Origin of the sequence: Psychrobacter maritimus, assembly GCF_904846345.1 — a bacterium.
Lineage (GTDB): Bacteria > Pseudomonadota > Gammaproteobacteria > Pseudomonadales > Moraxellaceae > Psychrobacter > Psychrobacter maritimus.
On record NZ_CAJHAJ010000004.1, the window covers coordinates 288,357 to 346,027 of the forward strand.

The following is a 57,671-nucleotide window of genomic DNA, read 5'->3' on the forward strand; positions in this document are numbered from 1 at the left end:
CCAGACCGATTTGACTGATAATCGGGGCGGTGCGTTCATCGCTGACATGGGCAAGTAGGATGACGGCTGCGTGTTTTTTTCCAACAGTCTGTAACTGTACTTGATACTCACCGCCAAAACCGTCGAATAAGACTCCCTTGTCACCGATAGTAGCGCGTAATACACGGCACCAGTGATGAACAATACTTTCAGTTAACTCGATGTTGGCACCAATAGGAAAGGTGCTGAGTTTAGGGTAGGCGGTGTCCGTACTATTGTTACTGGCATAAAAAAAACGTCTCACAGTCGTTTAATCCTTTGTTTGAATAGTAATCTTTCTCAATATCTTAGCAGAATATTAGTTAAGTAGGGAGAGGGATTAACAGTGGTGTATTAGATAGTTGGTTTAGAAATGCTAAATCAAACCGTTTTTTTAAGTAGTGGTATTAATTGATACGATAATATCGATGTTATGGTGTTGGTTGAGTGTATAGGCTCATAGTGCCACACAATAAATAATAGCAACAATAAAAAACTGGCGCTCCTAAGAACGCCAGTCATTAAGCAATACATTCGATAAATATTTAAGCAATCAGGCCTAAGGCTTCGACTAAGCGCTTGTTTGGCTCAACCTTATTCATGCTATAAAAATGCATGGCAGGGACGCCCTCGGCAATCAATCGCTCACACATGCGATAGACGACATCAAAGCCAAACTCGCGAATAGCAGTACGGTCATCACCGAAGTCAGCCAAGCGCTTACGTACATAACGTGGAATATCAGCGCCACAGCTATCGGCAAAGCGCACTAGATTACTAGAGTTGGTAATTGGCATAATACCGGCTACCAATGGCTGTGCAACCGTATCAATACCGCGTTTTTCTAAGGTATCACGCAGATACAAGTAGCTATCAGCATTATAGAAAAACTGGGTAATTGACGCATTGGCGCCCGCTTGGTATTTATTCACCAAGTTGTCAACATCAAACTCAAAGCTGCGCGCTTGTGGATGCATCTCAGGATAGGCGGCTACTTCGATACGGAAGTGATCGCCTGAGTATTCGCGGATAAACTTAACCAAGTCTAATGCAAATGGCAGCTCGCCCATACCAACCTGACCGGATGGCAAATCACCACGCAGGGCGACCAAGCGTGTGATGCCCAAACTCTTATAAAGGTCGAGCAACTCAGCGATTTCCGCTTTGTCATCACCAATACAAGACATATGCGGCGCAATATCAGTCTCACCGCGCGCGCACAAAGCTTGAACGATATCTAAAGTGCGGCTACGGGTTGAACCGCCCGCACCGTAGGTCACTGAAAAGTAAGCAGGTGATAGCTTATTTAACTCATCATAAGTGCTGAGGAGCTTTTCGTGTCCTTGCTCGGTTTTAGCTGGAAAGAACTCAAAGGAGAAAGCAGGCTTAGTCACAGTCTGGCTCCTATTAGTATTTATAAGCGTCAGGCTTAAATGGACCTTCGACAGGTACGCCTAAATACTCCGCTTGTTTTTCAGTCAGCTTAGTTAGCGTACCGTTAAAACCAGCTACCATCGCCGCAGCCACTTCTTCGTCTAGCTTTTTCGGTAAGACTTTAACGTATAAGTTGTCAGTACGTGTGTCAGCTGGCAAGTCGGCGAATTTTTCTTCAAACAGATACATTTGCGCCAATACTTGGTTGGCAAATGAGCCGTCCATTACGCGCGATGGGTGACCGGTTGCGTTACCCAAATTCACTAAACGACCTTCAGCAAGCAGAATCAAGTAATCATTTTCGTCGTCTGAGCGGAAGATTTGATGCACTTGTGGCTTAATTTCAACCCAGCGCCAGTTATCACGCATAAACTGCGTGTCGATTTCGGTGTCAAAGTGACCGATATTACAAACGACTGCACCTGGTTTAAGAGCCGCTAGCATATGTCTGTCACAAACATGGTAGTTACCGGTAGTGGTGACAATCATATCTGTATCTTCAAGCAGACGGGTGTTGATGTTTTCTGCGCCGCCAGTGTTATCGCCGTTGATATAAGGTGACAATACTTCAAAGCCGTCCATACAAGCCTGCATAGCACAGATAGGATCGACTTCTGAGACACGGACAATCATGCCTTCTTGACGTAAGCTTTGCGTAGAACCTTTACCAACATCACCATAACCGATGACTAAGGCGCGGCGACCTGCAAGGAACATGTCAGTAGCACGCTTGATGGCGTCGTTTAAGCTATGGCGGCAGCCGTATTTGTTGTCATTTTTAGACTTGGTAACCGCATCGTTAACGTTGATAGCCGGTACTTTTAGCGTACCTTTATTGAGCATCTCAACCAAACGATGGACGCCTGTAGTCGTCTCTTCAGAGATACCATGAATGTTATCAAGCAGCTCTGCATAATCATTATGAATCAACGCAGTTAAATCACCGCCATCATCTAAAATTAAGTTGGCATCCCAAAGCTGACCTGATTCTTCACCGCCAACGTGGATTTGTTGACGTAAGCACCACTCGTACTCTTCTTCAGTTTCGCCTTTCCAAGCATAAACAGAGATACCAGCAGCAGCAATAGCCGCAGCAGCATGGTCTTGGGTTGAGAAAATGTTACATGAAGTCCAGCGTACTTCAGCACCTAGCGCGACGAGTGTCTCGATAAGGACCGCAGTTTGGATGGTCATGTGGATACAGCCAGCGATTTTCGCGCCTTTAAGCGGTTGATCGGCTTCGTAGCGACGACGTAACCCCATTAGGGCAGGCATTTCGGCTTCAGCAAGTGAGATTTCACGGCGACCGTAATCAGCAAGGCTGATGTCGGCGACTTTATAGTCGGTGAAAGAGGGATCGATCGTATGGGCAGATGGGGTGTTAGACACTGCGTCCATAATATGCTCCTATCAGTTAATAGATAAAAAGAATAAAAACGCAGGTGCCGTTATTTGCGCTGTCAATAACCAAAAATTGGCAATGGACAGTTAACCGAGCCTAACATAACAAATAATTTGCAAAGCGATTTAGCTTCAATGCAATAAGACTTATTATGGCGCAACACCTCTCGGAGGTCGTTATTGTAATAGATGAATCTGCGATTGTCACCTATTGGATAACATAAATATTAGGCAGCATCGGCATAAGTGATTTTGCCTTTTTGGTGGGCACAAAAAAAGGCCATCGTTGGATGACCTTATTTGCTTTGTTAACTACTAGCTTTTTATACTGCTAAATTGGTTTAGAACCAGTTATAAGTTAAAGAGCCGAAATAACTGGTGCCTTCTGTGGCGTACTCATTACCGAATTGGCTGGCAAGGGTATATTCCTCGTCAGTAATATTATCTATACGCAAGTTAGCGCGAAGTTTGGGCGTAATATAGGCGCTACCACTTAAATTAAGCAAGGTGTAGCTATCCAGTTTATTATTTTCGGCAGTACTTCTATCATCCGTATGTTTGGCTTCAAGACGAACATCGAAAGTAGGTTGTTGATAACCCACATAAACCATACCGCTATTTTTAGGACGGTAGGCAAGCTGTTGATTATAGCTGGTGCTATTGGCAGTTTTGTCCTTCGCATCTAAGTAGTCGTAACCGAGACCAAATATAAAGGCATCCATATTCCAGTCTGAGGTTAAGCTTAAGCCTTTGATTTTCGCTTCACTGATGTTTGTAGCATTAGCAATGAGGTCCTCTGCATCTGTATGATAGCCTGTCAATCGAGACGTCTGCATGTCATTAGCATATTCAACGAATACTTCTGTGTTCTCTGTTCTTTCAGGCTTTAGATTTGGATTACTGAAACCAGGCCAGTATAAGTCGTTAAACGTAGGGGCACGAAAACCTGTGGCATAATTTGCGCCAATGCGCATACCTGCCATTGGATGTATGGCAGCCCCTAGATTGTAAGTGCTCTCATTACCGTATTGAGAGTTGTCATCTACACGATAGTTGGCTTGTAGGTCGTAATAAGACTCTGACAATTGATAGCCAACAAAAGCACTTTTAACGGTTCTGTCTTCAGGGTCATAAGGGGTTTGCACGGCAGGATCAGGGTAACCTGAAAAGTCTAAAACATCTGAGGCGTCTAGTTTTTGTGATAACCATTCTGCGCCAACGATAATAGTACCAGGTTGCGCGTTAATACTGGTCTCTAAACGTGCTTGCTCTTGCGTGGTATCGTAATGACTGCCTTCTTGATAATTAATAGAATTGGCATCATGAGAAGTGGATTTGTCGATACTTTGACCATAGCTAAGTTTGCTGACCGTCAAAGGCGTTCTGTATTGAAGATAAGTATTTGCACTGCCGTTCTTTTGATCTGAATAGGCATTTGGAAACGCGTTTCCTGCCGAATCAATATCAGTGGTAGAGTCGGTATATAAGGCACTGAGCCCAGCGCTTAACGAGTCCGATAGCTTATGTTGTAATGCCAAACTGGCATTGGTAGATTTAAAGCCATCATCGTCTGCGTTGAAATCATAAGAGCCAGAGTTGGCAATCGCGTTAAACCCATCTGTTTCGTTGCGACTGACACCCAAGCTCAATGATGAGGTGTCATTTTTAAGCTGACCTGTTATACCGACTTGGTAGTGATTGTTACTACCATAACCAACAGTCGTAGAAACATTGGATTGTTCTACATTATTGCCCTTGGTGAAAATTTGAATAACACCGCCCATGGCATCAGAACCGTAAATACTAGAACCAGAGGCACCGTATAAAATTTCGATGCGATCAATTTGGTCTGCGGACAACAAGTTCAGAGATGGACTGCCTAAAGAAATAGAACCATATCGTATACCATCAATAATCACTAATACTTGCTTACTATCAAAGCCGCGCATATAAAAATTACTGGCTGTACCCATGCCGCCACTTTGGGTAATATTGATACCAGGCTGATTTTTTAGTACATCAGTGACATTTTGACCTCGATAGCGCTGTAATTCTTCTTTATCAATCACCCGAGTTTGAGCAATCACATTGCTGGTCTTAGTCGGTGTACGTGTGGCCGTGACGACGATTTTATCAAGCTCAACTTGTGGCAGCTTGCTATCGTCAATAGCGCTACTGTCAGAAGTCGCGGCTGTAGCACTCATGGCAAAGACGCCTAAAGCACTTAAGATACAAAAGCGAAGATAGGTGGTCGAAGATGAACGAGATAAAGCCATAGTTAATTCCAAATTGATCAAATAAAAAAGTTACAGAATCGAAAGCTAAGACGCTAATATTTACAAAAAGTAATACCTATATTACACGCGCTTATTATCTATAAAGTTCTCTTACTTATAAACCACTTTAACCTAATGTTTATTCATTATAAGCTGAGCAGCTTTCATGATAGATGGTTATTTATGCACTTAAATGACTTAATTTAATAAAATTAACTATAGTGGGTGTATTCCTAAATTATATAGGTAGAGCGGCGATAAGAAGTGAATGCCTAAATATGAGAAGTTAAAATAAATTGCCTAATAGAGACTGCGATAAAAACACGCAATCAAAAGCATTACCGTCATAAATAATTGCTATCATAGGGCAGATTTTATCTATTTTTCTGTTGTGCCATTCATCAAGCTAAGAGGTTTGTTTTGTCTATTCAGCGTTATCTGAGTGCTCGTACCGCGCCATCTCCATCCGTTTCATTTCCCAAAACGCTGCTTATGATGATGGCGTTTATGTTTGCGATGATATTAAGTTTACTCTTGCCGCATAGTGCGACTGCCGCCGAAGCCAACATACTGGGTGTGGGTGGGCAAAGTGAGGAGGCGACCAAAACCTCGATACCAGACTCATTTGGACGCGATACGCCACGCCATACTGTTCAAGGGTTTATCGGGGCGTTAGGTGAAAACGACTATCTGCTGGCAAGTAATTATTTAAATTTGTCCAAATCTGATAATCCAACCACCATTGTGCGCCAGTTTAAGCAAGCGCTCGACGCCGGTGGGCGTTTTCAGCCTGACTTACAGATTAATAATACCCCTGAGGGCAATTTAACCGATCAGCTACCACCTAGCCAAGAAAGCGTGGGTGTCATTAATGTTGGCGATAAAAGCGTGCCGCTGCTGCTCGAAAGGGTTGTGTCTAAGGAAGGGGAGCAGTATTGGCAGTTTTCGAGTGACACGCTTGATGCCGTACCAGAGGTGATAGAGAACTATGAGCCGACGTTGGTTTCTCGCTATACCATTGATTCATTAGAAGGCAAAAAGCTGTTTGGTTACCAAATGGCGGATTTATTTGCTGCCCTCACCATGATTGTCAGTAGCTTTATACTGACTTATATCTTGGTTTGGCTGCTCTATCACTTATTAAAACTGTCTTATCCGCGTATTCGTGGCGAGGCATTACCCTTACCTGATAATGTGATATTGCCACTGGCAGTAGTGGTTATGGCGCTGATATTGTCTGAGGTGATGGTTTATGCGGGTGTCTCAGTGACCCTGCGCGAGCCGGTCAATCGCTTTACTGATATTGCTTCTTGGGTAGCGACCACTTGGTTGTTATTACGCGTCATTGATTCGATATTTACCCGCGCGGTCAATTTAAGCTATAAGAAAAACTATACCGAACGTGTTTCTATCTTGGGGCTGCTGCGTAAAGTGGTCAAAGCCCTATTATTGATATTTGCCGTTATCGTCATCTTTGGTAATTTGGGCTTTGACTTGACCACAGGTATTGCGGCATTGGGGGTCGGTGGTTTGGCCTTAGCCCTTGGTGCGCAAAAGACGATTGAAAACTTGGTTGGTAGTGTCGTAGTGGTAGCGGATTCGCCCGTGCGTATCGGTGATTATTGTAAATTTGGTACCTATGAAGGCACGGTTGTCGATATTGGTATTCGTTCATCACGGGTACGTACCTTGTCGCGCACCATCGTCACTGTGCCAAACGGTGATTTTTCATCGATGCAAATTGAAAACTTTACCTCGCGTGATATGTTCCGTTTTTTGCACCAGTTATATCTTAAGCGTACCGCTGATATTGAGGTGGTATTTAAAATGGTCAAAGACTTGGATGCGTTTTTAGATGAGCACTATCTAACCAACCAAGAATGGAATCAGGTCAATATCTTAGAGCTGCGCCAAGATTGCTACGTCATCCAATTACAGGCTTACGTCAATGCCAATGGGATTACCGAGTTTTATGACAAACAAAACGTGTTATTTGTCGATATCTTAAACCAAGTAGCAAAATACAAGGTCGAGCATGCCTTGCCAACCCAGCAGCTGATTGTCAATCAAGCTGAGCTTGAGCATCAAATGTTAAATGATATCGAGGATAATGGTAGTGAAGCGGTAGAAGATAATTTAAGCAATGATGAGAATAAGACTGAGGTTAATCATGACGTCAATCATGACGTTAATGACATCAGCAACAGTGATGATATAGACGGTGAGCAGAATGGGGTTGATTTAAGCAAAGAGGCGGACAAAACCAAGGATAATAAAGCAGCTGAAATCGAAGCAAACAAAGAAGCCAAGCATAAAAAAATTAACTTAGATAAAGAGCGTCAACAAAAAAGAAAGGCATTGGTAAAAAATAAATTTAAGCGTGCCAAAAGAAAATTTGGTTTTTCTATTTGGAATCAGCCTTAGGGTGTCATGTGATAGTTTTGCTTAATAACTTACGCCACGTTTTGTTCGTTAGAGAGCTATTTAGTTAGATGGCTATTCAGTTAGATAGTTATAAAGGCATAGCTTATAAAAGTGCCGCTTATAAAGGGATGGCATTTTTTTGACGTAAAAAACCATAGTACTCCCACAATAATAAGCTGGCAGCGCTACGATGCGGTGACCAATCGTGAGTGAGGTTTTTTAATTGTTTCGGCGTTGGGCGTTCTGCTAACCCTAACAAGTCCATCGCCGCCACTTTAATCGCTAAATCATCGACTGCCAGCACATCGGCTCGTTTTAATGAAAACAGCAGGTACATCTCAGCCGTCCAGCGCCCAATACCGATAACGGCGGTCAAGGTTTTGATAACTTCGTCATCGGGCAGGGCTTCTAAGGCAGCAAAATCTATGTTGTGCTCGACTAAAGAGCGCGTATAACGAATTTTTTGCTTGGATAGCCCCTGTGCTCGTAAGTCCTCATCTGTCGCTGCACGAATCGCTGTCGGTGTCGTCAATCCTGTATCTACCAAGCGTTGCCAAATACTAGCCGCCGCTGCTACAGACAGCTGTTGCCCAACCATCGCTCTCATTATCTGTGTAAAGCCGCCAGCATTATGGCGTAAATCAGGCACGCCAACTTGCTTATAAATAGGCGCAAATCTTGGTTCGATAGCAATCAAAGCGCTGATATGCGCTTTTAATTCTTTAATATTTTCAATGGTTTGTATGGTCATAGTAATTCTGATTTCACTGTTTTTTAAACGGAAAAATACAGATATAAAAATAATGGCGTATATAGTTAAAGCTTATGATTAAAAAATTTTACGATTTTCTTTATAAAAAAGGACTGCCAATTGCAGTCCTTTTTATTTTGATACTAAGCTAAAACTAAAAACTACTCGCCATCATTTTTAGGCTTTTTAAGTAAGACTAATACTGCGCCATTACCGCCATCTTTAGGCGGGGCAGAGCAAAATGCCAATACTTCTGGTAATTGACGCAACCAACCATTAACGCACGTTTTCAAAATCGCTTCAGAACCTTTACCATGGACAATTTTTACCATGGTTTCATTGTTTTGCTTGGCTTGGCTTAGTAGTTGGGTCATTGCCACGCGTGCTTCTTCGATGGTGCAGCCATGAATATCTACCGCATCATACCAACGTAGCTTACCTTTTTTGAGTTGATCAAAGATTTTGTTTTGCAAGGTTGGCTGCTTATAAGATAAGTACGCTTCAGCAGCGACCGGATTGAGTAATGCTTGCATATCTGACAAGCCTGCACCCAAATCACTTGCTTCACTACCTTGAGCTGCGGCACGTTTGGATAACGTTGCGGCGTCAAGTTTGCCAGCTTTTGAGGCATTGGCAGGCGAGCGCACATTTTTATCTTCTAATTGATTGACGCCATGCATCGCTTGCATAAATAGCACTTTATCGTCGTCGATATGTTCGCTATCTAATTGCTTGACCGTTTTTTTAACTTGCTTTTGGGTCAACAGTGACACAGGTTCGGTTGGCTTTTCACTGTCGCCATCCGCTGAGTTGGTATCGCGACCTTTACTCAGTTGCCCTTTGAGCTCTTTTAGTTGGTCTTGCATTTCTTTTGAAAACAGAGAGTTTGACATAATAGTTAACGTATCGTTGGTGAGTGAATGAGTGGCTTAATGGTTTATATAGTACATAAAAAATCGATTTAGCTTACTTTACGCCTGTGCTGCAACGCTCGCAAGTAAGGATTGTAACGCTTGTCCTGGATGCTCGGTTTTCATAAATTGTTCACCGATTAAAAAGTGCTGAATATCGTTATTGAGCATCAAACGAATATCGTCGCTGCTATGGATACCGCTTTCGGTGACAATCAGTGGCGACGTCTTTGGTAACAGCATGCCGCTATCAATGTCAGCTGCTAAGGCTTCGATTAATATATTTTTTAGCTCAAGCGTCGTTTGTAAGTCTACATCAAAGGTATTTAAGTCACGATTATTAATGCCATAGATGTTATGCGCTGAGCGTGGCAGCTGTAATGCGCGCTCAAGCTCAGCCTTGGTATGTACTTCAATCAATACATCCATACCAAGCTCGATGCTTAGCGCGTGCAGTTCTTGCACTTGGGTATCGTCAAGACAGGCCATAATTAACAAGATGCAATCGGCACCCATCAAGTAAGATTGGTAAATCTGATATACATCCACCATAAAATCTTTGCGCAATATCGGTAAGCTGCAAGATTCGTGTGCTTGGATTAAGTAGCTATCGTCACCTTGGAAATAATCACGGTCGGTTAATACCGACAGGCAGCTGGCACCGGCTTGCTCATATTGCTTAGCAAACAGCGCGGGCTCAAAGCTATGATTGATAATACCTTTAGATGGCGAGGCTTTTTTAATCTCAGCAATGATACCAATATCAGCGCTGCGTAAAGCATTGGCAAAACCGCGACGGGGCTGTGTATCAGCAGCAACTTGTGCTTTTAATGCCTCAAGCGATACTGCTGCACGAGCAGCGACAACTTCCTCATGTTTGGTGGCGACGATACGCTGCAACACTGAAGGAATAGCGGTGTCTGATTTTGGATTGGCGGTCATGGCTATATTCCGTTATTTGGTAAAAAAATTAGGGAAACAATTAGGCTAATAAATTAAGGCTGCATAAATAGTTGCGATTAACAGGGTTATGAGTAACGTACTTTTTTATTAATTCTAAGCATTTAGCTTATTAAACTTGGTCAGCTAATTGCTGTGTATATTTGGCTAGGTCATCAAGCTTAATCAAAGCGTCACCATTTTGAATGATTTTTTGTGCGCGGCTCACGCCATTCGGATAGTTGCTGGCAAGTCCTGCGGTATATATCGCGGCACCGGCATTTAAGGCAATCATATCACGAGCCTTTAGGACAGCGCGGTCGGTAGTATCTGCACCTGATAAAGCGGCACGAATCAGCTCAAGACTTTGTGCTGGAGAATCTACATCAAGGCCAATTAAGGTTTGTGATTCGACGCCGGCATCTTCTGGCATCATCTCATAAACAGATATTTCACCATCTTTTAACTCAGCCACCGTGGTCGAGGTCGCGAGACTGATTTCATCCAGACCATCTTTTGCACCGACCACCATCACATGGCGCGCGCCCAAGTTTTTCATCACTTTTGCTAAAGGCTCACATAACTGCGCGGTAAAGACGCCGATGACGAGATTTGGCGTGCCAGCAGGGTTGGTCAGTGGACCTAAGATATTAAAAATCGTCCGCGCTTTTAGCTCACGGCGTACCGGATTGGCGTAGCGCATCGCACTATGATGATTGGGCGCAAATAAGAAACCAATGCCTTGATTTTCAATACATTGCTGCGCTTGTTCGGGGGTCAGCGTAAGGCTAATACCCGCTTGTTCAAGTAAGTCTGAGCTACCAGATTTGGTCGAAACGCCGCGGTTACCATGCTTAGCGACTTGCGCCCCCGCTGCGGCTGCTACCAAGGCTGCGGCTGTTGACACGTTAAATAAGTTAGCCCCATCGCCACCTGTACCGACGATATCGACCATATAACGACAGTCTTTTGGGCTGATATTGGCGGCTAAAGCACGCATGGCGCTTGCTGACGCTGTAATCTCGTCAATTGACTCACCTTTCATACGTAAACCAGTCAAAATCGCGCCCATCATAGCATCGCTACATCTGCCTTGCATGATGATGAGCATGACTTGATACATCTCATCAAAGGTCAGATCAATATGCTGAAAAATTCTGCCTAAAGCGGTGGTCAGGAGTTTATGAATATTCTCATCTGAGAGCTGATTGATGTCTTCAACCCCTTGCTGGGTTTGGTTAATTTGATTGCTCTTATTAATTTGTTCCATCATTGATTTTTCATCCTGCATAGCGGCAGAGGTCATAATATTCTCACTTATTATTATCTTTTATAGTTGTCGTTTAAATACATTCATTGGGTTAAATAGAGTTTTTCTCTTAAAACAGCTAGCCTACTTGCGGTAGCTCATCTGACGACATTACGGCTAGATTGTGCGTTTGTAAAAAGTTATTCAGCAGCTGATAACCGGCTTCACTCAAAATCGACTCAGGATGAAACTGAACGCCCTCAATTGCAAACTCGCGGTGGCGAATGCCCATGATTTCCTCAATATCGCCATTAGCATTTTGAGTCCAAGCGCTAACCTCAAAGCATTCTGGTAAGCTTGCTTGCTCAATCACCAGCGAGTGATAACGGGTAAACTTTGCTGGATTGGGCAAGTTGACAAACGCCCCTTGTGCATTATGATAAATAGCCGATAAACGCCCGTGCATGACCTCGCTTGCTTTGACGATTTTGCCGCCAAACGCTTGGCCAATGGCCTGATGACCCAAGCAAATACCTAATATCGGGATAATGCCTTTAAACGTCTCAATGACCTCTAACGAGATACCGGCGCGGTCAGGGTCACAGGGGCCAGGACCAATAACAATGGCATCTGGCGCAAGTGCTTTAATCTCATCAATACTGATGTCATCGTTATGCCAAACCCTGATGTCCTGCTGCAATTCACCGAAGTACTGTACAATATTGTAGGTAAAGCTGTCGTAATTATCGATCATCAAAATCATTATGTTTTCAACTTAGAATCTTTAACTTAGTATTTCTAACTTTAGAATCTTAGACGTATTGCTATGCAGGTACTTTACGGTTTTATGCTTGGTCATGATAGTGTTTATGCTCATTTATAAAGCGCAGCCATTTTTATAATGCGAAAGGCTTGTTAAGCTTGCCATATTAAACGTCGTTATCTTAACACTATTTTGCCATCTATCAAATGTAGCCCAGCCGCCCTCTAATAGATCACGGATGCACTATAAAAGTGCGACAATATTAATAAAGTGCTGTTTATGCGCTTCTATAGTGCGTTTATCGTTATGTTATACTTTCATGGTTAAGGATTACAAACCACAGTTGCCATGCAAATCATTTTTTAGTATTCCAATATTTCTTACATAACTATCTGTATTTACTATTAATAATTATGATTTACGGCCTTGTATTATATTAAAATTTTTATAGTGGTACTCAGAATTGGCATAGCAGTTGCAGCCCTAATCAGTATTAGTAACTAACGTTACGAAACAATGCGCTACGAAGTAATGCAGAGTTATTTATTAATATGCATTTGAACAGTTCAGCATTATGGGTCAGATGTTGCTAAAATAGCTGCTGCTTGTAGTCGGTTAAGAAAATTACCGTTAAGAGTAAAGAGACATACTGAGTAAATAACGCTGATAACACCGATTTTCTAGAATCTAATATTTTTAATCCTAAGTTTTAATTTCAGTACCATGATAACCATAAGGGAAACTATCCATGTCGAACAAACTACTTGATCTTATCAAATCATCCAATGCCAAATGGGTCGATTTTCGTTTCACCGATACGCGCGGCAAAGAGCATCACATGAGCTTCCCAGCGCACAGCGTTGACGAAGAAGTGATGGAAGATGGCAAAATGTTTGATGGCTCATCGATTGCTGGTTGGAAGGGTATTGAAGCCTCAGATATGATTTTACGTCCTGATCCAGAGACCGCCTTTATCGACCCGTTCTTTGATGCGGTTACGGTGGTTGTGACTTGTGATATCATCGAGCCATCAACGCTACAAGGCTATGACCGTGACCCACGCTCTATCGCCCGCCGCGCTGAAGAATACTTAAAGTCTACCGGTATTGGTGATACGGCTTTTTTTGGTCCTGAGCCTGAGTTCTTTGTATTTGACGAAGTAAAATGGTCGATTAACATGTCTGGCGTCAGCCATGAAATCGTTGCTGAAGAAGCGGCTTGGTCAACCAATAAAGACTATGAGTGGGGCAATATGGGGCATCGCCCGCGCGTCAAAGGTGGCTATGTACCAGTACCACCCGTTGATAGCTCACAAGATATACGTGCAGTGATGTGCGAACGTATCGAAGATATGATTGGTGAAGGTTGTATCGAAGTCCATCATCATGAAGTTGCCCCTTGTCAGTTAGAGATTGGCGTTGCTTTCAATACGCTCGTTCGTAAAGCGGATGAAGTACAAAAGCTAAAATATGCCGTCCATAACGTTGCCCATCAGTTTGGCAAAACCGCAACCTTTATGCCAAAACCAGTGGTCGGTGATAATGGTTCAGGCATGCACGTGCATATTTCTATCTCAAAAGACGGTGTCAATACCTTCTCAGGTGATGAATATGCGGGCTTGTCAGAAACCGCGCTATACTTTATTGGCGGTGTTATCAAGCATGCGCGTGCCTTGAATGCGATTACCAACCCATCGACCAACAGCTATAAGCGCCTTGTGCCTCATTATGAAGCGCCTATCAAGCTTGCGTACTCAGCGTCTAACCGTTCAGCGTCTATCCGTATTCCACACGTTAGTAGCCCAAAAGCGGTGCGTGTTGAAGCACGTTTCCCTGACCCAGCAGCCAACCCATACCTAGCGTTTGCGGCGTTGCTCATGGCAGGTCTTGATGGTATTCAAAACAAGATGCATCCAGGCGAAGCCGCTGATAAAAACTTATATGACTTACCACCAGAAGAAGAAGCACTCATTCCAACGGTTGCTGAAAACTTAGAAGTGGCACTACAAGCGTTGAAAGAAGATCACGAGTTCTTATTAAAAGGTGATGTATTCACTAAAGAGATGCTAGAAGCCTATATTGCGCTTAAACAAGAAGAAGTACAGCGCGTCAACATTACTGTTCATCCAGTTGAGTTTGACTTGTACTATAGCTGCTAAATAGTTATTTAAGCTTTTAAGCGAAAAAAACCAGCTAACGACGGGTTAGCTGGTTTTTTTAATGTCTATGAAATATGGATCGAATCATGTAGATTATGCTTCAATTTTATATACATCATGACAACTATAGTCAGTTCAAAATAAAAGCGATACGTTATAGCTATGTGCGACTGGTATAAGTTTTCCTTGCTTGCCGTTATCACAGAGGCTACGAAAAATTTATCCCAGTCGCACTGTATCGACTTTAAAGTAATTCTACTATATATACATCATGACTACGATTAACGAGATGAAAAATAAGGTGAAGAATCTGTGATGAATTATTCTTTATTAACAACCTATTTATTGGCTATTTTATTGTTTTTAGCAACGCCAGGACCGGTGACTATATTGGTGATTAGCGCCAGCGTCAAAAGTGGTTTTCGCGCAGGACTGGCCACGATTGCTGGAACCAATATTGCGTCACTTATTTTGATAGTGCTGTCTTTTGTGATTATACAAGGGGTGTTTGCCGTCAGTGAAACCGCAATGTTATGGCTTACATTCTTTGGGACGCTATACCTCTTTTACTTTTCTATCAATATTATTAGAGATAAGATAGACCTTCAAAAAACGCTACAAGACAGCAGCACACGTGTGAGCAAGAATCATTTTAAAGATGGCTTTTTAATCGGTATCTCTAACCCGAAAGATATTTTATTTTTTATCGCTTTTTTCCCTATGTTTTTAGCCATTACCTCTGATCTTTATGTATCTATGATGGCGCTTACGCTAATATGGATAATTTTAGACTATAGTATTTTATCGATTTATGCTTTTACCTTCTCGAAAGTCAGTAGTAACCGAACGGCAAATATCATTAGTAAATTATCTGGTATTATCTTATTAATGATTACGATGTATGTTTTTTATGAAACCAGCAGAAGGTTGTTCTTATAAAACAATATATAGGGTAGAGTAGACATAACATCGATATTTTTACTAAAGTTTAGCGAATAATATACCCTTACGTACGCTACTATATGACATATAAAGATACCATGTGATTATAGGTATAACACTTATCAAGACTCAATCATTAGGCCAATTAACTATGTACTCAGTATTTGGATATAAAAAAATTAACTATAGCTTATTGGCTTCTGTATTGATTAGCACCGCCAGTCTTTACGCGCCGATGGCAAATGCCGCTGCTATTTATAAAGTCGTCGATGAAAAAACGGGTCAAGTCACCTTTACCGATCGTCCGCAGAATTATGAACAGCAAGCAGGCAAGCAAATTAGCCAAACCAGCGTCATGACTAGCAGCGGCAGTGTGGGTGTGGGTGCAAATAGTTCTAGTCAAACAAGTAATGCCAACAATCAGCCTGTCAATACCGCCCAAGCGCCTGCTGCCGCTAATACCACTGGCACCACTGCCAACAGTGACTCAACCGCTAATAAAGCGCCCATTAACTATCAGCTGACCATGACAGAGCCTAGCGAAGAACGGGCGTATCGTCGTCCGGTACAAAGCATCGATGTAAAGGTGCAAGTAAAACCTGCCCTACAAGCAGGTGATAGTGTCAGTATTATGCTTGATGGAAACGAAGTGGCGCAGGGTTTAAGCGCCTCGATTGCAACTGTTGATGTTTTGCCGGGTGCGCATAACATCAAAGCCGTGATAAAAAATAAAAAAGGTCAGGTAGCAAAACAGGTCGAGCGTACCGTTTATGTCATCCAAAATACGCAAACCTTGCAAAAAAATAAAAAATTAGCAGAGCAGCTTTTGGCGTATCAGCGTCTACCTTGGTATCAAAAAGTGTTACTAAAAATGCGTCAAGATGGCAAACAGCCTAATATGTTGTCATTTACTAAGCCAATAGTTGATAAACCCATAGTTGATACACCCATGACGCTTGAAGAACCGGTAAAAAAATAACTCTGAGTCACTGTGTTAAAGGCTAGTAGTGAAAGGTTAACAGTGAAAAGATAGCGGCAATCCATTAACAATAATTGCTGGACATAAAATAAGGGCAATCACTGAAAGCAGTGATTGCCCTTATTGGTAGAAGTTAGTAATAATATCTATTGCTTAACTCATTACCTCTGCGTTTATTTCGTTAACTCAATCGTGCCATTCGCAGTCACTGAAATGGTACTGTTGCCCGATTCAAAGCTTTGGCTTGGTACTGAGGCATCCGCCGCTTCAGCTTTCATATTCATCGCGCTATACATAGGGCGAGGGTAGTTGCTGCCGGTATTTAAATTGACAGTGACGACACGATAACCGCGCGCATCCCATGCACGAGTCAGGTTTTTAGCCTGCTGCTGAAAGGCGCGTGAAGCCTCGGTCATAAGCTTTTGCTCTAGCGCATCTTTTTTAGAGTCTGAAACCCCAAAGTTTAGATTTTCCATGACTAAGGTTTGCTGTAAGTCTGCAATCAGCTGACTGGTCGCGGCAAAGTCAGTGCTCTTTAAGTCGATGCTGGCTTGTCCTGTCCAACCAATGATTTTGTCATTTTTATCATAGCGCGGATAAGTGCGCTGCTGACCGGTACTGACCGTCACACTAGGGTAGCGTTTAGCGATTTTCATGGCGTTATTGATAGAAGTATTAAGCGTTGTCGCTAGCGTCTTAGCATCTGTTGCCTGTGCTTTTTTATACATACTGGCGCGAACTTCATCGTTCTGGACTTCTTCTTTGACTTCTGTCTGAAAAGTCAGCTGATCATAGCCTGTGGGTTCTGCATGGGCGCTACCCATCATCGCGGTCAGTAGGGCGGCTGTACCCGTAGCAAGTGCGGCTTTGTTCATCCAAGTGTTTTTCATAATTATCTCCTAATGAGTGCTAGTAATGGTAATCTCAATTATCTGAGTCACATTGATTTACGTTGTTATAATGCGCATTGTTATATCCGCTGTTGTTTGTATTCATTTTTTATTCAACAGACCTTAGGTAAAATAGCAAAAAATACACGGGTTGCTGTGAGAATTTTGTCACTTAAGTTACAGGCTCATTGAGCCTCTAAAGCAAACAGTTTGACGATAGGGGTTGTAATAATAAAAAATTCTTGTATAATCTGCAACTGGTGGCTCCATTGGTAGCCTCGCAACATTGTTCTATGAATCCCGCCAGGACCGGAAGGTAGCAACGGTAATAGTTATAATGTGTGCCGAGGATGTGCTGATGGGGTCGCTTTTTTTTGCCTAAAATTTAGTGATACTCCTGCTATATCGTTTTAAAGAGTCAAACCTAATAATAAGTCCTTCATTGTAAAGGGCTTTTTTTTCGCCTGCATTTCGTCTGATTTTGGACTTTGAGCAATATATATGGGGTAAAATACATTGTAGTAACCTTTATTAACAATAGTATAAATTCAAAACTTTTTGGAGTCTGATAATGAAAATGTTTGTTTGGCTATTCATTGCAGTGGTCATATTGATTGTGGTTTTTGGGGTGTCAGTATTTAATAAGCTGGTACGTGCCCGCAACCAAGCAAAAAATGGCTTTGCACAAATCGATGTACAGCTAAAGCGCCGTCATGATTTGATTCCAAATTTGGTCGAAACCGCCAAACGTTATCTGACCCATGAAGAAGAGACGCTGACCCGCGTGATTAGCGCGCGTAATCATGCTCAGAGTCTGCAAGATTCTACTAAGCATCAGCCAGACTCCCTTGAACACATGGCGTTGTTTGCCAAAGCAGAGGGTATGTTGTCGAAAGCCTTGGGGCAATTCTCAGCGGTCGTAGAAGCCTATCCTGAATTAAAAGCGGATAGCATGATTAAAGAGCTGATGGATGAGCTGACCAATACCGAAAACCGGATTGGCTTTGCCCGTCAGCATTATAATGACAGCGTGATGTTTTATAACAATGACCGTGAAATGTTCCCAAACAATCTTGTCAGTAGCACCTTTGGCTTTCGTCCACTTAGCCCGTTGGTGTTTGAAGACAGAAAGGCAATTGCTCAAGCACCTGTTGTCGATATGGGCTGATATTTACATAATGTCAAATGCACTTAGTTATGGTTAGGTAAGAGTAATAGATGGATTTTTTTGGTGCACAGCGTACCCGTACTCAGCGCAGCTTGTTGCTTTATGGGCTATTTTTTCTGATTGTCTTTGCCCATATTGCGGTGGCACTTGGTGTTATGGCGCTGCTGCTCACGCTATTTACCGGTGGCATTTATCATTGGGTATTAATACTGGTGGTCGTATGGACAATCGGTAGCTTTGTTGCGGGCAGTTTTTTAGAGTATAGACGCTTAAAAGCAGGTGGTCGTGCGATTGCTCAGCGCGTGGGCGCGGTGCGATTGTTTATCGACCACAGCCAAGACGCTTGGGAACATAGCCAAGGGGTTGCTCATCAGCATGAGCCTGCAGCAAAGGTTCGCTTTAGTGCCCGCCATATTGCGGTGCGTGATGAGCGTGATTTCCCGCCTGTCTATCGGCGTTATTATGAGATTGCCCAGCAGCTAGCCATTGCTTCGGGTTTGCGTATGCCGATTCTCTATGTGCTGCCTGATGAGCAAGGTATCAATGGCTTTGTGGCGGGTCGCCATAGCCAAGATATGGTGCTCGTCGTCACCCAGGGCGCACTTGATAAGCTATCTGATGAGGCGCTATACGGGCTGATAGGGCATGAGTATGGTCATATCTTACATGGCGATGCGACGTTTAATTTACAGCTAATGGTGGTGTTAGCAGGCTTGCAATTACTCTATGACTGGAGTGATTCTATTAGTAATTTTGGTTCTGGTTATAAAGTCAGTCATAAAAACAGTCAGCAAAACTATTTTGATGGCTCTTTTATTAATAGTGCGGTCAATCAAAGCAACCCTTTACCGCAAAGAGCGATTGATAGCCATGCACGTAGCACTGAAGCGCAGACAGCAAACTTTACCACTCATAGTGAATGGGTCGCCTACTGGCAAAGCCAATCACAAAGCCAATCACAAAGCCAAGGGTCTTCAGCTAAGAGTCAGTCACGATGGCTACAACATAATAATAAGTTTGATAGTCAAGCACCGCGCAATATTTGGACATTATTAATACATGGATTGAGTTTTTCTAGTATGGCCAGTGCGCAACTGATTAAGCATAGTTTTAACCGTGAGCGCGAGTTGCTTGCCGATGCGACCAGTGTGCAGCTGACACGTTCGCCGGCGATTATGGAAACCTTAAAGGCCATTCATCAAGATGCGCTTGGTTCGCGCCTAACTGGTATCTCCGATATCAATGGATTAAGTCATTTCTTTTTTGCCAGTAGTGGTGCCGATTTGGGTGACGTATCGTGGTTTGCCACCCATCCAAGCTTGGCTGAGCGTATGAGTGCTATTAACGAGAATGCTTATCATGATTTCGCGGTGCAGGTTGCTAAAGAAAAACGTCTCAATCAGCAAAAAATTAAAGAGATATATGAGCAGCGCCGCTTAGGTGATTGGGGCGTGATAGTAGCAAATAGCCTAAGCAATAATAAGCAAGAGAAAAATGCACATCAATCGCGAGTATCTGCAGTTCAATCAGCGTCAGATATTTATAAAAGCGCGACCGATAAAAACCGATATTCGGCTGATAAAAGACTTAATAGTAACTTCAATGATGTTATTGAAAAAGATGCTATCGAAAAAGAAATCGCTGCCTTTTCTACTAGTGAGATAAATAATGAATTGCAGGACGATAACGGGCTTGAATTTGTTATAGAGCAAGATGTTGTTATTGATGGGCGTTTGCAGGTGCAAGCAGAAGATGTCGGTACTCAGCAGTTGCTTAAGCCGTGGCAAGCCAAACCTGATAGTGATTTGCCCTCTGATACATTAGTTGGTATCGAAGATATACAAAAGGTATCGCTACCGCAGTATGTGCTCAATCACAGTTATCACCCGCTAGGGGCGCAAGCTTTGATTGAGTCTGTGCTACTTTGTCATCAGGGTTATGTGCTGTCAACAACAGCGACTTATGATTTAACTGATATCTGGCTTGGGCTTGCTAACGATGGAACCTCTGCTGCTGAAACTGATACAAGCGGCAACACACAAATTTTACCGCATACACTCGATCATAAATTATTAGCGGCAGTGGCAAATCTTGACAGACGATTAGACAGCGCTTTGATTGTGTTAGCGCTAAAGCAACTACGCCAACATAATCTATCAGAAAACGCTATCGATGAATTGCGCTTAAAATATGAAGCCAGTCATAGCAATCAAGATCATCAACATTATATGCAGCAAAAAAAGTTTCGGACGATGCTATTGCGTTATCAGCAAGGTATCATTCAGCTGTTTGAAAACTCCCTAACGGCTGATTTAAGCCAAAAATTTGCTGATACTATAGATAATGATGATTCTATTGATAAATCTACATCCGTATTAAATCCTTTAGAGAATACGCGCTCTCGGTTGTCTCGGTCGCCAGCGATTTTAGCGTTATGGCAGGCGCTACAGCTGCAGCAATTGTTACCCGTATTGTCTGCCGTATTAAACGATACACAGGTTCAGTCGCATCTTCACCCTCAATATCCATACTATCAATGGCAGCAAGTATTGCACGCTGGCACGGATGATATTTATGCTCAGCTTGACCCGTCAGGACAGGTGTTTGATGGTCTCGATATTGCCGTGAAAACAATGCTTACTTTATTGGCTTATCGCTTATCAAAGGATGCTAAAGGGCAGATAGTATCTGCACTAGATAGCTCAGTACCTATCTCAGTACCTATCTCAACACCTAATTCAGTGCTCAGCTATAATAGTGCTAGCGTTGCTTATTATCTTGTAGATTTACGCCGTCATGCACGTTTGATTGATATTGATTTAGCAGCCGTTAGTGAGGCAAATTTGCAATGGTTGTTATTGACTGCGCAAAGTTTAAATAGTGTCCAATTATTAGCATTAATAGAAGCGGTGCCTATTTTTATAGCGTCTGCCAGTCAATCATCTAGTCCTAAAGCCAAAGGTGATGATAATTATCGACAGAGGCAACAGGGCGGCGCTCAAATAGATTATAATGCTCATATACAGGACGGCAATGCAGATAGGGCAGATAAGGCGGGCAATGATAGTACGCGCCATTTTTATACTTATCATACGTACCGGCAATGGCTGAGTACGTTGCATACAGTGATGTTACACGATACGATAGTCAGTCAAGATGAGTATGATTGCTTGACCGAGCTTGCCAATCATTGGCTAGGCGTTCGGCAGCTTTTTTGAGCAATGTCATTGATGGTATTTAAGTATTTTGTTGCGGGCAAGAGGCGCTATGTTTCCGGGTCTTCTTTAATATTGTTTTTGACATTAAAAGCCTGTAAATCCATTTTAGATAAGTAGGATAGTAAATAAGCATGAGTGATATTCAAGACCCGCTAATTGTATTGCAGCATCGTATGCAGCAGCGCCAGATTTTAGCGATGATGGGTATCAATCAGTGGGTGCAGCCAAGCTCTGAAACCATGAATATCGCGGATATTTCTGCGCCTGCCTTGCCTGAGCAGACTACCGCTAACTCAACTTTATCTAATGCCGGCACTCTATCTAATGCTACAGCTTCTTCTGCGACGAGCACTGAACAGCCAAGCATTGAATCTTCTAATATTGAATCCCTAAACATTAATGCCATATCAGATATGGTAGATGATGAGTCTATCAACCATTATTATGATGACGCTAATGAGACAGGTTTAAGCCAATCTGACCAACAAAGCCCCGTTACCTATAGTTTTGACTCGACTGCCCCTGATATCTCTAAGCCCGCCGTTACCTCACTTGTAAATACTGTAGTTCAGCAAGCTGCGATTGATAATGTAAATAATGCTCCAAGCTTTGAAGATAGCAGTTTCAAAGAGAATAACTTTAAAGACGATAGCTTTAAAAAGGTAGTACCATTTGATTTACAAGGTGGTCGCTATGGCGATTGGGTAATTTTGGTTGATATACAAGCCCTTAATAATGACAGTCAAAAGCTATGGCAAAATATCACGCAAGCACTATCAATCACCTGTGAGACGACCTCATTTCCTATTTGTGAAGGTATGGATACGGCTGAGCTTGCCAATGCCAGTCTTGCTGGATATGTTTTTAAGATCGGTCGTAGCGAAGAGATACAAGTGGCGGCATTAACGCCGTTGCCTGAAGAGCTTGAACATCCCAATCTTACCATTGTCCCCATATTGGATGAGATGCTTGCTGATAATCGCTTAAAACGTCGGTTTTGGGAGCAGTTGTCAAGTCAAGGTTAAGGACTGGCATATTGCTGCTATAGATGTTAAAAATAGTAATGAAAAAATAGCGATAAGATTTATATTAATGGGGTTTTAAAGCTACAGGTTTTAAAATTGGGTTTTTAAAACTTATATAATAACACTGATGTAACCACGATGATTTCATCATATTTAGGATAATGATTATGACGACTAAAGCTGCTCCTAACCGTGTACCTAACTTTTCAGCGGGTCCTGCCACCATACCAACTGCCGTACTATCACGTGCTCAAGAAGAATTACTTGATTGGCAAGGTCGCGGTATGTCGGTGATGGAAGTGAGTCACCGTAGTAAAGAGTATATCGCCATTACCGAAAAAGCCGAAGCCAAATTACGCTCGTTGATGGACATTCCAGATAACTATAAAGTGCTGTTTTTACAAGGCGGTGCGAGCTTACAGTTTTCAGCGATTCCATTAAACTTGTTAAATGGTGGACGCGCAGATTATCTAACGACGGGTACTTGGTCAGGTAAAGCGGTTAAAGAAGCACAGCGCTATGCCAAGCTTGGTCTCGGTGAGGTTAATGTGGTCGCAACGGGTAAAGACAGTAATTTCACTGATGTGCCTGCTCAAAGCGATTGGACGATTAGCGACGATGCGGCATATTTTCATTACTGCGCCAACGAAACCATTCATGGTTTACAGATATTTGAGCCGCCACAAGTGGATGCGCCCATTATCGTTGATATGTCTTCTTGCATTTTGTCACAGCCTATTGACGTGTCTAAATTTGGTATGATTTACGCTGGTGCGCAAAAGAACATTGGGCCGGCCGGCTTGGTTATTGTCATTGTTCGCGAGGATTTATTAGGGCAGGCGAGTGAATGGTGTCCTATGCTGCTGAACTATGAGCATCAAGCTGAAAAAGAATCTATGTCAAATACGCCAGCGACCTATTCTTGGTATTTAGCAGGCTTGGTTTTTGACTGGTTAGAAGAGCAGGGCGGCGTTGCGGCTATCGGCAAAATCAACCAGCAAAAAGCGGATTTACTCTATAAGACGATTGATGACAGCAGCTTTTATAGCAATCCAGTAGCCAAAAAATATCGCTCTATCATGAACGTACCGTTTACGCTAGCAGATGCTAGCCTTGATAAGGTATTCTTAGAAGAGTCAGAAGCGGCAGGCTTGATGAATTTAAAAGGTCATCGCGATGTGGGTGGTATGCGTGCCAGTATTTATAATGCCGTATCACTAGAATGGGTACAGCAAGTGGTCGACTTTATGATTGCGTTTGAGAAAAAACACGCTTAGACGCTTACTGCTAAGGTTTTAGTTACTGCTAAGCTTTAAAAAAGACGCAACTTTATGAGCTGCGTCTTTTTTTATGAGGAATCCATAGGATTTTTGGAGGCATAATACGTCAGGAAGCCTACTTAATCCTGTAAAGCATTAGGTTAAAAAACCTAAGTTTGTTATGATGAAATTTTGCGGTATTTATCGCTTTTCATGATTTTTATTGAATCTGTCATTAGCTTGCCGATATTAGGCAAATTCTCAATATAGTCATTGGTTGTATACAGGATTGGTAATAACTTTATTATGATAAAAAATGCCACGCTAAAAACCATCTTGTTAGTTGCAGTTGTAAGCTGGGTGCCCGCTAGTCTCGCTGTACCAATCACCACTACTGCGCTTGGTCATAATAGCCCTACTGAATATATTGATGCACCTTTTATGCCGTATGCCAATCCAAATGCACCTAAAGGTGGCACATTATCGCTTGATGCGCGTGGCACCTTTAATGCGGCCAACAAATGGATGACTACAGGTGTAGCGATGGTTGGCACCGATTATCTATATGATACCTTAATGACTGGCTCATTGAATGAAGCGTTTACCATGTATCCGCAATTGGCAAGTAAAGTCACGTATGACCCTGATGACACCAGTTGGATTATTTACCATGTTAATCCTGCTGCGCGCTTTTGGGACGGGTCGCCAGTGACCAGTAGTGACGTCAAAGCCACTTATGATGCGATACTGACTAAAGGCCCAATGTATATCCGCAGTTATTTAGGCGATATTAAAGACATTGAGATTATCGATAAGCAGCGGGTAAAGTTTGTTTTTAAGTCTGATGAAAATAAAGAGATTTTATTAACGGTCGGGCAATTCCCTATTTTTGCTAAGTCATCGATCGATACAGATTTTGAGAAAATCACGCTTACGCCATTGATGGGTAGTGGTCCTTATAAACTCGGCCGCGTCGATGCGGGGCGTGCGGTCAGCTATGTGCGTGATCCTAATTATTGGGGCCGTGATTTGATGGTCAATCGCGGTCGTTATAACTTTGATATGATTAAGTTTGTCTATTATCAAAGTGATGAGATTGCTTTTGAGGGTTTTAAATCTGGGCAATATCGCTTCCGCCCGGAAAACAAAGCCTCTAATTGGGCAACAGGTTATAATTTCCCAGCTGTCAAAGCTGGTCTGATTAATAAAGAAACCATCAGCAGCGAAAATCCAGTACCGATGCAGGGTCTGGTGATGAATATGCGCAGGCCAATTTTTCAAGATATTCGCGTCCGCCAAGCATTGACGGCGGCTTATGATTTTGAGTGGATGAACAAAACTTTATTCCATGGGCAATATGAGCGTCTGCAAAGCTTCTTTCATGGCTCAGAGCTTGCTGCTACTGGTACGCCATCTGCGGCTGAGATGCAGGTGCTCAGTCCATTGCTAGCCAAGCTTGAACCGATTCAGCGGCAAGCGGTATTAACGGAATGGCGATTGCCAACCAGTGATGGTAGCGGCTTTAATCGTAAAGCCTTATTAGAGGCGCGCCAGCTGTTGCTAGATGCTGGCTTTTATTATGATGATATGAAGTTATATCAGCCAAATGGCAAGCTTGCTCAGATTGAAATTTTGATGACAGGCGAGACCATGGGGCGCGTGCTGTTGCCTTATATCCGTAATTTAAAGCGTTTGGGGTTTGATGCGACCTTACGCCAAGTCGATGGGCCGCAATATTACGAGCGTATGCGCCGTTTTGACTATGATATGGTGGTCGACGTCTTTGCACAGAGCTTATCACCTGGTGCTGAGCAAGCGGCGTTTTGGGGTAGTGCAGCCGCTGATGAAGCGGGTAACGCCAATACCATCGGTATTAAAAATATAGTGATAGATGAGGTCACAACCGCACTTGCAAATGCTGAGAGCCGTGATGAGATTGTTTTATATACCAAGGTGCTCGATCGCTTGCTACGGGCAGGTCATTATTTAGTGCCTTTATACGGCAAGTCTGCCACCAATGTTGCCTACTGGAATCAATATCGTCATACTGAAAAACTGCCGACCAACGCCGTCGCTATCGATTATTGGTGGACAGATAAAGAAGCCGAAGCACGTGTTAATCAATATTTAAAGCAGTAGTTTAAAACAATGGCTCTAAAAGATAGTTTAAAACAATAATTTAAGTTAATAAATGCAATGACGCTGCATAACGTTTTATTTGGTTTAAAAATTTAATAAAAGACATTCGTAATAAAGATAATCACTGCTAAGGACTTCATATGAGTATTCGTATTCACCCGATTAAAGCATTTAATGACAATTATATCTGGACATTAATTAATGAGAATAATAAGCAGGCGATTGTCATTGATCCGGGTCAAGCTGAGCCAGTGATTGCTTATTTAGAGGAGCATGAGCTGGAGCTGACGTCTATCTGGACCACGCATCATCACCATGACCATATCGGCGGCGTCGTAGAGCTACAAGAGTCTTATCCGATGACCCATCTGGTCGCGCATACAGAACACAACGTTGATGAAGACCAGACCATTAAAGATGGCAGTACGGTCAGTGCTTGGGGCTGCGCTGCGCAAGTATGGGATGTCTCAGGTCATACAGCAAGCCACGTGGCGTATATTTTGGATATCGATGGGCAGAAGCATTGTTTCTGCGGTGATACCTTATTTAGTGCCGGTTGCGGACGCGTCTTTACCGGTACGATTGAGCAATTGCATGAGAGCTTTAAGCGCTTAAATGGCTTGCCAGCCGAGACATTGCTGTATCCAGCACATGAATATACTGCCAGCAACTTACGCTTTGGCTTATCTATTGAACCGGCTAATGAAGAGATGCAGCAAGCGCTTGCGCAAGCGGAAGAAAAAACCACTCAAGGTATCCCGACGTTGCCCGTTACTTTAGAACATGAGCGCGCAATCAATGTATTTTTGCGCACGCAAGAGCCGAGTGTGATAGCAGGGGTGAAGCCTAAAGTTACTATCGATGATGATAAGTCTTTAACTATATTTGCTGCGTTACGTGAGCTAAAAAATAACTTCTAAATGCTAAGTTGTCATATTTCTTTATTTTAGGAAGCCGCCATTATGGGTCGTTATATCTTAAAAAGGTTACTACTGATATTACCGACGCTATTTTTAATATTGCTGGCGAACTTTGTCATTGTCCAAGCGGCGCCGGGCGGTCCTGTTGAGCAGCAACTGGCACTTATTGAGCAAAGCGCAAAAGACAATGCGCTCGGCGGTAATCTTGGTGCGGGCAGTGCCGGTAATACTAGTACTTACCAAGGTACACGCGGTCTATCGGAGGAGATGGTAGCGGCAATCAATGCGCAATACGGCTTTGATAAATCAGCACCTGAGCGTTTTTGGCTAATGCTCAAGAATTACGCCAAGCTTAATTTTGGTGAGTCGTTTTTTAAAGGTCAGACTGTGACTGACCTCATTATAGAAAAGCTGCCCGTCTCCATCTCACTCGGGCTTTGGAGCACGTTGCTGATTTATATGATAGCCATTCCACTGGGTGTTTATAAAGCCATGCATCATGGTTCAGGGATTGATAAAGCCACGGCGATGCTGCTTGCTATCGGCCATGCGATTCCCGTTTTTGTATTTGCCGTCATACTATTGGTGTTTTTCGCTGGTGGCAGCTACTGGAACATCTTTCCGCTGCAAGGATTAACTTCTGAAAATTTCGATCAATTAAGCACGCTTGGTAAAGTGAAAGATTACTTTTGGCATCTGGCGCTACCGCTCCTAGCAAGTACCGTTGGCGGTTTTGCCGGCTTAACCTATTTGACCAAGTTTAGCTTTTTAGAAGAGCTTGGTAAGCAATACGTGCTCACTGCTCGAGCAAAAGGCTTGGGTGAACGTCAAGTTCTATATGGTCATGTGTTTCGTAATGCCATGCTGATTATTATTGCTGGTATTCCAGCGGCAATCGTTGGTATTTTCTTTGCTGGTAATTTTTTGATTGAGATTATCTTTAAACTTGATGGTTTGGGGCTGTTAGGTTTTGAAGCCATCCAACAGCGCGATTATCCAGTGATATTTGGTACGTTGTTTATTTTTACCTTGGTCGGACTGTTATTACAGTTAATCAGTGATTTGAGTTATCACTTAATTGATCCTCGTATTGATTTTGAGGGGCGCTAATGTCAAGTCATCCATTATCTTCAACGCCCTCAACTGTCTCTTCTATTCCTATAGAAAAAAAACGCCGCCTAAATCCTATCTGGCAGGCGCGTCTAAACCGTTTTCGTCATAATCGCCTTGGTGTCATATCGCTGTTTATTTTTGCGCTGATATTCGTCATTTGTATGGCAGCCAATGTCATTGCCAATGACAAACCGCTACTGGTGCAGTATCAAGGTGATTATTATTTCCCCGTCCTAAAAGCCTATCCTGAAACAACTTTTGGCGGAGTGTTTGAGACTGAAACCAACTATAAAGACCCTGCGGTGCAAACACTGATTGATGAGCAGGGCTTTTATATTATGCCGCCCATTCCATTTGCCGATCAGACGCCAAACGTTGAGTTAGGTATTCCATACCCAGCCGCGCCGAATAGCCAGAACTGGCTTGGTACTGATGACTTAGGTCGCGATGTGCTGGCACGGATACTTTATGGGTTGCGGGTATCGTTATTGTTTGGTCTGGCACTGACGCTCGCGGGCGCTTTGATTGGTATTATCGTCGGTGCGATACAAGGTTATTACGGTGGTTGGGTAGATTTGGCAGGGCAGCGCTTTATGGAAGTATGGGGCGGTATGCCGCAGCTGTTTATGATTATTATTTTGGTCAGCTTATTTAGCCCCAGTATCTTTATGCTGTTTGCCATGATGTTGTTATTCGGCTGGATGGGGTTAGTCGGTTTGGTACGGGCGGAGTTTTTACGTGCGCGTAACTTTGATTATGTCCGTGCTGCTCGTAACCTTGGGGTGTCAGACAGTCAAATCATGCTCAGGCATATCTTGCCTAATGCCTTAGCTTCAAGCTTGTCACAACTGCCGTTTATTTTAACGGCTAATATTATTGCTTTAACAGCTCTAGACTTTTTAGGGTATGGCTTGCCACCTGGTTCACCGTCGCTTGGTGAGCTGATGGTACAAGGGAAAAACAACCTTGATGCCCCATGGCTTGCGCTATCTGGATTCTTTAGCTTAACCTTTATCTTATCATTGCTAATCTTCGTTGGCGAAGCGCTACGTGATGCCTTTGATCCGAGGCGCTCGTGATATGACAACTGAGAATATGATAACCGCTAATATAACAACTGCTACTAAGCAAAAAAAGCGTTTAAATGACAATCATAGCAATGCACAAAACAAGCTTATGCTGGTAGTGGATAAGCTTAGTATTGCCAACACTCTTGGCGTGCCTTTAGTCGATAAGCTAACGTATGAGCTGCGGCAAGGACAAACACTTGCTATAGTTGGTGAGTCGGGCTCTGGTAAGTCGATTGCCAGTCTTGCACTATTGGGTTTGCTACCGGACAGTTTGACCGTTACTGGCGATGTACAATTAGCAGATGTAACAGGAATGGTGACATTACCGGTAGCTAATAATAAGGCACGTAATGCGGCGCTGCGCTCTATTCGTGGTCAGCGTATCGGTATGGTGTTTCAAGAGCCGATGACGGCGCTTAATCCACTACATACGGTCGGCAAACAAATTGCTGAATCATTGCATCTCAGCGGCGTAGCCAAAAAGCAATGGCGCGAAAAAAGTATCGCCTTGTTAAATGATGTCAATATCAACGACCCTGCTGATAAACTGAATCGCTATCCGCATGAGCTATCAGGTGGCCAACGTCAGCGGGTGATGATTGCCATGGCATTGGCGCAGCAACCTGATATTTTAATCGCTGATGAACCGACTACTGCGCTTGATGTGACCTTGCAACATGAGATTCTTGAGCTGTTAGATAACCTTAAGCGTCAGCATAATATGGCGATGATATTAATCAGCCATGATCTCAATCTGGTCAGGCGCTATAGCGATGACGTCATCGTCATGCGCCAAGGACACACGATTGAGCAAGGGCAAACGGCAGCAGTATTTAGCCAGCCTAAAGCGGACTATACCCGCTCGCTTATCAAGCAAGATTTCGGGCAAGCACTAAGTTTATTGGATGATGAAAGTCAGTTACCAACCGTATTGCAAGTCAGTAACTTACAAGTACAGTTTCCTATTGAAAAAAGTTTGTTTGGCGGTACCAAACGCTGGTTTGATGCAGTAAAAAATGTCGATATGATGCTACAAAAAGGGCAGGCATTAGGTATCGTTGGTGAGTCAGGTTCTGGGAAAACTACGATTGCCCTTGCGCTAAGCCAATTACTTAGCAATCAAGCGCGTGTCAGTGGTCATATAATGGTCAATGGACAAGATATTACAGCATTGTCCAAACGTGATTTGCGCACCTTCCGCTCGCAAATTCAAATGGTATTTCAAGACCCCTTTGCCAGTATTAACCCTCGCATGACGGTCATGCAAATCGTCGAAGAAGGGCTGTTAGTACAAGGTGTCAATAAAGCAGAACGTCAGCAGGCGGTCATGGACAGTCTCGCTACTGTACATTTACCATTAGCGTTTGCGCAGCGTTATCCGCATGAGCTATCAGGTGGACAGCGTCAGCGCGTGGCGCTTGCCCGTGCACTCATTATGCGACCAAGTCTGTTGATATTGGATGAGCCAACGTCCGCGCTTGATAGCACCACGCAAGTCACTGTGGTCAGCTTGCTACGAGAGATTCAAGAAAAATTGCAAGTCAGCTATGTGTTTATCAGTCATGATTTAAAAGTAGTCCGTGCCTTATGTCAGCATATGATGGTGATAAAAGACGGCGTGTGTATTGAGTCGGGTCGTAGTGAAGATGTGTTTAATAACCCAAAGCACCCATATGCGCAGCAATTATTGCAGGCGAGTGTGATATAGGCTAAGTAGGTTAGACTGAATAACTATACGAATTTAGAGAAATCGGAACTCACTACATGATAAGTAGGCTTAAAATAAAACCCATCTATGCTCGAGATACCAGCGAGCCAAACAGGCCATCAACCACGCTTGAGCTGTTGTTTGATCTAGTCTATGTAATTGCTGTCGCAGCCGCGGCACATGGGTTTTATAGTCGTTTAAGTGAGCATGACCTGTCAGGGTTTTTGACTTTTATTGTGGCGTTTTTTATTCTGTGGAATGCATGGACCAGCTTTACTTGGTTTGCGTCAGGATATGACCCTGATGATTGGTTCTATCGTATCTCAGTGATGTTTCAGATGTTTGGTTCCCTGATGATAGCGGCCAATATCCATCAGTTTTATGAACAAGGGCTGACATGGATTGGGGTGACGGGCTATGCCATTATGCGGCTGGCGAGTTGTAGTCAGTGGTGGCGCGTCTATCGACAAGTACCGGGTCACCAAAAAGTCGCTGGGCGCAGCATGGTCGGCTTGTTAACCTTGCAAGCCCTTTGGATAAGTTGGTTGTTTTTACCCGCATCATTACAAACGCCCGCTTTGTTTCTGTTTATCGCAGCAGAGCTACTCATGCCAGTATGGGCAAGATCAGAGCAGTTTAATAATTGGCATCCGGCACATATTGCCGAGCGTTACGGGCTATTGACCATCATTGTATTGGGCGAGGGCGTGGTAGGGGTTAGCAATACGATTCAATATTTTTTGACCAACTCATCCTCTGCTGCTAGCTCTATTATGTTTTTAGGCTCAAGCTTAGTCGCCTTAGTGTTCTCTTTATGGTGGCTATATTTCATCGTCCCTTTCGATACCATTTTAAATAAAGAACGCCGACGCCATGATTTATTCTTATTTGGCTATGGTCATTTTTTTATCTTTGCCTCAATCGCAGGGTTAGGCAGTATGCTGAACTTGGTCACTGAGTCTGTCGCCGCGGATACTAGTGCTCCTGGCTATCAAGTTATATCCCAGCCTTACGCAATGGGCATGTTGATGGCTATGTTAAGTGTATTTTTATTAACACTCACCATATTGCGCGAATTAATGTGCCGTAAATCGAGTCATAACGTCATTGCCATGCTTATTGCATTGATCATTATTGGGCTGAGCTATATGGCGGTTGTACAAGGACTGCCAATTACTTATGGTATTTGGCTCAGCATCTTGGCGCCTGTGGTGATGATTTGGTATTTTAATCAAGATAATAAGCAGTGGCTGGTCAAAGAAGCGAATTGATAGGGCATAGCTAAACCTATAATGACCATAAATTGGCTGCTTAATAAGTAACAGTATAAGCAACAACATAAGCAACGACGTGGCGCTAAATAATCAGAACATCGCAGTTCACAATAATCGTAACATCCTTAAAATGGCGGTGGTACAATAAGTTTAAACAGTAGTTTGCTTTATGTAGACACTGATGCAGTATCTTTATTTTTTTATTTTGACAGCGGTGATGATTCGCTGATTCAAGTTGTCGTTATTGCTAGTATTAGCATCATTAAAAAGGATTTTTATACCCATGAAAAAACAAAATACTATTTCTAAATTGGTAAACAGTACTGGCTTACAACACGCCGGTTATTTGGCGGTTGCCAAGACGCGTGCCAAAGTGCTAAAAGCCTTTGCGTACGTTGTCCCTATCAGAAGACCGATGTTGTTTGTCGGCGAGACCTCTTGTGAGGATTTGTGCGACATGCTCATCAATGAAGGTAATACCAATGTTTTTATCGTTACTGACGCGGTATTAAACAAGCTTGGTATCCCTGCGAAAGTCACTGACTACCTAGATAGCAAAAATATCAGCTATAAAGTCTATGACGGCATTACCCCAGATCCTACTTTTAAAGTCGTCGAAGAAGGCCTACGCAAGTCTGTCGACGCTAAGTGCGATTCAATTATTGCCATCGGTGGTGGTTCGGTCATTGATGCTGCTAAAATGATTGCCATGTCACAAGGCAATAACTGCAAGCCAAAACAGCTTATCGGTATCCTAAAAGCCAGAAAGCCTTCGGTTCCACTTTATTGTATTCCTACTACGGCTGGCACGGGCTCAGAAGCCACTTTGGGTGCGGTAGTATCAGACGACAAAACCCATCAAAAAGCTCTGTCTATCGACCCAAGAATGGTGCCATTAGCCGCGGCTATTGACCCAGTTATTATGAAAGGTATGCCGGCGCATATCACAGCCGATACGGGTATTGATGTCTTAACGCATGCCTTAGAAGCTTGGATGAGTGCCAATGCCAGCGTCGAGACCGACTACTATGCGGCGTCTGCAGTTAAATCTGTGATGCAAAACTTACCCCTAGTTTATAAAGATGGCGGCAATCTTAAAGCCCGTGAAGAGATGGGTATCGCCGCTCATTATGGCGGTATCGCCTTTAATAAAGCCGGTCTTGGCTACGTCCATGCCATCGCTCACCAGTTAGGAGCGCATTATAGTATTCCTCATGGTCGCGCCAATGCCATCGTGCTGCCGTATGTGCTTGACGTCAATCGTAAAGGCAGCAAGAAAAGACTGGCAGAGTTGGCTCGTAAAACCGGTATGGTAAAATCGGGTCAAGCTAACAAGAGCGATAGCGACATTGCCGACCATCTCATCGCGCAAGTACGCGAATTGATTGCCACTTTACATATCGATCCAACCGTTAAAGGCATGCAAAGCAGTGATTTTGATAACATTGCCAAAGCCGCGGCTAAAGAAGTCAGTGATACTTATGCGGTACCGACTTATCTGTCTGCAGCTGAAATCAAGGCTATTTTAACTAAGATTCAGCAAGCCAGTGATGAGCACGCAAGTCGTGACTCAAAAAATGATAAGGTGGCTTAATAGCTCTCATTAACAATCTCTAATTAACAACCTTTATAAATAAAAAAGAGCATATTGCTAATATGGCAATATGCTCTTTTTTTTGACTTTTATTTCTGTCGCTGGTTTTTATCTTGATTGATATTTAAAAAGCAGGTTTACGCTTTGGCACCGCATCTAAAAATTCATTACGTGCTTGATTGTCGTGTACATATTCGCCCAGCATCGCTGTACTGCGCGTGGTTGAATGCTGTTTATTCACGCCGCGCATCATCATGCACATGTGCGCTGCATCCATGACCACCGCCACACCGCGGCAACCCGTCACATCCATAATCGTTTGCGCCACTTGTTCGCTTAAATTCTCTTGAATTTGCAAACGACGGGCAAACATATCGACGATACGAGCGAATTTTGACAGCCCTAATACGTGACCATTCGGCAAGTAGCCGATGTGCGCGACGCCATGAAACGGCAACATATGATGCTCACATAATGAATAAAATTCAATGTTTTGCACCAAGACCAATTCACGATTGGTCGATGGGAATACCGCGCCATTGACAACTTCATCCAAGCTTTGATGATAACCCTTAGTCAAATGCGCAAACGCTTTTGCTGCACGCGTTGGGGTGTCTTGCAAGCCGGGACGCTCTAAGTCTTCGCCAGTCGAGGTGATTAGCTGACGATAAGATTCGACACTTTCTTGAAAATCTGATGCTAGTGTTGGGGTATTGCTCATAAGTTTGGCAGCCATCCAAAATGTGGGTGTAGCTTAACGCTAAATCCTTGGTTACAAACAACGGTTGTAACGGATTTTTATAAAAATTGTGCAAGCTGGGAGGGCTGTGATTATACTTGAAATCCGCTCAACTTCATACTGCTGTGGTCAGTAGATAATCGTTTTATCCATATTAGATGGTACTATTAAAAGAGAATAGGTGTTCATACAGTGTAAGTAAATACAGTATACGAGTGTTTACTTAAATTAATTCGTGTATAATGAGTCATCTTTTAACTTGTGCTTTTACTCGCTATTTGTGCGCGAGCTATTAAAAATAATCTATCATTTAAATCGATTTACAGGGAAATATTATGCTACTACAAGGACAACGCTTTGTCGTCACTGGCATCGCAAGCAAGCTTTCTATCGCTTGGGCAATTGCTGAAGCCCTACATCGTGAAGGCGCGTCGTTAATTCTCACTTATCCAAACGATAAAATTAAAAAACGGGTCGATATGGCCGCAGAAGCCTTTGAAGCTGATTTGGTACTTGAGTGTGATGTGGCATCCGATGAGTCGATTGCGGCATGTTTTGAGCAAGTGACCGCGCATTGGGGCGATGGTATTGATGGCGTGGTACACGCGATTGGCTTTGCACCGATGGATCAATTGGATGGTGATTTTGTCAATGCCACCACTCGTGAAGGCAGCCAAATTGCCCATGATATCTCAAGCTATAGCTTTGTGGCATTGGCCAAAGAAGCGCGCGCTTTATTGGCCATGCGCCATGGTTCTATGCTGACCTTGACTTATGAAGGTAGTATTTCAGTATTGCCAAATTACAACGTCATGGGCATGGCAAAGGCCAGTTTAGAGGCCAGCGTTCGCTACCTTGCCACTTCGATGGGCGGTGAAGGTATCCGTGTCAATGCCATTTCTGCTGGCCCTATCCGTACCCTTGCGGCAAGCGGCATCAAATCGTTCCGTAAAATGCTTGATATCAGTGAAAAAATCGCTCCGCTACAGCGTAATATTACTCAGACTGAAGTCGGTAATGCGGCGCTTTTCTTGTTATCACCGTGGGCATCTGGTATCACCGGTGAGATTATGTTTGTGGACGCAGGTTTTAATACCGTTGCCATCAGTGAGCAATTAATGATGCTTGATGAGACAAAATAATTGTTTTAATCAAGGTTAATATGATTTAAGACGTAAGGAAGGCAGCCAATTGGCTGTCTTTTTTGGTTATAATAGGGGCTTTTTGGTAACAAGCCATAAAGCGACGAATATGATAACCAAATTACCAGGATGGATATTGTGGGGCGGCGCTGTGCTGGCATTCAGTGCAGGCTGCGTCAATACAGCAGCATTAATGGGCTTTACTAATTTATCTGTCTCGCATGTGACGGGTAACGTTAGCTTATTTTCAGCCGCGATTGCCCATTTAGACGGCCGCAGTATTTTATATATCGGTGCGCTACTGCTGTCTTTTTTGGCAGGGGCGGTATTGAGCGGCTATGTGATTGGTCAACGGTCATTAAAATTAGGTCGGCGTTACGGCACGGCGCTGTATATCGAAGCGGCGTTGTTATTGATGAGCTACTGGTTATATCAGCAGCATGATTATTTAGGGCAGTTGGCGGCGGCAATGGCGTGCGGGTTGCAGAATGCGATGGTCGCCACTTATAGCGGGGCTGTTATTCGTACCACGCATTTGACCGGTCTAACCTCTGATATGGGCGCTGCAATCGGCAATTGGTTGGCTGGTCGTCGTATCAGTAAGCCGACACTGGGCTTTCAGGCAATTATTTGGTACAGCTTTAGCGGTGGCGGAGCGGTCGGGGCATTTTTATATGCCAAAGTCGGCTATGGGGCGTTATTTGTCCCTATCACCATTGTTTTGTGCGCGGCATTTATATATAACTATGTGTCAGATCGTCTGCCAGAAAAAAGACAGCCAAGACGCAAAAAGCACCCATCTACTTGATGGGCGCTTTTATTTTAATGTTATTACTTAAATAAGCTTAATTCTTAGATAAATTATTTCTCGTCTTCTTCATGATTTTCATGTTCATGCAAACCTTGCATCATATCCAGTGCAGAGTCATCAGTGCGCTGTTGGTCTTTTTTGGCCAAGCCATCTTGGTTGATGTCTTTTGGTGCCATTTTAGTGGTCGAGTCGGTTTTATTTGAATCTGTCATAAAGTACTCCTAATTATTTTTATCAACTTCCAATAAAAAACGTTATAAGAATTTAATAAGTAACGTTTATTGGTGTTTGGTTTTATAGCGACTCATTTAGTATGGGATAGCAGCATGTGCTTGTACATATACAGTGTACGCTGGTTTAGTGACGATGTGTAACGGCAACTAACAAGGATTACTACTTGATAAGGCTAATTAGCTATAGGGGTTTAAAAACCCCCCTATCCCTTATCTATTGCAAATTTAATAACCGCTTTGTTACATCAGTTTTTTGTTATATATCTGTTATGATGTCGGCGTCTTTTTAGTGGTTGCCGATGAATGCATGGCAAATCGCTAAAATACATCTTTATTTTAGCGTCTTTTTACACCGTCTTTGGGGAAATAAGGACATTTTATGTCAGAGCAAAAACTAGATAGCCATCTTCCGGATGATGGCAACGAGTACTTATTTACCGATACCTTTCCAAAGGGTACCGGTAAAGGACTGATAGTAGTCGCTATTGCGGCGGTTATCAGTATGATTATTTATAATGTATTGCCGTTCGATATCAATGCCAATAAAGGCCTAGCGGTGTTGTTTTTCATCGGTGTGCTGTGGCTGACAGAGGCGGTACACGTCACGATTACCGCGCTTTTAGTGGTCGTCGTCGGTGCGCTGATTGGCATTCCAGAATTCGATGCGGAAATTGGTTTACAAAGCTTTGCCAATCCGACCATTTATTTATTCTTTGGTGGTTTTGCTTTGGCTGCGGCACTACACGTGCAGCAACTCGATAAAAAAATCGCGCTAAAGATTTTATCGATGTCAGGCGGCAAACTCAGTACGGCGGTATTTTTGATATTTGGCGTGACCGCATTTTTGTCAATGTGGATATCAAATACCGCGACCGCTGCGATGATGTTGCCACTGGCACTCGGTATTTTGACCCAAGTTGACCGTGAAAAAGACCGTGGTACTTTTGTATTTGTACTGCTAGGTATTGCTTACTCAGCGAGCCTTGGTGGTTTGGGTACCATCGTTGGTTCACCGCCAAACGCCATCGCGGCAAAGGCGCTCAACATTGCCTTTGTGGACTGGATGAAGTTTGGTGTACCGATGATGCTGGTGCTATTGCCACTATTATTGGGTGCGATGTATCTGTTTCTCAAACCCAATCTCAATCGTAAAATTGTACTGGTTGAAGACGAGCCTATCGCATGGAATAAACCGCGTGTGGTTACGATTATCGTCTTTATCGTCACTGCATTAAGCTGGATATTCTCTAAGAAAATCGGTGCTGCATTGGATATTACTGATACCGATGCTGTGATTGCCTTATCAGCTGCTGCCGCTGTGGTCAGCTTGGGCTTGGTATCTTGGAAGCAAGTGTCCGATAATACCGATTGGGGCGTGCTCATGCTATTCGGTGGTGGTATTGCGCTATCGACGATTTTGAAGGTGTCAGGTGCATCTTTAGTATTGGGTGAAACGGTCGCCAATGCGCTGTCGTCAGCACCGCTTATCGTGGTGATGATTGCGGTATCAGCCTTTATTATCTTCTTGACAGAATTTGCTTCTAATACGGCTTCTGCAGCCTTGTTGGTGCCAGTATTTGCTGCTATTGCCGAGCAGATGGGTCTGCCACACGAAGTGTTGGTATTGGTCATCGGTATTGGGGCATCGTGTGCCTTTATGCTACCGGTTGCGACTCCGCCAAACGCGATTGTCTTTGGTACAGGGCTGATTAAGCAGAACGAGATGATTCGTACGGGTGTTATCCTCAATATCATTGCTACCTTTGTGGTCGGACTGTGGGCTTATTTCTTCTTAATATAGCCTAGCAATCAAGTTCATCATAACTCCTAAAACCCGATGTTTAAGCGCTTAAACATTGGGTTTTTTTATTTCTTTTTATTTGCAATGACTATATAACTAGAGCGTGTTATCGTTTTAAAGTGAGGACATGCTCTAACCATAAGTTTTATATACCTAATAAGGACTGCTTAAAATGCTAACACTGTTTATGGTGCAACTTGGTGGTCGCCCTAAAGGTCGTTTGATTGAGCAGCACGATATATTTTTTGGCGTGGCTAATGAAGTCAGCGAGTTGATAGACGATATCAATCAGCATTGGCCGGAAGTCAGAAATAAATGGCATATTGATTCGTACAGAGCGATTAGCAAAGTCGATAATTATGCGATTAAATTGGTCGAATCAAGTAGCCAAGCAGAGAGTGCTAACGGTTTAAAATTGTTTTTTATCAATTTAGGTGGCTATCAGCAAGGCAGTTTTGAGGAGTTTCATCACAAGCTACTTATCGTTGCTACTACTCAAGCGGATGCCATTAAGCAAGCAAAGCAGAGCAAGTTTTATAAGCAGTTTACCTTTAAAGATAAAGCTTCACCTTTCAACGCAGCCTCGCATATCGATGATAAGTTTGAAGTAGATATCGATGATATATACAACGTCAATGACCTTATCTCAAACGTTCAGCTGTTAATTGAGCCTATGGCTAATGATAGTCATGAGCTTGTGAATGCTGATGATAAAGAGTACGTTGGTTATCTGAGTATCAAGAATTTAAGGAAGTTAGCATAATATGGCTTTAAATATGTATTTTAAAAACGGCATCATTCGCAAAACGCGTTGCCAGATACCTGATGAGTTATTGACCACGCTTTATCAGGTTCATAATAATGCCAATTTTCCACAATTGACGTGGTTAATTGATAAGCTTTATGAAAATCCGCAGATTCAGCCTGACGTCGCTAAGTTATTAGCCGATGAGGTGGTCGCGTTTGAGAGATTAATACTTTCGTTGCACCTGCCTTTTCCTATGGTGCCACTGCAAAAGCTCCATACCTTCTTTACGGGAGCTGTGAATAGTCGACAGGTTATTCATACCAGTAACGCTTAATTTTACTCTTTAGGCCGTTTTTATTAGTTTTAGGGCGTGCTTGATGGCTTAACCATGGGCATGAAAAGAGCTATTACATTATCAATGCCATCAAAGCTAGGGCTCTCAAAACTGATAAAAGATTTCGATGTGTCAACCAAGCACCATAACCATCTTGAATCATGCCCAAATTACCCCCATAATCTAACCACTTCCAAACAATAAATAGCCTAAGTAAATATGCCCAATACTTCTAAGAATGTCTCAGAAATGCCTACTGAAAACACCGCCAATGAACTAAGCTCCAATGAACTAAGCTCCAATGAACGAAACACCAGTGCCTTTAGCTCCAATCAGTCAAGTAATGAATCAAGTAAAGTTGCAAACTTAGATAATGATGACTCAAATATCACGGCAAACACTGATAATGCATCTTTGCAAGCTAAAGTTGCCGCTGATGATTTACCTGTTTTAGCTAAAGATAGCTATTTTCTTAGCCGCTTAGAGCGTGAGCTGGCGCGTGCTGCTGTGGCTAACAATAAGAGAGATAAAAAAGATGCTGATAATAAAGCAGAAGATGGGCTAGCCAAAAAACGTGCCCAATATGACAAAATAAAAACCCGCTCACAGCAAGCGGTGCAGGCACGTATGGATAGCATTCCAGACAAACTGGCTGAAAAGCTGAATCTTGATTTGCCCGTGAGTCAACGTGCTGATGATTTAATCCAAGCTATTATTGATAACCAAGTGATTATTGTCGCAGGCGAGACGGGCTCTGGTAAGACGACGCAATTGCCGAAATTGGCGATGTTGGCAGGTCGCGGTATTACGGGGCAAATAGGGCATACCCAACCTCGACGACTGGCTGCTAGAAGTGTGGCGAACCGTATCGCTGAAGAATTGGGCGAGCAGCTCGGTAATACGGTCAGCTTTAAGATTCGTTTTAATGAGCAAGGCACAGCGCAATCAGTCGTGAAGCTCATGACTGATGGTATTTTGCTGGCGGAATTGGGCCATGATCGGTTTTTAAGTAAATACGACACCATTATTATTGATGAAGCCCATGAGCGTAGCTTAAACATTGACTTTATTATGGGTTACCTAAAAAAGCTATTACCCAAGCGCCCTGATTTAAAAGTCATCATTACCTCTGCAACCCTCGATACCAAGCGCTTTAGTGAATACTTTAGTCGTTATGATAATAAGCTCAAGCGTAACGTGCCTGCGCCGATTTTTAATGTCGAAGGTCGTAGTTTTCCTGTTGAAGTTCGTTATCGTCCGTTGACCGATGAGCCAGTAAACAGCTCGGATGATGACAGCTATGATGATTTTGAAGAAAATCTGCCACGTGCGGTCGTTGCCGCAGTCGAGGAATGTTTTAGCGATGCACAAAACAAAGGTCATGCTGATCAAGCAGATATTTTAATATTTGCGGCGACAGAAGCTGAAATTCGTGAGCTCCAAGAGGTGCTTGAGCGTCATGGGCCAAAACATACCGAAGTGCTGCCACTATTTGCACGGCAGACTTACGAAGAGCAGCAGCGTATCTTTCAGCCCTCAGGTCGCGGTCGGCGTATCGTTATCGCGACCAACGTTGCCGAGACTGCGCTGACCGTACCCGGCATTCGCTATGTGATTGACTTAGGTTTTGCGCGGATATCACGCTATTCGTATCGCTCACGCGTACAGCGTTTACCGATCGAAGCCATCTCACAAGCAGCAGCCAATCAGCGTAAAGGTCGCTGCGGTCGTGTTGCGCCGGGTGTTTGTATCCGTCTATATAGCGAAGAGGACTTTACTGGTCGTCCAGAGTTTACTGAACCTGAAATTTTACGGACCAATCTTGCATCCGTTATTTTACAGATGGCCAATCTGCGCTTAGGTAGTGTTGATGATTTTGCCTTTATTGAGCCACCTGATAGCCGCTTAGTTACTGATGGGCATAAGCTGCTCGATGAATTGGGCGCGATTACCTCTAAAAATGAAGCCTCTTCTGCTAAGCAAACCAACAAGCCCAGAAAAGGTCTTGATCATCTGGTTCTGACACCGACTGGGCAAAAGATGGCACGTATGCCAATCGACCCAAGGCTGGCACGTATGTTGGTTGCTGGTTCTGACTTTGATTGTATCCGTGAAATGCTCATTGTCGTTGCGGCGCTTGCTGTCCAAGATCCACGCGAGCGCCCAGTAAATAAGCGCCAGCAAGCCGATCAAAAGCACGCAGAATTTCGCCAAGATGACTCCGACTTTTTATTCTATTTAAGTCTCTGGAAAGCACTGTTTGAAAAAGACGAAGACGGCAACAAACTGTCTGGTAATCAGCGTAAGAATTTTACCAAGAAAAACTATCTGAGCTTCCCGCGTGTCCGTGAATGGAGTCAAACCCATCGCCAGCTGGTACAAATGGTTACCGAGCTGAAGCTGACTGATGTGAAAGATGCTGATAAAGGTAGTGCTAAAAATGCTTCGTTAGAGAATGTTACGAGCGACCCTACTGCAATTGAAGATGAAGAACTCAAAGCCGTTAAATATGCCAATTTACATCGTGCATTATTAACAGGATTATTGTCTACGATTGCGCATAAGACCGAAAATCGCGGTGAGTATCTTGCTGCGCGCCAGCAAAAAGCCAAAATCTTCCCAGCCAGTACGGTGTTTAAACAAGTACCGCCTTGGGTCATGGCTTTTGAAGTGGTTGAAACCTCGCAAGTCTTTATGCGTACCGTTGCCAAAATTGAGCCGGAATGGATTATCTCAGCGGCAGGTGACTTATTAAAATATCACTACTTTGAGCCGCATTGGTCGAAGAAGACGGGGCGCGTTAAAGCCTATGCGCAGATTAGTTTATTTGGTCTGATTATTATCAGTAAGCAGCTGACCAACTATGAGCAAGTCAACTTAGCTGAGTCGCGGGAAATCTTTATCCGTGATGGTTTGGTGACTGGTAATTTAGGTCGGCAAGCGCCGTTTTTACAGCATAATATGGACAAAATTGCTGATATTGAACGCATTGAAGACAAATTGCGTCGCCGTGATTTATTGGTTGATGAAGAAGCGCTGTATCAGTTTTATGATAAAAAAATCCCCGAACATATTGCCAGCCGCAAAGCGTTTGAGGATTGGCGTGCCGAGGTAGAGAAAAATGATGCGAAGCATTTATTTTTTACCGATGATGACGTGCTTAATAGCCAAGCGCCAACCACAGGCGATTTCCCAGAAGTGTGGAAATTGGGTGATTTAAAATTACCGCTACGCTATGTCTTTGATCCGTCAAGCGATGATGATGGCGTGACCATTCGTGTGCCACTGGTGGCGCTACCACAGCTCGATGCGATTGAGCTATTGTGGGGCGTGCCCGGTTGGCGCTATGAGCTGGTATTACAATTGCTCAAGTCATTGCCCAAAGACATTCGCCGTCAAATTGTACCGATTCCTGACACCGCCGATAGCTTGTTCGATGAATTGCAGCCCGCTGGTGGTCAAGGACTGCTTAAGCAGCTTTGCCAAGCCCTAAATCGTCGCGGCATTATGTCGGTGACACCAGATAGCTTTAACCCTGCTAGTATTGATCGCTATTTGCAGCCGCAAATCTGCGTGGTTGATGACAAAAATCGCATTATTGAAAAAGGTCGCGACCTACAAACGCTACAAATTCGCCATGCTAGTGAAACCCGCCAAGCGGTGAATGAGCAGCAAGGCACGCACACCGAATTCCCTGAGCATTTTGCCTTTAGCAAAAACCATCATAGTGCAGGCGTGGTGATGAAGCAGTTTGCTGCCTTGGTCGCAGACGCGTCAGGTGAAGCGGTATCGATTCATCAATATACCGATGTCAATGCGGCGTTGCAGGCGCACCGTATCGGGGTTTTAACTTTAATTAAAGGTAAGCTTGGCGCCAAGAAAAAACAGCTGACCAGTCAAATTGATAAGATATTCAAATTAGCCTTTGCGCCACTTGGGGATATGGAGAAGCTAAAAACCATCGTTATCGATGCGGCATTGGATGCGGCGCTTGAAGAGCATTATGTGTTATTTGATCATAGTGCTGATTTACCTGAAAGTGCTGATGATACTGCCATAGCCCTTGCTGAAGAATTGCCTTTCACGCCAGAAGAGTATGAAAAAACCTTGGAAGTAGTGGCAGGCAACTTCCTATTAACCGGTCAAAACGTGATAAAAACGCTTAAAAATGTCTATACCCGTTGGCAGCGTATCCGTCAGAGTTTACTCATGCTTGATAGAGAAATATTTGGCGAGTCTATCGAAGATATCGAAGATCAGCTAGAAGATTTGCAATTGGCTGATTTTGTTTATCGGATGGATTATAGCCATTGGCAGCAGTATCCACGCTATCTGGAGGCGCTGGAGATTCGTATCGAACGCCTTGAGCATAATATTGAATCCGACCTCGAAGGTGTCTATGCCCTTGATGTGCACATGGAGCGGCTAGCAAATCGTGCCAACGATAAAGCCATCAGCGAGTATCGCTGGATGGTTGAGGAATATCGCATTCAGCTCTTCGCGCAACCGATGAAAACCCGCATGGCAGTATCACCGAAGCGTCTAAGCAAGATATGGGATAAGATGAGTTAAGGCTCGATTTGAGCTTTAAAAGTTGTTAATTGACAACCTATGACAATTATCTTGTATAGCTCTTCATTCTAATCGATAATATTTAATTAAAATGAAGAGCTATTATTGTTTTACACCAAATTTTTCTGGGCTTTACACAATAGATTGATGTAATTTTTTTAGCAGGATAAAAAATAATGATTAAATTTAGACTGATAATATTAGGATTTGCATCAACTATATTTATTATTACGGGCTGTGATGAAACACAAGCCAGTAATAATAAAAACGTGAAGGAATTGACGCCAACAAGCGTGCAAAAAGAAGTGCAGTTACGGGGCGACTTCAAAAGAAGCTTTGAGGTTTATGAGTTGGCCTCTAATGACATCACTTACTACGTGTCAGATCCAAAGCAATTATTAATGAAAGATTCGAAGAGTTTCAATCAAAAAGGCTATTACAAATATTTCGAAACTTGCGTCGTTGGCAAAATCAGTTCTATTGGTAAATATGGCCCTCTAGGCAAATATCAAAATCAAATAACTGTCCGTGAAATTTGCGTGTAGTTTTGATAGTGCAAGTTATTGAATGGATGCACCTTCCAATTCTAAGTAACTAACCCTCATTATCAATAAAAAAAGGCCAGATTAGCAATCGCTAACCCAGCCTTTTTATTTAACTATATATAAACTATAGCAATGCTCTAACCTTTGGATAAACCATATTGGCAGGAGACAAGATATCATCTAGCGTCTCTTTATCCATCAGTTTTTCTTCTAATACGATGTCATAAACACTGCCACCAGTCTCTTGTGCTCTTCTTGCGACAAAAGAAGACGCATCATAACCAAGATGCGGGTTCAGCGCAGTGACCAGTCCGATATTATTGAATACCTCGACGCTACACGCCTCATTATTCATCATCAGACCATCGATACAGCGAGTAGCAAACATCTCACAGATATTGGCAAGCATGCTCATACCGGTAAACAAGTTAAAGGCAATCACTGGCTCAAAAACGTTTAGCTGTAGCTGACCATTTTCTGACGCCATAGCGATAGTATGATCGATACCCATCACATGGAAGCAAGCTTGATTGACCACTTCTGGGATAACCGGGTTTACTTTACCCGGCATAATTGAGCTACCCGGCTGCATTTCAGGCAAGCGATATTGCGCCAAACCTGCACGCGGACCTGAAGACTGCAAACGTAAGTCATGGGCAATCTTAGATAAACGGGCGGCAAACAGACGCAAGTTGCCAGACAGTGCAACATAAGCACTGGTGTCTTGCGTTGCTTCAATCAAGTCTTCAGCGATATAATAAGGTCTGCCAGTCAGCTCTGATAAGCTCTTGGCAACTTCTTCAGAATAACCCGCTGGGGCATTCAAACCGGTACCAATCGCTGTACCACCCATATTGATTTCATGAAATAGCGCGCGAGTAGCTTCGATGCGCTCCATCTCTTTTTTGATCATGGTTGCAAAGGCATTAAACTCTTGACCTGCCGTCATAGGTACGGCGTCTTGCAAATGGGTACGACCCATTTTTAATTGATCGGCAAGCTCAACGCTTTTTTTCTTCAGGCTTGTGTGCAATATAGCCATCTTATCTAACAGGCGCACGCAATAATCGTCCAAAGCAACATTCATCGCCGTAGGGTAGGCGTCGTTGGTCGATTGTGACAGGTTGACATCGTTATTTGGATGCACATGTTGATAGTCGCCTTTTTCATAACCGAGGATTTCTAGTGCTCGGTTGGCAATCACCTCATTGGCGTTCATATTGGTTGACGTACCTGCGCCGCCTTGGAACATATCTACGATAAACTGGTCGTGATATTTATTATCGATTAAGTCATCGCACGCCGCTGCAATAGCGTCTTTAACCGTGTCATTTAGTACGCCTACTTTGTTATTGGCGATAGCCGCCGCTTTTTTAACGGTGGCAAAAGCACGAATAAAGGTAGAAAACTGATTTAAGCGCACACCACTGACGGTGAAGTTTTCAAAAGCACGTAAAGTTTGGATGCCATAGTAAGCATCAGCAGGGACGTCACGATAGCCGAGTAGATCATGTTCTTGGCGAGTAGCAGTAGTCATTCAATAAAATTCCTTTCAATAAAAAGCCCTGATTAAGACGCAGTGAGACCGTCATTTATTAAAATGACAGTGGTTGCATCACATTGGTAAATCAATTCAATCAACATTCAAGCATAAGCCTTTTACAAGGCGATTAATAATGAATATTTATTGTATTATGCATAATAAAACAAAAAAGTTTATATCATAAACGGTTGATGATAAATGCTTGTGATTAGGCAAATGGGCTGAGCCATATGCTTAACTGCCGTGCAATGCTAACCCAAGCCCTCACCCTTAATTCAGATTACACTCAATCAAGTAGGGGAAGTAAGCTATGTAAGTATGGTAGGGTAAGTGATTAGCAACGATAATTACTGATATAAGCACGAGTAAAAACATAGGCAGGTATCTACTGTACTATGTTTAGACGATTAAAGCGATAAAGCGTTGCACCTTATGCCTTATAAATTATCAAGCAAAGACGAGGCGTTCTGTCTTTGCTCTAATGATTACGCTAAATATTCAGGTTTAAGGTTTCAGGTTTAAGGTTTCAGGTTTAGGGTTTAGGGTTTAGGGTTTTGCTCTTATATTTTCCGTAAGCACGCCCATACCATAAAACAAGAAGGCGATAAGCGTCAAGGCGACGATAAATGGCGTCAACAGCCAAATCACAATATTGATTAATAATGACGATAATAAGCCATTAAAGATAATCGTATGAGGGGCGATAAAGTCCGAAACGACATCGACGGCACGCTTAGCAATCGGGAAGAGTAGGGTGCTGATGGCCAAAATATAGATATATTTTGCAAAGTTAGGATTGCTTGATAAGACAATGAAGTGAAATCCCAAGTAATACATGATACCTAATGCCCAACATTTGAGGGTGTAGCTTAAACGAATCATGTGACTTCCTCCCCAATATACTTGTGATTTTCTACTCCATTAGAAGCACGTCAATTAGAAGCACGTCAATTAGAAGCACGTCAATTAGAAGCACGTCAATTAGAAGCACGTCAATTAGAAGCACTTCAATAAATGCGAAATAATGAATATATTATATATGTTATATTATGAATACATGGGTAAAGTCAATGGTTTTCTACACTCACTGTTTATTTGCTCGCTATTTATATACATATTTTATAAATAGCCTAAGCAATAATATACTAAAGGAATGAGATATGTGGAACGAGCGCTATAACGAAGCAGAGTATATCTTTGGTACCGAACCTAATGATTTTTTAAGAGATACATTTAAGAAAATAACAGCAGGTGGTAAGGTTTTATGTTTGGCTGAAGGCGAAGGTAGAAATGCGGTATTTTTGGCGGAGCAAGGCTACGAAGTGACCGCCATGGATATGTCTGAAGTAGGTTTGAATAAGGCATTAAAGCTGGCGCAAGATAGAGGTGTGGAGATTAAGACGCAGGTTGCCGATTTAGCCGACTATGAGTTTGGCGAAGCACAGTGGGATGGTATCGTTGCTATCTGGGCACATTTGCCTACAGCCATACGCCAGCACGTTCACGCTCAGATTGTAACAGCGTTAAAGCCGAATGGGATATTTCTCCTTGAGGCTTATACCGAACAGCAGCTAACCATGAATGCTGTCGGCGGACCTCCTGCAACGCAAAAAGAGCGCTTTGGTTCATTAGCAGTCTTGCGTGCCGAGCTGGCAGAGCTAGAAGAAATAACGGGTATCGAAAAGCAGCGCATGATTTTAGAAGGTACGCGCCATCAAGGTTTGAGTGCGGTGGTACAGTTTATTGCCAAAAAAACAGATAAACATAAATTTAAACGCTAATTCATAAACGTTATTGTCAGTTGTGATAATACAGATAATGACTATATTTATGGATATAAATAGTGGGCTGGCGATTCATTCTAATTGTTTAGTTACAAGTATTTAATCATAAGTACTTAATTCTAGGCATGCAATTCACCGCTCGGACTGATGCCAAATAGCCGTTTATATTCTCGGCTAAATTGGCTCGGGCTTTCATAACCAACTTGCATGGCGATTTGCGATATCTGAGAGTCATTTGCCTGAATCAGACGCCGGGCTTCCATGAGTCGCAAACTCTTTTGATATTGTAACGGGCTTAACTGAGTAATTTCTTTGAAGTGATGATGAAACCCCGAAACACTCATACCGCAGCGACTGGCCAATTCCTCTACAACAACTGCCTCATTTAGATGCGTCTTTATCCAATCGGTAGCTTGGGTGATACGGTGCGTATGGCTGCCATTGACTACCAGTTGGCGTAGTTTATTGCCTTGCTCTGCTATAAGCAGGCGATAGTAAATCTCTTGCTGAATTAATGAGGCAAGAAAGTCGATATCGTCTGGATAATCAAGCAAGTGTATAAGGCGCTCAAATGCCCCCAGTATGGTGCTGTCCAATTGCCACTTTATTCCTAAGTGATTAGCAGGTTTAAGTGCTTCGGGCTGTTTGGGCGGTATTTTTGCTAAAACCTCACCAATCATGGCAAGGTTTAATTTCATAGACAGCACAATGACCGGATGCTCTACCGATGCGTGCTTTATATGCATGCTTAAAGGAATATTGACCGGACAAAACATCAGATTGCTCTTATCAAACTTTTGGCAATCTGTACCCAAATAAATCTCACGTGCGCCTTGCAAGACGATACAAATACTGGGTTCTTGGATATAACTGATGGCTTTACTGGGTTTATCTGCACAGTAAAAAAATAAGCCTGAAATAGCAGATTCAATGGTTTGGTTTCTAGGCAAGAGGGAGAGTAGTTGCTCAATAGTTGATTGGTTCATTAGGTTTTCTTATTTTATTTAATTGCTCGATACTATAGATGTTTGTAGAATTAGGCAAGACGTTTGGAGCTATGTTCTAACAGATTGTCCTACATACTCCTATAATAGCTTTATTGAAAATGACCAAGCGCTACTGCTGATGCTAGCGCTAATAGTAGCGTTAAGCACAATAAACTATCTAAGATATAGCTGAGGAATCAATCATGAAAATATTTTATAAAACTCGCGCCACTGCAACCGGTGGTCGTTCTGGACATACGGGTCTTGACGATGGCTCATTAGGTTTTGATTTGGTCTCGTTTCAAGAAAAGGACAAAAAGGGCGTCAATCCAGAACAGCTTTTTGCCATGGGTTACGCCGCTTGTTTCGATAGCGCCTTAAACCTGACAGCTCAACAAATGAAACTGCCAATCACTGCATCAAAAACCTCTACCCAAGTTGGTATTGGCATGAAAGCTGATGGCAGCTATAACTTAGATATCGATCTGTATATCGAAGTAACTGGTATCGATGAAGCCCAAGCGCAAACGCTTATCGAAGCCGCTCATCAAGTTTGCCCATACTCCAATGCTACACGCGGCAATGTAGACGTACGCTTGCATGTGACTGTGGTTTAATGGCTTTAATTTAATCGTTGCTCTAATAACTATAAATAAATATAAAAATGACATGGCTTTTAATTGCTTGAATATATAGCGTATTTAAGCAATTTTTTTATTTCACATAAAAGATGGTATGCATAAAAAGAGCCAGTAGTTTGACTACTGGCTCTTTTGTTTCAAATAGATTTTTTTAAATAGATTTGAATGAAAATACGGATTTTATTCAAATAACTATAATGCATTTAACTACCATGCATTATTTATAATTATAGTTTGCAGTTAACTTGGTACTCTTGGCCGTTGTCTGATTTGATGGTCATGATGCCAAAATCAGCTTTGGTGTGCCAATCATAAGTGGTTTTAGGGTTCACATCGTTTACATAACGAGCGCCAGAACCTGATACCGCTTGCTTCATGGTGATTTTTGCATTGGTCAAACCAACTTTAGGCAAGGTAACGTTTAGGTTAGCAGCTTGACCGTTTGCAGTGTATGCAGCAGTTACTTGACCGTTGTCTTCACAAGTAAATGATTGAACCACTTGCTGAGGATTGGTCGTTGGTGTAGTAGTGGTCGGTGCGCTGGTTGCACAAGCAGCTAGTAATACAGCAAAAGGCGCTACGGCTAATAATTTTTTCATAATATCTCTCAATATCTATCAAAATTGGTGTGAATTTTATTTGTTACGCTAGGCGGTATAATACAACAAAAAATGTAATTTCGTGTTGTGGTTCGAGCTTAGGAAAGTAACATCGGCTAGCGGATTTATGACTAAAACACATGGCTGGTCAAGCTTTGCTTGCTATCAGCCCGTCATGGTTCTGTTATCAAACTTTTGTTTTTCCTTACTTTTTATTTAAGACAAATACCAATACTGCGCCCAAGATAACCGAGCTTGCGATAATAAACTCTAAGGTGAGCTGCTCGGACAAAAACACCACGCCCATAATTGCTGCCAGTACAGGGACACAAAGCTGTACCACCGCAGATTGGGTGGTTTTTAGCAGCGGCATGGCCACATACCACATACTGTAGCCGATGCCAGAGGCGATAGCACCTGACGCGACCGCCAGCATGACGCCTGTCATGCTTATGGTTGAGAGGTAACTCACACCGATCAGTGCCAATATCGGCACAGCAACTAGGCTTCTTAGAAAGTTAAAGCCCGTCGTTCTTAATGGCGATACGCAGGTTTTGCCGCGTATGCTATAGATACCCCAAGCGGCACCACTTATTGCCATCATCAGCGCGCCAGATAAGGAAGGCGTTGCCGCGGACGGCAGCATCAAGTAGATAAAGCCTATCAATGCTATCAAAAGCGCTAGCCACTGTATGCGGTTGAGTGGCTCTTTATTATAAATTCCCCAACCAATCATCGTGAGCTGCACGACTGCAAACAAAATAAGCGCGCCCGTGCCAGTATCAAGCGCTTGGTAAGCCACTGAAAAACACAGCGCATAAACCACTAAGCTGATAGCACTGAGCCAATCGCCTTTATCTGTTAAGACAGTAGGGTCAAAGTTGCCCGTCTGTTTTAAACTGGTTCGTCTTAAATAGTGAGCTTGTGCCATCATGATTAGCCCAAGGCAAGCGGCGCCGCTTAGCAAGCGGATAGCGGTAAAATTCCAAGCATCAATCGCACCGTCTGCCAATGCCATTCTACAAAGCAATGAGTTGGCGGCAAAGGCTATTAAGGCGGTTATCGTATATAAGGCAGCTTTCAAAATAATTCCTACAATCATTAACAGAGTTTTTGCATAAAATAGAGCGGCGTTAAGCAAAGCAGTATGTGTTAAGCACAGAAGTACGTTGAGCAATTTTGCTGCGCTAATCCTGCCAAAAAATAATAACAAGGAAAAACACATGGATTGGGCAAGTATCTTTATTTATGACACCACATGGGCATTTGCCGCCGAAATACTCATACGCGTCATTGTGATGTTTACGCTTATTATTTTGTTTTTACGTTTTACCGGTAAGCGCGGCGTGCGGCAGCTGTCTATCTTTGAGCTGACAATTATCTTATCGCTTGGCTCTATCGCTGGTGACCCGATGTTCACCGAGGACTTGCCCATTATCCAAGCGGTACTGATTATGAGTACGGTGATTGTGCTTTATCGCTTGTGTACGTGGGCGATGATGAAATTCCAAGCTTTTGAAGACTTGCTAGAAGGGAGAGCGATTTATATTGTCGAGGACAGTATGTTGGTTCTTGATAAGATAAAAAAGGGCGAAATGTCGCACGATGAGTTTTTTGCTGAAATGCGCCAGCAAGGGGTTGAGCATCTAGGGCAAGTGCGTACCGGCTTACTTGAGACAGATGGTGAATTTAGTTTATTGTTATGTTCGCCTGAGGACACCTGCTATGGCTTGCCGCTTTTCCCTAAGCAGTATCAGCCTGTCGAACAGATAGAGCCAGATGTGCATTATGCTTGTATGTATTGCGGCTATGTGGACTTTATCTCAAATCCCAATCAAGTATGCCAACGCTGTCAGAATGACTGTAAAAACTGGGCGAAAGCGTTAAACAACGAAATTATTAGATAGTTTTAGATGGTTAGCGACACAGCATTTAACCATCTTTGTTAAACAACCTGACTGCGTTAAATAGCCTAAGCATTCTTATTTGCTAAAACCATACTAATGACGTTAATAGTTTTACCACTTGCTGAACCCGTTCCTCTCTATCACCACCGATACGTTGAAAAGCCTTGTTATGCAAGGTTAATTGACTGGTAAAATAAGCGCTGATATCTTCACGTTGATGCGGGCTATCACGCAAATCATCGGCAACCCATGGGATATCAACGTCGGTTAAGAGTATTAAATCATAATGGTGTGCCAATGCCGCTTGGGTAAGCGCCTCAGGGCAATCGTCATAATACCAGTTGGAATACACCATCAGCTCAAACAAGCTGGTATCGCAGAATAAGTAGCTACTATCAGACGTTTGCGCGGCTTGCTGAGCGAGTTTGTTTTCTAATTCAATCTGACCTTGCGCGATAGGCAATAAATCATCCCAAGTACAGGTCAGCTGCTCATTATCCCATTTTGCTTGCAGATAAGTGCGCATATATTCTGGCACCCATGGACAGCCAAAATGCGCGGCCAAATCGCGGCATAACGTGGTTTTGCCGGTACTTTCTGCCCCTAGTATGGCGACATTAATAACGGATTTAGGCGTATGCTGCGTGAGATTGCAGGCGGTAGCGTCGTTGCCATTCATAATATGCCCAGATTGCAATAAGAGTGAACACTACATATTGTAGCGCCGTAAAAGTCAGACCTTTATAAAAGTACAGCGGTACGGAAATAGCATCGGCGATAATCCAAAGTAGCCAGTGCTCAATTTTGCGCCGTGCCATCAGCCACATTGCCATTAAAAACAGCGCCGTGGTCAGCATATCGGTGTAATCAACCCACGTAAATAAATGCAAGCCCAATACCGCGCCATCAAAGCTAAAGTTATTATTGATGACGGGTCTGAAATAATAGACCAAAGCGACAAAAGCAATGGTTGCCGCCGCCAGTGCGCTCAATATGGGCACATCTTTTTTGCTTAAATGTTCAACTTCAATAGCATATTGAGCATCCGTATTTTGCCCGCGCTCATCTTGCGGCTGGCTGGTTGGATTTATATGATCCTGATGCTTTTTAATTTCTATATTGTTTTTATTTTGCGTCCAGTTTATCCAACCATAGATACTCATGACGCTGTAATAGGCATTGATAAACATATCACCGAATAATTGCCATTTCCACAGCAGATAGACAAAGATGGCGGTGCTGACCAGCCCAATAGGAAAAACCAAAATATTGGTCTTGCTGGCAAGTAAAACGCTACTTACCCCAAAGATTACCGCAATCAATTCTAAGGTAATAAATAGGGTCGGGTAGTCGGCATATTGCCCGAATAGCCAGTTTAGGAGTTCCGCCATTGCTATTCCAAAGTCAAAAAGTAAAAAGAAAGAGTGGATAATATCAGTTAAGTTGATAAAAATTTAACAAATCCATGCCAGTTATTGGTAATTAGCCGCAAACAAGCGAATCTATATTGAATAAAATAACGCGATCAAGCCATGCTAATGAACGCTGATTATAGCGCAGCTGTTGGGAAATGAAGCCAATCTTTACTTATTCTCGTCAAGAAGCTGATTATTTGTAACAAAGTATTAGAAAAATTATATTATTCAGGCATAATAAAGGCACTTATTTTAAGTTTACAGTTATTCACCGAAAATTAGACGACTGTTGTTTTCTCCACTTTTATGCTTATTGCAAGCACCATCGTAGTAGACAAGGAAGCGCATCATGACGACTTGTATCACGGGCACTGGCCTGTATATTCCCCCTTATAGCATCAGTAATGAAGAGCTGGTTGATTCATTTAACCAATATGTTGAAAATTATAATGCTAAGCATGCTGATGAGATTGAAGCAGGAACGGTTACTGCGCTTCAGCCTTCATCAGCGGCTTTTATCGAAAAAGTCTCAGGCATCAAATCACGTTATGTGATGGAAAAAGACGGTATCTTAGATCCTGAAATTATGGCACCGGTCATCCCTTACCGCAATTTGGGTGAAGAGCTGTCTATCATGGCAGAAATGGGCACGGCAGCGCTAAAAGATGCGCTAGCTGACGCGGGTCTGGAGGCCAATGATTTAGATGGTATTATTCTTGCCTGCTCAAATTTTCAGCGTACTTATCCTGCGGTTTCTATCGAGATTCAGGATGCCATCGGTATGGTTGGTGGTTTTGCTTATGATATGAACGTGGCTTGTAGTGCGGCGACTTTTGGTCTATCGCAAGCACATGGCTCAATCGTGTCGGGTCTTGCTAAACGCGTTGCTGTGGTCAACGTTGAGATTACCTCAGCGCATCTAAACTGGCGCAACCGTGATAGCCACTTTATCTTTGGTGATGTGGCAACCGCTTCTATCGTTGAAGAGCTTGATACGCCAAAAGGTTATGAGATTTTAAACGCCAAGCTGTTTACGCAATTTTCGACAAACATTAAAAACGAATATGGCTTTATGGACCGCTCTGAGTTCTTAGCGGCGCAGACTGAGATGTATCCGGATATCAAAGAGCCTGTCACCGATAAGCTGTTTTTGCAAAATGGTCGTAAAGTATTCCGTGAAGTCTGTCCAAAGGTTTCTGAGATTATCACTGAGCATTTACATGACAATGAGCTGCAAGCTAGTGACATCAAGATGATGTGGCTACACCAAGCCAATGCCAATATGCTTGATTTAATTTTGCGCACAGTCGTTGGACGTGATGCCGATAAAGCCATTGTGCCAAGTGTTATTGATGAATTTGCCAATACCAGCTCTGCCAGTCCGATGATTGTTTTCCATCGTTATAAAGATGCGCTAGAATCTGGCGACTTGGGCGTGATTTGCTCATTTGGTGCGGGTTACTCAATCGGTTCAGTGTTGGTTCGTAAAGTTTAATATTTCGTTAAGGTTTTCTGATAACCATAATAGCCGCAAAAATAGCTAAGAGTTTTCTTAGCTATTTTTTTATGTCCGCTATTTATAGCTTTTTCTGGACTGTTTTTGTGCGCTATGTTTACTGATTTCTTATTGGCCGCGGAGCTATGGGCTAATATGAAGCTAGGGGCTAATATTTAGGCATAATCTGCGATAAAACAGCCAGTTTGCGAATATTATGGCAAGATTGCTTAGAGGTTTTAAATTAAGCGCAAAAATTTGCTATAATCACTCTCTTATTTTACTCATTTTAAAAAAGTCCTTTTATGAAAGAATCCTTACGCCTGCGTTTAGACCAGATGGTAGACCGTTATGAAGAGGTCACCGCCTTATTATCAGACCCGAGTGTCATCAGCGATAATAATAAGTTCCGTGAATTGTCCGTTGAGCATAGTGACTTGATGGATATCACTACTTTATGGCAGAACTATGTGCGTGCAGAAACGGATCAAGCGGATGCAGAGGCGATGCTAGCAGAAGCTTCAGACCCTGAAATGAAAGAGATGATGCAGGACGAGATTGACAGTGCCCGTGACACCATTGTCGAGATGGAAGAAGCGCTTAACGTCATGATGTTGCCAAAAGACCCTAATGATAAAGTGCCTGCTTTCTTGGAAATTCGTGCGGGAACGGGCGGTGATGAAGCGGCGATTTTCTCGGGTGACTTGTTCCGTATGTATCAAAAGTATGCCCAAACGCAAGGCTGGACGGTAGATATTCTGTCGGCTAATGAGGGTGAACATGGCGGCTATAAAGAGATTATTACCCGTGTGTCGGGCAATAGCGTTTATGGTCGTTTAAAGTTTGAGTCGGGCGCTCACCGCGTACAGCGTGTCCCTGAAACCGAAAGCCAAGGTCGTGTCCATACCTCGGCTTGTACGGTTGCGGTTATGCCAGAGGTTGAGATTGATGATACGGTTGATATCAATCCTGCAGACATTAAAATGGATACCTTCCGCTCAAGTGGCGCCGGTGGTCAGCACGTTAATACCACGGACTCTGCGGTACGTTTGACGCACATTCCGACCGGTACCGTGGTAGAGTGTCAACAAGAACGCAGTCAGCATAAAAACCGGGCGCATGCGATGAAAATGCTGGTGTCCAAAATCCAACAAGCAAAAGTACAAGCGCAGGTCGATGTGGCGGATTCAATACGTCGTGACTTGGTCGGTAGCGGCGATCGCTCAGAGCGCATTCGTACTTATAACTTCCCGCAAGGTCGTATGACTGACCATCGAATCAACCTGACCTTATATAAGCTTGATTCGATTATGGAAGGTGACTTGGATGAAATCCTCGATGCGCTGTTACGCGAACACCAAGCAGACTTGATGGCCAGTATCGGCGGCGGTGATTAAGACAGTTAACGGTTAAAAGCTGATTAAGCTAAAAGCCGTAAACCATGCCGATAAGCCAGTTATTTATAATAGTAAAACTAAGGTAGCGATTATGATAAATAACTGGTTAGCTTCAAAGCAATCCTTTAATGGCATGGTGTTAATTATATTGGCTATGCTTATGGCGTTTTGGTTATCTGCTTGTAGCGTAACGCCCGCAACTTCGACAGCGCCACCAACACCATCGTCTTCTGAGAGCACCGCATCCGCTGCAACAGCTGATCCGCTTGCTTATCAAGCATGCGTATACCCGCCTAATGAGCTGGTACAAGCATGTGACGTAAAAGGTGGAACGTTTTTGCAGCAAGGTAGGCTTGGCTGTTATCAGTGTGTGCTGTCTTATAGCGATGCCGGCAAGGTTTGCCAAGATGGTTCTGACTGCCAAGGACAATGCAAAAACACGGGTGAATTTATAGATTCACATACCAACAATCAAACAGGGCAATGCGCCAGTGATAGCAGCACGTTTGGCTGTTATCAAACGATTGAAAAGGGCGTGGCACAGCCTGCTATTTGTGTCGATTAGTTCTAGCGCTTTTTAGTATGAAAAATCAATAAGTATTATTGAGCTTCCTTATTTATATGTTTTATTTGAACGTCTTATTTTAATTTACTTCGTTTATTCCTTTAATTATCTAATAATTTTGAGAGTATTATGTCAAAGCACAACAATCAAGACCAGAATCAAGAGCAAACTCCAGAAGATGCGAACGAGCTGATTGCTCAACTACAAGCTAAGCTAGATGAAATCACGGCGTCAGGTAAGCAGCCTTATCCTAATACCTTTAAGCGCACAGATTACGCTCAGGATTTGCAAACGGCTTTTGATGGTATCTCAAAGCAAGAAATCGAAGATAAAATTGCTAACGGTGAAAAAACTCAGGTAAACGTTGCCGGTCGCGTGATGCTAAACCGTGGGGCATTTATTGTTATTCAAGATATGACTGGTCGTATTCAGTTATATGTGGCACGCAAACAGCTAGATCCAGAGACATTGGCGACGATTAAATCGCTAGATTTGGGTGATATCGTTGGTGTATCTGGTTATATCGGTCGTTCTGGAAAAGGCGACTTATATGTCCATATCGAAGAGTTTCATTTATTGACGAAAGCGCTACGTCCGATGCCAAATAAGTTTCATGGCTTAGCCGATGTTGAAGCGCGCTATCGTAATCGCCATCTTGATTTGATGACCAATGAGACAACTCGCGACACCTTTGTGATACGCAGCCAAGTTATCAGCGGTATTCGCAAGTTTATGTTGAATGAGCGTTTTATGGAAGTTGAAACACCGATGATGCATCCGATTCCAGGTGG

General features: G+C 43.1%; 48 protein-coding genes and 1 other RNA gene (2 of these 49 cut by a window edge). 30 read left to right on the forward strand and 19 right to left on the reverse strand.

Annotation, left to right across the window (positions count from 1 at the left end; translation table 11 throughout):
• The 4 genes from JMX50_RS07745 to JMX50_RS07760 all read right to left on the reverse strand — a co-directional run.
• Positions 1-283: the beginning of a 16S rRNA (uracil(1498)-N(3))-methyltransferase gene (locus JMX50_RS07745; RefSeq protein ID WP_201629091.1), read on the reverse strand. It extends 602 nt beyond the left edge of the window; the window shows 283 of its 885 coding nt (coding positions 1-283); it begins with the start codon at positions 281-283; its stop codon lies off the left edge, out of view.
• Between the two features lie 280 nt (positions 284-563).
• Positions 564-1,412: a methylenetetrahydrofolate reductase gene (locus JMX50_RS07750; RefSeq protein ID WP_201629092.1), complete on the reverse strand. Its 849-nt coding sequence runs from the start codon at positions 1,410-1,412 to the stop codon at positions 564-566.
• 13 nt (positions 1,413-1,425) lie between these two features.
• The gene (gene ahcY / locus JMX50_RS07755) at positions 1,426-2,850 is read right to left on the reverse strand and encodes an adenosylhomocysteinase (RefSeq protein ID WP_201629093.1); all 1,425 of its coding nucleotides are present in this window, start codon (positions 2,848-2,850) and stop codon (positions 1,426-1,428) included.
• Positions 2,851-3,194: 344 nt separating this feature from the next.
• Entirely contained in the window at positions 3,195-5,129 is a 1,935-nt protein-coding gene (locus tag JMX50_RS07760) for a TonB-dependent receptor plug domain-containing protein (RefSeq protein ID WP_201629094.1), read from the reverse strand.
• A gap of 492 nt (positions 5,130-5,621) precedes the next feature.
• Here JMX50_RS07760 and JMX50_RS07765 point away from each other — a divergent pair, with 492 nt between their 5' ends.
• On the forward strand, positions 5,622-7,553 hold the full coding sequence (locus JMX50_RS07765) for a mechanosensitive ion channel family protein (protein WP_413786828.1): 1,932 nt from the start codon (positions 5,622-5,624) through the stop codon (positions 7,551-7,553).
• A 118-nt stretch (positions 7,554-7,671) separates the two neighbouring features.
• Here JMX50_RS07765 and JMX50_RS07770 read toward each other — a convergent pair whose 3' ends face one another.
• From JMX50_RS07770 to JMX50_RS07790, 5 genes are all read right to left on the reverse strand, one after another.
• Positions 7,672-8,304: a DNA-3-methyladenine glycosylase family protein gene (locus JMX50_RS07770; protein WP_201629095.1), complete on the reverse strand. Its 633-nt coding sequence runs from the start codon at positions 8,302-8,304 to the stop codon at positions 7,672-7,674.
• Between the two features lie 161 nt (positions 8,305-8,465).
• Positions 8,466-9,197 carry a Smr/MutS family protein gene (locus JMX50_RS07775; RefSeq protein WP_201629096.1) on the reverse strand — a complete coding sequence of 244 codons (732 nt, stop codon included), beginning with the start codon at positions 9,195-9,197 and terminating at the stop codon, positions 8,466-8,468.
• A 78-nt stretch (positions 9,198-9,275) separates the two neighbouring features.
• The gene (gene trpC / locus JMX50_RS07780) at positions 9,276-10,157 is read right to left on the reverse strand and encodes an indole-3-glycerol phosphate synthase TrpC (protein WP_201629097.1); all 882 of its coding nucleotides are present in this window, start codon (positions 10,155-10,157) and stop codon (positions 9,276-9,278) included.
• Positions 10,158-10,287: 130 nt separating this feature from the next.
• On the reverse strand, positions 10,288-11,424 hold the full coding sequence (gene trpD / locus JMX50_RS07785) for an anthranilate phosphoribosyltransferase (protein WP_201629142.1): 1,137 nt from the start codon (positions 11,422-11,424) through the stop codon (positions 10,288-10,290).
• Between the two features lie 118 nt (positions 11,425-11,542).
• Positions 11,543-12,166, reverse strand: a complete 624-nt coding sequence (locus JMX50_RS07790) for an anthranilate synthase component II (RefSeq protein ID WP_201629098.1) — start codon at positions 12,164-12,166, stop codon at positions 11,543-11,545.
• 748 nt (positions 12,167-12,914) lie between these two features.
• Here JMX50_RS07790 and glnA point away from each other — a divergent pair.
• The 3 genes from glnA (at position 12,915) to JMX50_RS07805 (ending at position 16,245) form a co-directional block, all read left to right on the forward strand.
• Entirely contained in the window at positions 12,915-14,324 is a 1,410-nt protein-coding gene (gene glnA, locus JMX50_RS07795; protein WP_201629099.1) for a type I glutamate--ammonia ligase, read from the forward strand.
• A gap of 315 nt (positions 14,325-14,639) precedes the next feature.
• Positions 14,640-15,263 carry a LysE family translocator gene (locus JMX50_RS07800; RefSeq protein WP_227670975.1) on the forward strand — a complete coding sequence of 208 codons (624 nt, stop codon included), beginning with the start codon at positions 14,640-14,642 and terminating at the stop codon, positions 15,261-15,263.
• A gap of 154 nt (positions 15,264-15,417) precedes the next feature.
• On the forward strand, positions 15,418-16,245 hold the full coding sequence (locus JMX50_RS07805; RefSeq protein ID WP_201629101.1) for a DUF4124 domain-containing protein: 828 nt from the start codon (positions 15,418-15,420) through the stop codon (positions 16,243-16,245).
• 173 nt (positions 16,246-16,418) lie between these two features.
• Here JMX50_RS07805 and JMX50_RS07810 read toward each other — a convergent pair whose 3' ends face one another.
• Entirely contained in the window at positions 16,419-17,135 is a 717-nt protein-coding gene (locus JMX50_RS07810; RefSeq protein ID WP_201629102.1) for an SIMPL domain-containing protein, read from the reverse strand.
• Positions 17,136-17,402: 267 nt separating this feature from the next.
• Here JMX50_RS07810 and ffs point away from each other — a divergent pair.
• The 12 genes from ffs to JMX50_RS07870 all read left to right on the forward strand — a co-directional run bounded on the left by ffs (position 17,403) and on the right by JMX50_RS07870 (position 33,623).
• Positions 17,403-17,499: signal recognition particle sRNA small type (gene ffs, locus JMX50_RS07815), an RNA gene on the forward strand.
• A 207-nt stretch (positions 17,500-17,706) separates the two neighbouring features.
• Positions 17,707-18,303: a LemA family protein gene (locus tag JMX50_RS07820; RefSeq protein WP_201629103.1), complete on the forward strand. Its 597-nt coding sequence runs from the start codon at positions 17,707-17,709 to the stop codon at positions 18,301-18,303.
• A gap of 50 nt (positions 18,304-18,353) precedes the next feature.
• Entirely contained in the window at positions 18,354-21,521 is a 3,168-nt protein-coding gene (locus tag JMX50_RS07825; protein ID WP_201629104.1) for a M48 family metalloprotease, read from the forward strand.
• Between the two features lie 131 nt (positions 21,522-21,652).
• The gene (locus tag JMX50_RS07830) at positions 21,653-22,546 is read left to right on the forward strand and encodes a hypothetical protein (protein WP_201629105.1); all 894 of its coding nucleotides are present in this window, start codon (positions 21,653-21,655) and stop codon (positions 22,544-22,546) included.
• Positions 22,547-22,713: 167 nt separating this feature from the next.
• Positions 22,714-23,823: a 3-phosphoserine/phosphohydroxythreonine transaminase gene (gene serC, locus JMX50_RS07835; RefSeq protein ID WP_201629106.1), complete on the forward strand. Its 1,110-nt coding sequence runs from the start codon at positions 22,714-22,716 to the stop codon at positions 23,821-23,823.
• Positions 23,824-24,111: 288 nt separating this feature from the next.
• Complete coding sequence (locus tag JMX50_RS07840; protein WP_201629107.1) at positions 24,112-25,944, forward strand: extracellular solute-binding protein; 1,833 nt, start codon at positions 24,112-24,114, stop codon at positions 25,942-25,944.
• 140 nt (positions 25,945-26,084) lie between these two features.
• Positions 26,085-26,864, forward strand: coding sequence for a hydroxyacylglutathione hydrolase (gene gloB, locus JMX50_RS07845; RefSeq protein ID WP_201629108.1), 780 nt, complete (start codon positions 26,085-26,087; stop codon positions 26,862-26,864).
• A 42-nt stretch (positions 26,865-26,906) separates the two neighbouring features.
• Entirely contained in the window at positions 26,907-27,974 is a 1,068-nt protein-coding gene (yejB, locus tag JMX50_RS07850) for a microcin C ABC transporter permease YejB (protein ID WP_201629109.1), read from the forward strand.
• The gene (locus JMX50_RS07855) at positions 27,974-29,056 is read left to right on the forward strand and encodes an ABC transporter permease (RefSeq protein WP_227670968.1); all 1,083 of its coding nucleotides are present in this window, start codon (positions 27,974-27,976) and stop codon (positions 29,054-29,056) included. The genes yejB and JMX50_RS07855 overlap by 1 nt, the downstream gene beginning before the upstream one ends.
• Positions 29,057-29,072: 16 nt before the next feature.
• Positions 29,073-30,755: an ABC transporter ATP-binding protein gene (locus JMX50_RS07860; protein ID WP_413786829.1), complete on the forward strand. Its 1,683-nt coding sequence runs from the start codon at positions 29,073-29,075 to the stop codon at positions 30,753-30,755.
• A 56-nt stretch (positions 30,756-30,811) separates the two neighbouring features.
• Positions 30,812-32,026 carry a low temperature requirement protein A gene (locus JMX50_RS07865; RefSeq protein WP_227670970.1) on the forward strand — a complete coding sequence of 405 codons (1,215 nt, stop codon included), beginning with the start codon at positions 30,812-30,814 and terminating at the stop codon, positions 32,024-32,026.
• Positions 32,027-32,312: 286 nt separating this feature from the next.
• Positions 32,313-33,623, forward strand: a complete 1,311-nt coding sequence (locus JMX50_RS07870; protein WP_201564989.1) for an iron-containing alcohol dehydrogenase — start codon at positions 32,313-32,315, stop codon at positions 33,621-33,623.
• Positions 33,624-33,747: 124 nt separating this feature from the next.
• Here the strand turns inward: JMX50_RS07870 and folE are convergent, their stop codons facing one another.
• Positions 33,748-34,344 (reverse strand): GTP cyclohydrolase I FolE, encoded by a 597-nt coding sequence (gene folE / locus JMX50_RS07875; protein WP_183618337.1) that lies wholly within the window; start codon positions 34,342-34,344, stop codon positions 33,748-33,750.
• A gap of 353 nt (positions 34,345-34,697) precedes the next feature.
• Between folE and JMX50_RS07880 the strand changes: the two genes are divergently transcribed.
• Positions 34,698-35,504: an enoyl-ACP reductase gene (locus JMX50_RS07880; RefSeq protein ID WP_068405263.1), complete on the forward strand. Its 807-nt coding sequence runs from the start codon at positions 34,698-34,700 to the stop codon at positions 35,502-35,504.
• Between the two features lie 109 nt (positions 35,505-35,613).
• On the forward strand, positions 35,614-36,312 hold the full coding sequence (locus tag JMX50_RS07885; RefSeq protein WP_201564990.1) for a YoaK family protein: 699 nt from the start codon (positions 35,614-35,616) through the stop codon (positions 36,310-36,312).
• Between the two features lie 53 nt (positions 36,313-36,365).
• Here JMX50_RS07885 and JMX50_RS07890 read toward each other — a convergent pair whose 3' ends face one another.
• The gene (locus tag JMX50_RS07890; RefSeq protein ID WP_201564991.1) at positions 36,366-36,527 is read right to left on the reverse strand and encodes a hypothetical protein; all 162 of its coding nucleotides are present in this window, start codon (positions 36,525-36,527) and stop codon (positions 36,366-36,368) included.
• A 400-nt stretch (positions 36,528-36,927) separates the two neighbouring features.
• Between JMX50_RS07890 and JMX50_RS07895 the strand changes: the two genes are divergently transcribed.
• From JMX50_RS07895 to JMX50_RS07915, 5 genes are all read left to right on the forward strand, one after another.
• Complete coding sequence (locus tag JMX50_RS07895) at positions 36,928-38,349, forward strand: SLC13 family permease (RefSeq protein ID WP_201564992.1); 1,422 nt, start codon at positions 36,928-36,930, stop codon at positions 38,347-38,349.
• 172 nt (positions 38,350-38,521) lie between these two features.
• Positions 38,522-39,112, forward strand: coding sequence for a DUF1543 domain-containing protein (locus JMX50_RS07900; protein WP_201629111.1), 591 nt, complete (start codon positions 38,522-38,524; stop codon positions 39,110-39,112).
• Between the two features lies 1 nt (position 39,113).
• Positions 39,114-39,431: a hypothetical protein gene (locus JMX50_RS07905; protein ID WP_201629112.1), complete on the forward strand. Its 318-nt coding sequence runs from the start codon at positions 39,114-39,116 to the stop codon at positions 39,429-39,431.
• A gap of 219 nt (positions 39,432-39,650) precedes the next feature.
• Positions 39,651-44,003 carry an ATP-dependent RNA helicase HrpA gene (gene hrpA / locus JMX50_RS07910; protein WP_227670971.1) on the forward strand — a complete coding sequence of 1,451 codons (4,353 nt, stop codon included), beginning with the start codon at positions 39,651-39,653 and terminating at the stop codon, positions 44,001-44,003.
• A 176-nt stretch (positions 44,004-44,179) separates the two neighbouring features.
• The gene (locus JMX50_RS07915) at positions 44,180-44,548 is read left to right on the forward strand and encodes a hypothetical protein (RefSeq protein ID WP_201564995.1); all 369 of its coding nucleotides are present in this window, start codon (positions 44,180-44,182) and stop codon (positions 44,546-44,548) included.
• A 124-nt stretch (positions 44,549-44,672) separates the two neighbouring features.
• Here JMX50_RS07915 and JMX50_RS07920 read toward each other — a convergent pair whose 3' ends face one another.
• Positions 44,673-46,085, reverse strand: a complete 1,413-nt coding sequence (locus tag JMX50_RS07920; protein WP_201620297.1) for an aspartate ammonia-lyase — start codon at positions 46,083-46,085, stop codon at positions 44,673-44,675.
• Positions 46,086-46,637: 552 nt separating this feature from the next.
• Positions 46,638-46,973 carry a hypothetical protein gene (locus tag JMX50_RS07925; protein ID WP_201629113.1) on the reverse strand — a complete coding sequence of 112 codons (336 nt, stop codon included), beginning with the start codon at positions 46,971-46,973 and terminating at the stop codon, positions 46,638-46,640.
• Positions 46,974-47,251: 278 nt separating this feature from the next.
• On the opposite strand from JMX50_RS07925, the gene JMX50_RS07930 reads away from it, so the two are divergent.
• A complete protein-coding gene (locus JMX50_RS07930; protein WP_201629114.1) occupies positions 47,252-47,872 on the forward strand; it encodes a class I SAM-dependent methyltransferase in 621 nt (206 codons plus the stop codon).
• A 122-nt stretch (positions 47,873-47,994) separates the two neighbouring features.
• Here the strand turns inward: JMX50_RS07930 and JMX50_RS07935 are convergent, their stop codons facing one another.
• Positions 47,995-48,861 carry an AraC family transcriptional regulator gene (locus JMX50_RS07935; protein ID WP_201629115.1) on the reverse strand — a complete coding sequence of 289 codons (867 nt, stop codon included), beginning with the start codon at positions 48,859-48,861 and terminating at the stop codon, positions 47,995-47,997.
• Between the two features lie 203 nt (positions 48,862-49,064).
• On the opposite strand from JMX50_RS07935, the gene JMX50_RS07940 reads away from it, so the two are divergent.
• On the forward strand, positions 49,065-49,478 hold the full coding sequence (locus tag JMX50_RS07940; RefSeq protein WP_201629116.1) for an organic hydroperoxide resistance protein: 414 nt from the start codon (positions 49,065-49,067) through the stop codon (positions 49,476-49,478).
• A gap of 251 nt (positions 49,479-49,729) precedes the next feature.
• Here JMX50_RS07940 and JMX50_RS07945 read toward each other — a convergent pair whose 3' ends face one another.
• Both JMX50_RS07945 and JMX50_RS07950 read right to left on the reverse strand, forming a co-directional pair.
• Entirely contained in the window at positions 49,730-50,101 is a 372-nt protein-coding gene (locus JMX50_RS07945) for an MliC family protein (RefSeq protein WP_201625954.1), read from the reverse strand.
• Positions 50,102-50,306: 205 nt separating this feature from the next.
• Positions 50,307-51,185: a DMT family transporter gene (locus JMX50_RS07950; RefSeq protein ID WP_201629117.1), complete on the reverse strand. Its 879-nt coding sequence runs from the start codon at positions 51,183-51,185 to the stop codon at positions 50,307-50,309.
• A gap of 139 nt (positions 51,186-51,324) precedes the next feature.
• Between JMX50_RS07950 and JMX50_RS07955 the strand changes: the two genes are divergently transcribed.
• On the forward strand, positions 51,325-52,008 hold the full coding sequence (locus tag JMX50_RS07955) for a DUF421 domain-containing protein (protein ID WP_201629118.1): 684 nt from the start codon (positions 51,325-51,327) through the stop codon (positions 52,006-52,008).
• Between the two features lie 82 nt (positions 52,009-52,090).
• Here the strand turns inward: JMX50_RS07955 and JMX50_RS07960 are convergent, their stop codons facing one another.
• Positions 52,091-52,687: an AAA family ATPase gene (locus JMX50_RS07960; RefSeq protein ID WP_201629119.1), complete on the reverse strand. Its 597-nt coding sequence runs from the start codon at positions 52,685-52,687 to the stop codon at positions 52,091-52,093.
• Complete coding sequence (gene pnuC / locus JMX50_RS07965; protein ID WP_201629120.1) at positions 52,638-53,399, reverse strand: nicotinamide riboside transporter PnuC; 762 nt, start codon at positions 53,397-53,399, stop codon at positions 52,638-52,640. The genes JMX50_RS07960 and pnuC overlap by 50 nt, the downstream gene beginning before the upstream one ends.
• A 373-nt stretch (positions 53,400-53,772) precedes the next feature.
• On the opposite strand from pnuC, the gene JMX50_RS07970 reads away from it, so the two are divergent.
• From JMX50_RS07970 to lysS, 4 genes are all read left to right on the forward strand, one after another.
• Positions 53,773-54,918: a beta-ketoacyl-ACP synthase III gene (locus JMX50_RS07970; protein ID WP_201565005.1), complete on the forward strand. Its 1,146-nt coding sequence runs from the start codon at positions 53,773-53,775 to the stop codon at positions 54,916-54,918.
• Between the two features lie 305 nt (positions 54,919-55,223).
• A complete protein-coding gene (gene prfA, locus JMX50_RS07975) occupies positions 55,224-56,315 on the forward strand; it encodes a peptide chain release factor 1 (RefSeq protein ID WP_201565006.1) in 1,092 nt (363 codons plus the stop codon).
• Positions 56,316-56,406: 91 nt separating this feature from the next.
• Positions 56,407-56,880, forward strand: coding sequence for a hypothetical protein (locus JMX50_RS07980; RefSeq protein ID WP_201629121.1), 474 nt, complete (start codon positions 56,407-56,409; stop codon positions 56,878-56,880).
• Positions 56,881-57,009: 129 nt separating this feature from the next.
• Positions 57,010-57,671: the beginning of a lysine--tRNA ligase gene (gene lysS, locus JMX50_RS07985; RefSeq protein ID WP_201629122.1), read on the forward strand. The gene runs 877 nt beyond the window's last position; only the first 662 of its 1,539 coding nucleotides appear in the window; its start codon is at positions 57,010-57,012; the stop codon falls past the right edge of the window.

Excerpts from the sequence above, each read along its gene's own strand:
- ahcY (WP_201629093.1), bottom strand. The coding sequence starts at position 2,850 with ATGGACGCAGTGTCTAACACCCCATCTGCCCATACGATCGATCCCTCT.
- JMX50_RS07760 (WP_201629094.1), bottom strand. The coding sequence starts at position 5,129 with ATGGCTTTATCTCGTTCATCTTCGACCACCTATCTTCGCTTTTGTATC.
- JMX50_RS07765 (WP_413786828.1), top strand. The coding sequence starts at position 5,622 with ATGATGATGGCGTTTATGTTTGCGATGATATTAAGTTTACTCTTGCCG.
- JMX50_RS07770 (WP_201629095.1), bottom strand. The coding sequence starts at position 8,304 with ATGACCATACAAACCATTGAAAATATTAAAGAATTAAAAGCGCATATC.
- JMX50_RS07775 (WP_201629096.1), bottom strand. The coding sequence starts at position 9,197 with ATGTCAAACTCTCTGTTTTCAAAAGAAATGCAAGACCAACTAAAAGAG.
- trpC (WP_201629097.1), bottom strand. The coding sequence starts at position 10,157 with ATGACCGCCAATCCAAAATCAGACACCGCTATTCCTTCAGTGTTGCAG.
- trpD (WP_201629142.1), bottom strand. The coding sequence starts at position 11,424 with ATGGAACAAATTAATAAGAGCAATCAAATTAACCAAACCCAGCAAGGG.
- JMX50_RS07790 (WP_201629098.1), bottom strand. The coding sequence starts at position 12,166 with ATGATTTTGATGATCGATAATTACGACAGCTTTACCTACAATATTGTA.
- glnA (WP_201629099.1), top strand. The coding sequence starts at position 12,915 with ATGTCGAACAAACTACTTGATCTTATCAAATCATCCAATGCCAAATGG.
- JMX50_RS07800 (WP_227670975.1), top strand. The coding sequence starts at position 14,640 with ATGAATTATTCTTTATTAACAACCTATTTATTGGCTATTTTATTGTTT.
- JMX50_RS07805 (WP_201629101.1), top strand. The coding sequence starts at position 15,418 with ATGTACTCAGTATTTGGATATAAAAAAATTAACTATAGCTTATTGGCT.
- JMX50_RS07810 (WP_201629102.1), bottom strand. The coding sequence starts at position 17,135 with ATGAAAAACACTTGGATGAACAAAGCCGCACTTGCTACGGGTACAGCC.
- JMX50_RS07820 (WP_201629103.1), top strand. The coding sequence starts at position 17,707 with ATGAAAATGTTTGTTTGGCTATTCATTGCAGTGGTCATATTGATTGTG.
- JMX50_RS07825 (WP_201629104.1), top strand. The coding sequence starts at position 18,354 with ATGGATTTTTTTGGTGCACAGCGTACCCGTACTCAGCGCAGCTTGTTG.
- JMX50_RS07830 (WP_201629105.1), top strand. The coding sequence starts at position 21,653 with ATGAGTGATATTCAAGACCCGCTAATTGTATTGCAGCATCGTATGCAG.
- serC (WP_201629106.1), top strand. The coding sequence starts at position 22,714 with ATGACGACTAAAGCTGCTCCTAACCGTGTACCTAACTTTTCAGCGGGT.
- JMX50_RS07840 (WP_201629107.1), top strand. The coding sequence starts at position 24,112 with ATGATAAAAAATGCCACGCTAAAAACCATCTTGTTAGTTGCAGTTGTA.
- gloB (WP_201629108.1), top strand. The coding sequence starts at position 26,085 with ATGAGTATTCGTATTCACCCGATTAAAGCATTTAATGACAATTATATC.
- yejB (WP_201629109.1), top strand. The coding sequence starts at position 26,907 with ATGGGTCGTTATATCTTAAAAAGGTTACTACTGATATTACCGACGCTA.
- JMX50_RS07855 (WP_227670968.1), top strand. The coding sequence starts at position 27,974 with ATGTCAAGTCATCCATTATCTTCAACGCCCTCAACTGTCTCTTCTATT.
- JMX50_RS07860 (WP_413786829.1), top strand. The coding sequence starts at position 29,073 with ATGATAACCGCTAATATAACAACTGCTACTAAGCAAAAAAAGCGTTTA.
- JMX50_RS07865 (WP_227670970.1), top strand. The coding sequence starts at position 30,812 with ATGATAAGTAGGCTTAAAATAAAACCCATCTATGCTCGAGATACCAGC.
- JMX50_RS07870 (WP_201564989.1), top strand. The coding sequence starts at position 32,313 with ATGAAAAAACAAAATACTATTTCTAAATTGGTAAACAGTACTGGCTTA.
- folE (WP_183618337.1), bottom strand. The coding sequence starts at position 34,344 with ATGAGCAATACCCCAACACTAGCATCAGATTTTCAAGAAAGTGTCGAA.
- JMX50_RS07880 (WP_068405263.1), top strand. The coding sequence starts at position 34,698 with ATGCTACTACAAGGACAACGCTTTGTCGTCACTGGCATCGCAAGCAAG.
- JMX50_RS07885 (WP_201564990.1), top strand. The coding sequence starts at position 35,614 with ATGATAACCAAATTACCAGGATGGATATTGTGGGGCGGCGCTGTGCTG.
- JMX50_RS07890 (WP_201564991.1), bottom strand. The coding sequence starts at position 36,527 with ATGACAGATTCAAATAAAACCGACTCGACCACTAAAATGGCACCAAAA.
- JMX50_RS07895 (WP_201564992.1), top strand. The coding sequence starts at position 36,928 with ATGTCAGAGCAAAAACTAGATAGCCATCTTCCGGATGATGGCAACGAG.
- JMX50_RS07900 (WP_201629111.1), top strand. The coding sequence starts at position 38,522 with ATGCTAACACTGTTTATGGTGCAACTTGGTGGTCGCCCTAAAGGTCGT.
- JMX50_RS07905 (WP_201629112.1), top strand. The coding sequence starts at position 39,114 with ATGGCTTTAAATATGTATTTTAAAAACGGCATCATTCGCAAAACGCGT.
- hrpA (WP_227670971.1), top strand. The coding sequence starts at position 39,651 with ATGCCCAATACTTCTAAGAATGTCTCAGAAATGCCTACTGAAAACACC.
- JMX50_RS07915 (WP_201564995.1), top strand. The coding sequence starts at position 44,180 with ATGATTAAATTTAGACTGATAATATTAGGATTTGCATCAACTATATTT.
- JMX50_RS07920 (WP_201620297.1), bottom strand. The coding sequence starts at position 46,085 with ATGACTACTGCTACTCGCCAAGAACATGATCTACTCGGCTATCGTGAC.
- JMX50_RS07925 (WP_201629113.1), bottom strand. The coding sequence starts at position 46,973 with ATGATTCGTTTAAGCTACACCCTCAAATGTTGGGCATTAGGTATCATG.
- JMX50_RS07930 (WP_201629114.1), top strand. The coding sequence starts at position 47,252 with ATGTGGAACGAGCGCTATAACGAAGCAGAGTATATCTTTGGTACCGAA.
- JMX50_RS07935 (WP_201629115.1), bottom strand. The coding sequence starts at position 48,861 with ATGAACCAATCAACTATTGAGCAACTACTCTCCCTCTTGCCTAGAAAC.
- JMX50_RS07940 (WP_201629116.1), top strand. The coding sequence starts at position 49,065 with ATGAAAATATTTTATAAAACTCGCGCCACTGCAACCGGTGGTCGTTCT.
- JMX50_RS07945 (WP_201625954.1), bottom strand. The coding sequence starts at position 50,101 with ATGAAAAAATTATTAGCCGTAGCGCCTTTTGCTGTATTACTAGCTGCT.
- JMX50_RS07955 (WP_201629118.1), top strand. The coding sequence starts at position 51,325 with ATGGATTGGGCAAGTATCTTTATTTATGACACCACATGGGCATTTGCC.
- JMX50_RS07960 (WP_201629119.1), bottom strand. The coding sequence starts at position 52,687 with ATGAATGGCAACGACGCTACCGCCTGCAATCTCACGCAGCATACGCCT.
- pnuC (WP_201629120.1), bottom strand. The coding sequence starts at position 53,399 with ATGGCGGAACTCCTAAACTGGCTATTCGGGCAATATGCCGACTACCCG.
- JMX50_RS07970 (WP_201565005.1), top strand. The coding sequence starts at position 53,773 with ATGACGACTTGTATCACGGGCACTGGCCTGTATATTCCCCCTTATAGC.
- prfA (WP_201565006.1), top strand. The coding sequence starts at position 55,224 with ATGAAAGAATCCTTACGCCTGCGTTTAGACCAGATGGTAGACCGTTAT.
- JMX50_RS07980 (WP_201629121.1), top strand. The coding sequence starts at position 56,407 with ATGATAAATAACTGGTTAGCTTCAAAGCAATCCTTTAATGGCATGGTG.